The 57,671-nt window shown below is 38.1% G+C and carries 49 protein-coding genes and 1 other annotated feature (2 of these 50 cut by a window edge); of the genes, 21 read left to right on the top strand and 28 right to left on the bottom strand.

Translation table 11 applies throughout. The features are described 5' to 3' along the window. From fur to IGJ53_RS09145, 8 genes are all read right to left on the bottom strand, one after another. Positions 1 to 242: the 5' portion of a ferric iron uptake transcriptional regulator gene (fur, locus tag IGJ53_RS09110; RefSeq protein WP_002290152.1), read on the bottom strand. Its footprint begins 232 nt before the window's first position; 242 of the gene's 474 nt are visible here — the first part of the coding sequence; it begins with the start codon at positions 240 to 242; the stop codon falls past the left edge of the window. Positions 243 to 346: 104 nt separating this feature from the next. Next, positions 347 to 1,210 carry a virulence factor B family protein gene (locus IGJ53_RS09115; protein ID WP_010732793.1) on the bottom strand — a complete coding sequence of 288 codons (864 nt, stop codon included), beginning with the start codon at positions 1,208 to 1,210 and terminating at the stop codon, positions 347 to 349. 195 nt (positions 1,211 to 1,405) lie between these two features. Next, entirely contained in the window at positions 1,406 to 3,484 is a 2,079-nt protein-coding gene (locus IGJ53_RS09120; RefSeq protein ID WP_259741741.1) for a cell division site-positioning protein MapZ family protein, read from the bottom strand. A 216-nt stretch (positions 3,485 to 3,700) separates the two neighbouring features. Continuing rightward, positions 3,701 to 4,810 carry an RNA polymerase sigma factor RpoD gene (gene rpoD, locus IGJ53_RS09125; protein WP_002290142.1) on the bottom strand — a complete coding sequence of 370 codons (1,110 nt, stop codon included), beginning with the start codon at positions 4,808 to 4,810 and terminating at the stop codon, positions 3,701 to 3,703. 23 nt (positions 4,811 to 4,833) lie between these two features. After that, positions 4,834 to 6,675, bottom strand: a complete 1,842-nt coding sequence (gene dnaG, locus IGJ53_RS09130; RefSeq protein WP_010732795.1) for a DNA primase — start codon at positions 6,673 to 6,675, stop codon at positions 4,834 to 4,836. 181 nt (positions 6,676 to 6,856) lie between these two features. After that, positions 6,857 to 9,172: a cation-translocating P-type ATPase gene (locus IGJ53_RS09135; RefSeq protein WP_010732796.1), complete on the bottom strand. Its 2,316-nt coding sequence runs from the start codon at positions 9,170 to 9,172 to the stop codon at positions 6,857 to 6,859. A gap of 188 nt (positions 9,173 to 9,360) precedes the next feature. Continuing rightward, positions 9,361 to 10,221, bottom strand: a complete 861-nt coding sequence (locus IGJ53_RS09140; RefSeq protein ID WP_438750103.1) for a DUF368 domain-containing protein — start codon at positions 10,219 to 10,221, stop codon at positions 9,361 to 9,363. 57 nt (positions 10,222 to 10,278) lie between these two features. Continuing rightward, the gene (locus IGJ53_RS09145) at positions 10,279 to 10,911 is read right to left on the bottom strand and encodes a lysozyme family protein (RefSeq protein ID WP_010732798.1); all 633 of its coding nucleotides are present in this window, start codon (positions 10,909 to 10,911) and stop codon (positions 10,279 to 10,281) included. A gap of 165 nt (positions 10,912 to 11,076) precedes the next feature. On the opposite strand from IGJ53_RS09145, the gene IGJ53_RS09150 reads away from it, so the two are divergent. Further along, positions 11,077 to 11,838, top strand: a complete 762-nt coding sequence (locus IGJ53_RS09150; protein ID WP_002315226.1) for an alpha/beta fold hydrolase — start codon at positions 11,077 to 11,079, stop codon at positions 11,836 to 11,838. 25 nt (positions 11,839 to 11,863) lie between these two features. After that, on the top strand, positions 11,864 to 14,455 hold the full coding sequence (gene mprF, locus IGJ53_RS09155; protein ID WP_259741739.1) for a bifunctional lysylphosphatidylglycerol flippase/synthetase MprF: 2,592 nt from the start codon (positions 11,864 to 11,866) through the stop codon (positions 14,453 to 14,455). Between the two features lie 189 nt (positions 14,456 to 14,644). On the opposite strand, the gene tuf is transcribed toward mprF, so the two are convergent. Further along, positions 14,645 to 15,832, bottom strand: coding sequence for an elongation factor Tu (tuf, locus tag IGJ53_RS09160; RefSeq protein ID WP_002289463.1), 1,188 nt, complete (start codon positions 15,830 to 15,832; stop codon positions 14,645 to 14,647). Between the two features lie 367 nt (positions 15,833 to 16,199). Here tuf and IGJ53_RS09165 point away from each other — a divergent pair, with 367 nt between their 5' ends. Continuing rightward, positions 16,200 to 16,556, top strand: a complete 357-nt coding sequence (locus tag IGJ53_RS09165; protein WP_002372231.1) for a YxeA family protein — start codon at positions 16,200 to 16,202, stop codon at positions 16,554 to 16,556. A 293-nt stretch (positions 16,557 to 16,849) separates the two neighbouring features. Here the strand turns inward: IGJ53_RS09165 and IGJ53_RS09170 are convergent, their stop codons facing one another. Continuing rightward, entirely contained in the window at positions 16,850 to 17,854 is a 1,005-nt protein-coding gene (locus tag IGJ53_RS09170) for a nucleoid-associated protein (protein ID WP_002290131.1), read from the bottom strand. Positions 17,855 to 18,019: 165 nt separating this feature from the next. On the opposite strand from IGJ53_RS09170, the gene IGJ53_RS09175 reads away from it, so the two are divergent. The 3 genes from IGJ53_RS09175 to IGJ53_RS09185 all read left to right on the top strand — a co-directional run bounded on the left by IGJ53_RS09175 (position 18,020) and on the right by IGJ53_RS09185 (position 20,023). Next, positions 18,020 to 18,871, top strand: a complete 852-nt coding sequence (locus tag IGJ53_RS09175; RefSeq protein WP_002290130.1) for an aldo/keto reductase — start codon at positions 18,020 to 18,022, stop codon at positions 18,869 to 18,871. A gap of 16 nt (positions 18,872 to 18,887) precedes the next feature. After that, positions 18,888 to 19,133 (top strand): hypothetical protein, encoded by a 246-nt coding sequence (locus IGJ53_RS09180; RefSeq protein ID WP_010732801.1) that lies wholly within the window; start codon positions 18,888 to 18,890, stop codon positions 19,131 to 19,133. A gap of 185 nt (positions 19,134 to 19,318) precedes the next feature. Beyond that, on the top strand, positions 19,319 to 20,023 hold the full coding sequence (locus IGJ53_RS09185; protein ID WP_002373011.1) for a hypothetical protein: 705 nt from the start codon (positions 19,319 to 19,321) through the stop codon (positions 20,021 to 20,023). Positions 20,024 to 20,155: 132 nt separating this feature from the next. Here IGJ53_RS09185 and IGJ53_RS09190 read toward each other — a convergent pair whose 3' ends face one another. Together IGJ53_RS09190 and IGJ53_RS09195 are read right to left on the bottom strand one after the other, a co-directional pair. Continuing rightward, positions 20,156 to 21,526: a phosphatidylinositol-specific phospholipase C gene (locus tag IGJ53_RS09190; protein WP_010732802.1), complete on the bottom strand. Its 1,371-nt coding sequence runs from the start codon at positions 21,524 to 21,526 to the stop codon at positions 20,156 to 20,158. 154 nt (positions 21,527 to 21,680) lie between these two features. Further along, positions 21,681 to 24,122 (bottom strand): hydroxymethylglutaryl-CoA reductase, degradative, encoded by a 2,442-nt coding sequence (locus tag IGJ53_RS09195; RefSeq protein ID WP_010732803.1) that lies wholly within the window; start codon positions 24,120 to 24,122, stop codon positions 21,681 to 21,683. 184 nt (positions 24,123 to 24,306) lie between these two features. On the opposite strand from IGJ53_RS09195, the gene IGJ53_RS09200 reads away from it, so the two are divergent. Then, positions 24,307 to 25,461 carry a hydroxymethylglutaryl-CoA synthase gene (locus IGJ53_RS09200; RefSeq protein ID WP_259741737.1) on the top strand — a complete coding sequence of 385 codons (1,155 nt, stop codon included), beginning with the start codon at positions 24,307 to 24,309 and terminating at the stop codon, positions 25,459 to 25,461. A 22-nt stretch (positions 25,462 to 25,483) separates the two neighbouring features. Here IGJ53_RS09200 and IGJ53_RS09205 read toward each other — a convergent pair whose 3' ends face one another. Next, the gene (locus IGJ53_RS09205; protein ID WP_010732805.1) at positions 25,484 to 26,236 is read right to left on the bottom strand and encodes a class I SAM-dependent methyltransferase; all 753 of its coding nucleotides are present in this window, start codon (positions 26,234 to 26,236) and stop codon (positions 25,484 to 25,486) included. Positions 26,237 to 26,411: 175 nt separating this feature from the next. Next, positions 26,412 to 29,078: a cation-translocating P-type ATPase gene (locus IGJ53_RS09210; RefSeq protein WP_010732806.1), complete on the bottom strand. Its 2,667-nt coding sequence runs from the start codon at positions 29,076 to 29,078 to the stop codon at positions 26,412 to 26,414. Between the two features lie 341 nt (positions 29,079 to 29,419). Between IGJ53_RS09210 and cls the strand changes: the two genes are divergently transcribed. Beyond that, positions 29,420 to 30,871, top strand: coding sequence for a cardiolipin synthase (gene cls, locus IGJ53_RS09215; protein WP_010732807.1), 1,452 nt, complete (start codon positions 29,420 to 29,422; stop codon positions 30,869 to 30,871). A gap of 185 nt (positions 30,872 to 31,056) precedes the next feature. Here cls and thiD read toward each other — a convergent pair whose 3' ends face one another. After that, positions 31,057 to 31,872, bottom strand: a complete 816-nt coding sequence (gene thiD / locus IGJ53_RS09220; protein ID WP_010732808.1) for a bifunctional hydroxymethylpyrimidine kinase/phosphomethylpyrimidine kinase — start codon at positions 31,870 to 31,872, stop codon at positions 31,057 to 31,059. 294 nt (positions 31,873 to 32,166) lie between these two features. Here thiD and IGJ53_RS09225 point away from each other — a divergent pair, with 294 nt between their 5' ends. After that, on the top strand, positions 32,167 to 32,442 hold the full coding sequence (locus IGJ53_RS09225; RefSeq protein ID WP_010732809.1) for a hypothetical protein: 276 nt from the start codon (positions 32,167 to 32,169) through the stop codon (positions 32,440 to 32,442). A 422-nt stretch (positions 32,443 to 32,864) separates the two neighbouring features. After that, a complete protein-coding gene (locus IGJ53_RS09230; protein ID WP_002291831.1) occupies positions 32,865 to 33,320 on the top strand; it encodes a Spx/MgsR family RNA polymerase-binding regulatory protein in 456 nt (151 codons plus the stop codon). Between the two features lie 161 nt (positions 33,321 to 33,481). On the opposite strand, the gene IGJ53_RS09235 is transcribed toward IGJ53_RS09230, so the two are convergent. The 4 genes from IGJ53_RS09235 to IGJ53_RS09250 form a co-directional block, all read right to left on the bottom strand. Then, positions 33,482 to 34,231, bottom strand: a complete 750-nt coding sequence (locus tag IGJ53_RS09235; protein ID WP_086311005.1) for a permease prefix domain 1-containing protein — start codon at positions 34,229 to 34,231, stop codon at positions 33,482 to 33,484. Continuing rightward, positions 34,232 to 34,558 (bottom strand): PadR family transcriptional regulator, encoded by a 327-nt coding sequence (locus tag IGJ53_RS09240; RefSeq protein WP_002291828.1) that lies wholly within the window; start codon positions 34,556 to 34,558, stop codon positions 34,232 to 34,234. It abuts the gene before it with no gap. A 147-nt stretch (positions 34,559 to 34,705) separates the two neighbouring features. Then, complete coding sequence (locus IGJ53_RS09245) at positions 34,706 to 35,146, bottom strand: universal stress protein (RefSeq protein WP_002289467.1); 441 nt, start codon at positions 35,144 to 35,146, stop codon at positions 34,706 to 34,708. Positions 35,147 to 35,226: 80 nt separating this feature from the next. Beyond that, positions 35,227 to 36,624 carry a glycoside hydrolase family 1 protein gene (locus IGJ53_RS09250; protein ID WP_259741735.1) on the bottom strand — a complete coding sequence of 466 codons (1,398 nt, stop codon included), beginning with the start codon at positions 36,622 to 36,624 and terminating at the stop codon, positions 35,227 to 35,229. A 153-nt stretch (positions 36,625 to 36,777) separates the two neighbouring features. On the opposite strand from IGJ53_RS09250, the gene celB reads away from it, so the two are divergent. The 4 genes from celB (at position 36,778) to IGJ53_RS09270 (ending at position 40,880) form a co-directional block, all read left to right on the top strand. Continuing rightward, positions 36,778 to 38,049: a PTS cellobiose transporter subunit IIC gene (gene celB, locus IGJ53_RS09255; RefSeq protein ID WP_002372981.1), complete on the top strand. Its 1,272-nt coding sequence runs from the start codon at positions 36,778 to 36,780 to the stop codon at positions 38,047 to 38,049. Between the two features lie 127 nt (positions 38,050 to 38,176). After that, entirely contained in the window at positions 38,177 to 38,896 is a 720-nt protein-coding gene (locus IGJ53_RS09260) for a GntR family transcriptional regulator (RefSeq protein ID WP_002315240.1), read from the top strand. 351 nt (positions 38,897 to 39,247) lie between these two features. Next, the gene (locus IGJ53_RS09265) at positions 39,248 to 40,222 is read left to right on the top strand and encodes a ring-cleaving dioxygenase (RefSeq protein ID WP_259741734.1); all 975 of its coding nucleotides are present in this window, start codon (positions 39,248 to 39,250) and stop codon (positions 40,220 to 40,222) included. Between the two features lie 52 nt (positions 40,223 to 40,274). After that, entirely contained in the window at positions 40,275 to 40,880 is a 606-nt protein-coding gene (locus IGJ53_RS09270; protein WP_259741733.1) for an alpha/beta hydrolase, read from the top strand. Between the two features lie 92 nt (positions 40,881 to 40,972). Here the strand turns inward: IGJ53_RS09270 and IGJ53_RS09275 are convergent, their stop codons facing one another. The 5 genes from IGJ53_RS09275 to IGJ53_RS09295 all read right to left on the bottom strand — a co-directional run bounded on the left by IGJ53_RS09275 (position 40,973) and on the right by IGJ53_RS09295 (position 44,224). Continuing rightward, positions 40,973 to 41,725, bottom strand: a complete 753-nt coding sequence (locus IGJ53_RS09275) for a class II aldolase/adducin family protein (protein WP_010732813.1) — start codon at positions 41,723 to 41,725, stop codon at positions 40,973 to 40,975. A 13-nt stretch (positions 41,726 to 41,738) separates the two neighbouring features. Further along, positions 41,739 to 41,999 (bottom strand): hypothetical protein, encoded by a 261-nt coding sequence (locus IGJ53_RS09280; protein ID WP_002372975.1) that lies wholly within the window; start codon positions 41,997 to 41,999, stop codon positions 41,739 to 41,741. A gap of 21 nt (positions 42,000 to 42,020) precedes the next feature. Then, entirely contained in the window at positions 42,021 to 43,382 is a 1,362-nt protein-coding gene (locus IGJ53_RS09285; protein ID WP_438750114.1) for a PTS galactitol transporter subunit IIC, read from the bottom strand. Between the two features lie 72 nt (positions 43,383 to 43,454). Then, entirely contained in the window at positions 43,455 to 43,754 is a 300-nt protein-coding gene (locus IGJ53_RS09290) for a PTS sugar transporter subunit IIB (protein WP_002291814.1), read from the bottom strand. Positions 43,755 to 43,765: 11 nt separating this feature from the next. Continuing rightward, complete coding sequence (locus IGJ53_RS09295) at positions 43,766 to 44,224, bottom strand: PTS sugar transporter subunit IIA (RefSeq protein ID WP_010732816.1); 459 nt, start codon at positions 44,222 to 44,224, stop codon at positions 43,766 to 43,768. 221 nt (positions 44,225 to 44,445) lie between these two features. Between IGJ53_RS09295 and IGJ53_RS09300 the strand changes: the two genes are divergently transcribed. Beyond that, positions 44,446 to 45,237: a DeoR/GlpR family DNA-binding transcription regulator gene (locus IGJ53_RS09300; protein ID WP_002372971.1), complete on the top strand. Its 792-nt coding sequence runs from the start codon at positions 44,446 to 44,448 to the stop codon at positions 45,235 to 45,237. Further along, positions 45,203 to 46,156: a 1-phosphofructokinase family hexose kinase gene (locus IGJ53_RS09305; protein ID WP_025478355.1), complete on the top strand. Its 954-nt coding sequence runs from the start codon at positions 45,203 to 45,205 to the stop codon at positions 46,154 to 46,156. The genes IGJ53_RS09300 and IGJ53_RS09305 overlap by 35 nt, the downstream gene beginning before the upstream one ends. A gap of 383 nt (positions 46,157 to 46,539) precedes the next feature. On the opposite strand, the gene IGJ53_RS09310 is transcribed toward IGJ53_RS09305, so the two are convergent. Further along, positions 46,540 to 47,514, bottom strand: coding sequence for an alpha/beta hydrolase (locus IGJ53_RS09310; protein WP_438750117.1), 975 nt, complete (start codon positions 47,512 to 47,514; stop codon positions 46,540 to 46,542). Positions 47,515 to 47,628: 114 nt separating this feature from the next. On the opposite strand from IGJ53_RS09310, the gene IGJ53_RS09315 reads away from it, so the two are divergent. Then, entirely contained in the window at positions 47,629 to 48,063 is a 435-nt protein-coding gene (locus tag IGJ53_RS09315) for a MerR family transcriptional regulator (RefSeq protein ID WP_002337766.1), read from the top strand. 124 nt (positions 48,064 to 48,187) lie between these two features. Here the strand turns inward: IGJ53_RS09315 and IGJ53_RS09320 are convergent, their stop codons facing one another. Next, positions 48,188 to 49,210: an LLM class flavin-dependent oxidoreductase gene (locus tag IGJ53_RS09320; RefSeq protein ID WP_010732820.1), complete on the bottom strand. Its 1,023-nt coding sequence runs from the start codon at positions 49,208 to 49,210 to the stop codon at positions 48,188 to 48,190. Positions 49,211 to 49,602: 392 nt separating this feature from the next. On the opposite strand from IGJ53_RS09320, the gene arsC reads away from it, so the two are divergent. The 4 genes from arsC (at position 49,603) to IGJ53_RS09340 (ending at position 53,691) form a co-directional block, all read left to right on the top strand. Further along, on the top strand, positions 49,603 to 50,025 hold the full coding sequence (arsC, locus tag IGJ53_RS09325; RefSeq protein ID WP_438750120.1) for an arsenate reductase (thioredoxin): 423 nt from the start codon (positions 49,603 to 49,605) through the stop codon (positions 50,023 to 50,025). Positions 50,026 to 50,165: 140 nt separating this feature from the next. Further along, positions 50,166 to 50,413: a binding site (T-box leader), on the top strand. 201 nt (positions 50,414 to 50,614) lie between these two features. After that, a complete protein-coding gene (locus tag IGJ53_RS09330) occupies positions 50,615 to 51,166 on the top strand; it encodes an ECF-type riboflavin transporter substrate-binding protein (protein WP_002315249.1) in 552 nt (183 codons plus the stop codon). Between the two features lie 16 nt (positions 51,167 to 51,182). Then, entirely contained in the window at positions 51,183 to 52,871 is a 1,689-nt protein-coding gene (locus tag IGJ53_RS09335; RefSeq protein ID WP_010732822.1) for an ABC transporter ATP-binding protein, read from the top strand. Continuing rightward, positions 52,858 to 53,691, top strand: a complete 834-nt coding sequence (locus IGJ53_RS09340) for an energy-coupling factor transporter transmembrane component T family protein (protein ID WP_002372959.1) — start codon at positions 52,858 to 52,860, stop codon at positions 53,689 to 53,691. Before IGJ53_RS09335 ends, IGJ53_RS09340 begins: the two co-directional genes overlap by 14 nt. Positions 53,692 to 54,298: 607 nt before the next feature. Here IGJ53_RS09340 and IGJ53_RS09345 read toward each other — a convergent pair. Together IGJ53_RS09345 and IGJ53_RS09350 are read right to left on the bottom strand one after the other, a co-directional pair. Further along, complete coding sequence (locus IGJ53_RS09345; protein ID WP_025478354.1) at positions 54,299 to 56,221, bottom strand: BglG family transcription antiterminator; 1,923 nt, start codon at positions 56,219 to 56,221, stop codon at positions 54,299 to 54,301. Between the two features lie 89 nt (positions 56,222 to 56,310). Next, positions 56,311 to 57,671, bottom strand: the 3' portion of a protein-coding gene (locus IGJ53_RS09350) for a fructose-specific PTS transporter subunit EIIC (RefSeq protein ID WP_438750123.1). It continues 580 nt past the right edge of the window; the window shows 1,361 of its 1,941 coding nt (coding positions 581–1,941); its start codon lies off the right edge, out of view; its stop codon occupies positions 56,311 to 56,313.

Genomic DNA, 57,671 nt, shown 5'->3' on the forward strand with positions numbered 1-57,671 from the left:
AAACTTACTTTATCGACAATTTTTAATTCTGTCAAGATTTCAAGGGTTCGATAAACAGTAGCAAGTCCAATTTCTGGACTCTTTTTTTTCACTAAAAAGAAGATCTCTTCTGCAGACAAATGCTCTTTCTCATTCTCCAAAAGCACAAGCAGGGTAGCTTCTCTTTGCGGTGTCAGCTTGAACCCCGATTCATGTAGCTGCTGTTTTGTTTTTTTCATCGCCGAAATAGCATTCATGACCATTTACTCAACCCCAACAATTTATAATAATTACAATTTAGAAAAACAATAACACTGTGTTAATTAAAATTATTATAAGCTAGTTAAGAAAAACATGCAAGGGATTCTCAATTAGATTTTTTGACTAATTTTGTCACACCGTTTTCTTGTTTAATCAGTCCTTGTTTCAAAAGATTGCCTAATGCTCGCTTAAAAGCACCTTTGCTGATGCCGAAAGCTTTCATGATGTCTTCTGGATCTGATTTATCTGTAAAGTTGATTTGCTGATCTGCAGAACGTTCTAAAATGGTTAAAATCATTTGTGCATCATCTGATATTGCTTCATACGCTCTTGGTTTCAATGAAAGATTCAGTACACCATCTGGTCGGACACCAATCACACGCCCTTTTACCTGCTCACCTAGTCGAGGTTCGTTATATCGTTCAGAAGGATGAATAAACCCAAGATAGAAATCTTCAGTCAAAACATACGTACCTGTTAATTTCAAACGGTAGGCTGTTCCTATCACATCTTTGTTTTTCATTTCTTCTGTTCCATACTTGCTTAAAGATTTGAATATTTTTTCGTCTGCTAAGCTACCCCAAACACGGTCCTTTGCATCAACTCTAAGGGAAATCATCAAACGATCTCCCTTTTTAGGCCACAGCTCTGTCATGGTCGGTAATTCATCAAGAGATACGACAAAGTCTTTATCTGGAAGACCGATATCGACAAATGCGCCTAAATCTTTTCGTGTTGCAGTAACGATCCCAAATGCATAGTGACCGATGCGACTTTTTGGAATTTGTGTAGTGATCCGGTTTTCATGTTTTTGATTTTGGTAGCCGAATCCTTCCACTACCTCACCGATTTTGTGCTCGCCTTCTGATTTGCTTAAGCCAAAGGTTTGCCCATTTTTTTGGACAAAGTAATTTTTTTCATTTTCATCAATAATAATACCTGTAAATATAGTTGCTAATAAATCGTTCATTTTTTTCTCCCTCTATAGTGAAAGGTTTTCTTAATACATTTCTTTGCTATCATAACATAATGTTATCTACTTGAATAGCTGAGCCTTGGTTTGGAAAGGTGAAAAAAGGAGTATGACAACAGTTGTGTCATACTCCCCTTTTTCGAATAAACGGTGTTAAACGGCAAGCTCACAACCTCTTTCGTTTAGCTAAAACTAATTGCTCCCATTTCCTCCGAACCACCCAGTTTTACAGTTGATCGTCACGATATAAAATGGCAAAGCACTTTCTCCAATGCCTTTCATCAATGCAGATTTTGTTGAAGTGGCATATAGATTGTAATAACCTTCCCCATTTTCGATTCTGGCTTTTTCTAATCTGTATCCTCCTTCAACGATATATCCACGTTGGATACATGTAGCAATCACTTTGCTTTGGACACCTGGTGCCCACGTCCATGCTGAATTAGATGCATCGGCAATATCACTTGCTCTGGCAGATTTGATTGGCTGATTCGCTGAGTTTGAAGAGGAAGGAGTCGAGGATGCCGCTTCTTGCTGTGCTGCTTGTGCGACCGCAGCTTGTTGAGCGGCTTGAGCGGCTTGTTTTGCTTGTTCTTCAGCTGCTTTTTTTGCTTCTTCTGCTTTTTTCTTTTCCTCTTCTGCTTTTTTCTCTTTATCAGTGAGCATCTTATCTACTTGTTTCAATTGTTCATTCAACTGAGCAGATAGATCTGTATTTTTCACCTTTTCTACTGCTTCTTTTGCCGTCTTGTATTGGTCGCGTGTCGCTGAACCCACTACTTTTCCGTCTTTAAAGACTATAGCTGTTTTTTCTTTAGCTGTTTGCAATTCAGCATATTGATTTTTAGCTTCTGTTTGTGCTTGTTGAATCAATTTTCCAAAATCTGTGTTATCCGTTTCGATTGTTTGTATCTCTTTATCTGCTTTCAACTTGATGTCATCTGCTAGATGATCATCGACGATCACAGGTGCTACGAACCATTCATTCACTTTCTGGATATCTTGGATCTTAGATTGGATATCTTGATAAGTTGTTTCTAACTCTGAATATCCTTTTTCATTCTTAAGACTTGATAAATCATTTTTTAGTTTCGATAGATCTTGATGAATCATATCTGCACGAATAAATTGATGGTGATCATCTGTATAAAAGGCAGCAAGTTTCCCATGAAGGTCTTCCATTTGTTGCTGTCTTTTTGCTTCTGCTGCTACTTCGGCTTCTACTTTTTGATGATGGTCATAATAAGCCCAGCCTCCCCCACCTAGTAGAAGAACTGCTGCTAAAGCGAGATAAGGCACTTTTTTTGATTTTTTCTTTTGTGTCTTATCTAGATCTTTTTTTTCTGGGTTTGATTCTTGAGGCGTTTTTTCAGTATTTGGCACGATTGTTATTGGTTCTGTTTCTGCTTCAATCAGCTCAGGCTGGTTCTCTTCTTTTTCTATTTTAGCTTCAAGAGCAGTGCTATCTTCACTTGCAGATTGACTTTCAGCATCGGCTTCATTATTTATTCCATCTGACTCTGTTGCCTTCTTATCTGCTTTTTCGAGCATTTCTTTTTTATCTGCTTCCGGCAATCCATTCGATTTCTCATTTTCTGATTGTTTTTCAGACAATGTTTCAGTTTTTTCCGGGATATCCGTTTTTAGATCATTCGTTTTTACTGATTCTTTACCTGTAGCGTTTACTCCAATAATGTCTTTTTCAGCTTCATGTTCTGGTTCTACTTTGTTTTCCTGTGCAATTTTTTCACTGATCATTTTGAGCAGCTCTTCCGCGTGCTCTTCCTTTGTATCTTCACGATGTGCTTTGATATAGGCGGATAGTATCGAATTTTCTTCCTCATTATCGACGATTTCTTTTAGTTCAGCTACTCTTCTTTTTTGTTTTGATTCAAGGGTTTCTTCTTGATTCTTTCCTGATTTTTCCGAAGTCTCACGAACAGTCGCTTTCTTCTGTTCCCTTTTTTCTTTATTGGCTACTTTATCGTGAGTAGATGATACATCGTCTTCTGGTTCTGTTTTTTCGAATAATTCCATCACGGATTCGAGAGGTAGGTCTTTCAATTCCGACCATTCGATTGGATCGTTTAATTCTGTATCAGGAAAGACTACGTCTTCAGTTGATTTATCCTGCATAGTTTCATCTGCATTTATTTCTTCGATTGTTTCTTTTGTTTGCTGATCTTCTGCAGTTAGTTGATGACCGCAGTCTGGACAGATATTGTTCTCATCCATTTTTTTCGATCCGCAATTTGGACATTTTTTTATCACTTAGCGATCGGCTCCTTTACTAGGTTTACGCTACCATTTAATCTATCATATTCTATACGTCACGCCAATAGCTTATTTTTAGGATTTACTTAAAAATAATGAATAAATTTTCTTCCTATAGAAAAAAAAGCTTGAGACCGCGTAGTCCCAAGCTTTTTTTCTTTTAAAATAAACCAAACCATTTTACTGATTTCTCTTCTGGTCAATAGTTCATGCTTATTCTAAGAAGTCTTTTAATTGTTTTGAACGAGAAGGATGGCGTAATTTTCTCAACGCTTTAGCCTCGATCTGACGAATACGTTCCCGAGTAACACCAAATACTTTTCCTACTTCTTCCAGTGTTCTCGTACGTCCATCGTCTAGACCAAAACGTAAGCGAAGGACATTCTCTTCCCGATCAGTCAATGTATCTAGTACATCTTCCAATTGTTCTTTTAGTAGTTCATATGCTGCGTGTTCTGCTGGACTTGTTGCTTCTTGGTCTTCGATGAAATCACCTAAATGAGAATCATCTTCTTCACCGATTGGCGTTTCAAGAGAAACAGGTTCCTGCGCGATTTTCAAGATTTCGCGGACTTTTTCTGTCGGAAGGTCCATTTCTGCACCGATTTCTTCCGGCGTAGGTTCTCTTCCAAGGTCTTGCAACAATTGACGCTGGATACGAATCAATTTATTGATTGTTTCTACCATGTGAACTGGAATACGGATCGTACGTGCTTGGTCGGCGATTGCACGAGTAATTGCTTGACGAATCCACCATGTAGCATAAGTAGAAAACTTGAATCCTTTGCGATAATCGAATTTTTCAACTGCCTTCATCAGCCCCATATTTCCTTCTTGGATCAAGTCAAGGAACTGCATGCCTCGCCCTACATAACGTTTAGCGATACTTACTACTAAACGAAGGTTTGCTTCTGCTAAACGCTGTTTTGCTTCTTGGTCGCCTTCTTCGATTTTCAATGCTAACGCTACTTCTTCTTCCGCAGTTAAAAGGGAGACACGGCCAATTTCTTTCAGATACATACGAACCGGGTCATTGATTTTTACACCGGTTGGCGCAGATAGATCTTCTGTTTTTGCCTGTTCAGCTTTTTTCTCAGCACTTTTCAAGCTGTGAATTGATGGATCACCATTTTCATCCACCACACTGATACCTGCGTCTTCAATCTTTTGGATCAATTTGTCCATTTCATCTGCATTCAAAGTGAATGGTGTAGCAAGCTGATTGGATAAATCATCATATACAACTTGTCGTTTGGGTTTGTTTTCTTTGATGAAAGCTGCTACTGCTGCTTCATACTTTTTTTTATCTGTTCCATTTGCCATAAAAGAAGGCCCCCCTTGAGTAGCTATTTGGCTTGTTTTAACTGTTTCGTTAAATTGATGATTTCGATCGTCAATTCAAGCTCAAGCTGTTTGTTCCCAGTACGTCTGGCTTCTTGCTGCATTTGTTTTTTTAATGTTATTTCATCAGCTAAGCCAGATTTGCTGATCACATCTAGCAAGTCTTGGATTTCCCGTGGCGAACTTTCTTCTGCCACCGGTAAATATTCGATTTCCACCACCAACCGCCTTAAATTTTCATCTTGCAAAAAGTCTAAAAACTCTGCAAGGTTGAATTCATAATGTTGTGAGACATATGCATCGAATAAAAAATAAACTTCTGCATATGCGTCGTGGATAAACTGAAATTCTCGTTCTTTTAAAATATTGCGGACAGAAACTTCTTTAAATGCGCGGTACAACAGAATCTGCTCTGCCTTTTCTACCTGCGTCAACGGTCTCTTCTTCCGTACAGTTTCTTGTCTCTTGGTCTGCGCATGTTGGTTTTCCTGAGGTTCTTGACGATTTTGCTGATTTGTTCTTCGGAGCTCACGCAATTGTTTTTGTATCGTCTCTCTGCTGACCTGAAACTCTGTGGACAGCTGCGATAAATACATATCTTGTTCAATTGGTGAAACGACTCGGCTAAGTTCAACTAATAAATCTTCAAGGTACTCGATTTTGTCTTTTTCATTCTCTAAATTTTTCCCTTGTTTCAAATAACGTGATTTAAAAGTAAAAACTGTTTCACGCCCGTGAGCCACTAATTCTTGAAAAGATGCTTCCCCATACTTACGGAGATATTCATCAGGATCAAGCTTTTCTGGAACGACTACGACCGAAAGTCCTAAGCGACTATTTTGCCGAAGCAATTCAATCCCTCGATTGGTTGCTTCAAAACCTGCGTTATCTCCGTCATAACAAAAAACCAGTTCTTTCGTCAGTTTTTCCATTTGCTGGATCTGTTGAGCTGTCAGACTTGTTCCCATGGAAGCTAATCCAGTTTTGATACCAGCCTGCCATGCAGCAATCACATCCATAAAACCTTCGAACAACAAGATTTCTCCATTTTTTCGGATATCGCTTCTTGCTTTATCAAGATTAAATAAAACTTGTCTTTTATTGAACAATTCTGTTTCCGGACTGTTCAAATATTTGGGCTGATCTTTTTCCTGCCCTTTTTCAGGTGCAAGCCAGCGTCCTGAAAACCCGATTGTCTGGCCTTGAGGATTACGAAGGGGAAACATCACCCTTTGGTAAAAACGGTCCGACATACGGCCATCATCATGTGTGACAAACAATCCAGAACGTTCTAATAATTCATTTGAGAATGATTCATTCTTGAAGACTTGCTGAAGGAATGAGCGTTCATTAGGTGCAAAACCGATATTGAATTCTTCAATCAATTCTAAAGACAACCCACGACTTTGCAAATATTCTAGGGCTGGCTGTCCCGCTTTTGTATGCAACAGCATGTGATGATAGATTTCCGCTGCTTTTTCATGAGCAGCAATCAATTTTCCTGTAGCAGATTCAGGATTTTGTACAGCTACCGTTCGCTGACGCCATTGATCTTCCAACGGAATCTGTTCGAAATCTGCTACTTTTATCACTGCTTCTGGAAAACTCAGTCCTTCTAGTTCTTGAAGAAAAGTAAACACGTTTCCGCCCTTACCGCAACCAAAGCAATGAAAGATCTGCTTGTCTTCTGCAACAGAGAAGGATGGTGTGCGTTCTTCATGAAAAGGACACAGCCCTAAGTAGTTTTTACCAGACTTTTTCAATTGGACATATTGTCCAATCACCTCAACGATATTCGTTTGACTGCGTACCGTTTCGATAACTTCTTGAGGAATCCGTTGAGCCATTTTTCCACCCCCTGCTTTATTGATATCTTTTCGTTTTAACAAAAGATATTTCAGGAGAATAACCGGTAAAAAATCGCACTAACTGAAATCAGTGCGATTTTAAAGGACACAATTATACATGTTTGATTGTATCATATTTCAATTCTTTTTCAAGTATAACACATTTCTATTTAATTAAGCATCAATTTGCTACTCTTTTCAGTAGCTGATTTTGAATATCGGCCTTCCAGTACAATAATCGAAGGACAATATTTATGATCATGAACATAACGAAGTATCCTATGGTTTCTCCTAAACCTAAGTTTACTTCCAAAATTCCGTGGAACAGCATCGCAGCTACATATATCCCTACGATTGTCGTTACTGCTAAGAATATTCGCAATGGGTTGAAAGGATAACAAGCTTTTACAACTGCCATGCAGCTGATTCCAATTAGCAAGTAATACATCAACGTAGTGGTTTCACTACTTCCCCACGCGAACGTTTTTCCAAGTAGATACACTGCTATGATATTCACTACTACAAGCAAGGCATTCGGCAAAGCGTTGATAAGTGCAGTAGGCAAGTAACGGTAAGTGATTTTGCGTTTATCTTGTTCAAATGATAAAAAGAAGGAAGGATACCCTTCAATCGCCAAATCAATCAGCGTGATCTGAATAGGGATAAATGGAAATCCAATAGCTGTAACGGCACAGATAATCGATAAAATAAAAGAATAAATCGTTTTGATGAAAAAGATACCTGAGACTTTCGTCACATTGTTGACTACTCGACGTCCTTCAAACAGGACTTCTGGCAATGTCGTAAAATCAGAGTCCAACAATACCAGATTAGCAATTTGACGTGTCGCTCCGTCACCTTCTGCCATGGCGATACTGCAATCTGCTTCTCTTAATGCCAAAACATCATTCACGCCGTCACCTGTCATCGCAACCGTTCTGCCGCTATCTTTCAATTCATTTACCAGTAATTTCTTTTGCTGAGGACTCACTCGACCGAAAACTGTATATTGATGTGCGGCTTCTCGCACGTCCGATTCTTCAGTAATCTGAGAAAGATCGATATACGCATCATAATTCGGTAATCCTGCACGTCTAGCAATATTGGAGACAGTAAATGGATTATCTCCAGAGATTACTTTCAGGTCAACGCCTTCCTCATGAAGATAAGCTAGTGTTTCTGGCGCATTTTTTCGGATTGGATCATCGATTTCAAACAGAGCAACTGGCTCAACAAACGCGGGGTTTTCTTCGTTTAATTGCTGATTTGGAGCAATCCCCAACATAAGGACGCGATAGCCATTCGCTTGAGCTGTTTTTAGACTATCTGGCAGCCGATCTTCTTCCACCAAGCGTTCAGGTGCTCCTACGTATACGACTCCTAATTCTGGAAACTCCATCGCACCCCATTTGCGATCAGAAGAAAATGCGACTTTGTTTGTTACATCATAACGATTAGAAAGCTCAAAATACTCTCTCATCGCCCGCATGGTGATGTTGTTATCACTGCTTTCTGCAAGATACGTTCCCATAATTTCTGGAATAGCTTTTTCATACAGCGGATGTAATGCTTCTACACGCTGGATACTCATTTTCCCTTCAGTAATGGTTCCTGTTTTATCCAAACATAATGTATCGACGTGAGCAAGTGTTTCAATGGAATACATGTCTTGAACAAGAATCCGTTTTTTTGCCAGTTTTGTTACACCTGTCGTTAACGCAATACTTATCAGCAATACTAATCCCTTTGGAAGCATCCCTAACAAAGCTGCTGCAGAGGCAATAACTGAAATCTTGATAGAAGCATCGCGAATGAACAGTGCCTCCAAAAATAGTACGATCCCTAAAGGAATAATCACGAAACTAGTGAACTTGGATACTTTACGAATCGAATCTACAAGTTCAGAATGAATAGCTTTGTGGGTTTTTGCCTCGCTAGTCAAGCGGACAGCATAATTATCTGCCCCTACTCGGATGACTTCAGCCATGACAGAACCACTTGTCAAAAAGCTCCCAGAAAGCAATTCAGCTCCAGCTTCTTTGACAATCAAGTCAGATTCACCTGTCAAAAGAGCTTCATTTGCTTCTGCCCGTCCTGATATGACCTGCAAATCGGCTGGTATCTGTTCTCCTGCTCCGATTTTTACCAAATCTCCTAATACCAGCTCTTTAGTAGAAATCGATTGTTCTTTACCGTCCCGAATCACTAGTACTTCTGATTGGGAAACAATCGATAATTTCCGTACAAGATTTCTTGCATGTATTTCTTGATAAATTCCAATAACGATATTTACGATAATAATTGCTAAATACGCCATGTTGGAATAAGCACCTACAAATAACAGGCAAATCCCGATACCGAAGTTCAGAAAATTGAATAACGTCAATATATTATCGCTGAATATTTGCTTTGTACTTTTTGATGCATCTTCCTGGTAGTCATTTTGCTGGCCAGAAGCCATTTTCTGAACTACTTCTTGCTGTGTAAGTCCATTCATTTTCTTTTTCTCCATTTTCCGCCAACTTTCAAAAATAATCACGTGTTTAAGTCTAGCGTGTTCCAAGATTAAAAACAACTTGTTTTTATAAAATTTATAGAAAAACACACGAATGATTCTTACGAAAAAGATGCTGACCTTTTTTGTATGAATCACCCGTGTGTTGTTTTTTTATTATCGAACTATCTTTACTTATATTGTTCTTCCAAACGGCTCATCCACCATCCTAGTGCTGTACCAGCTACAAAAAGAACAGGACAAGCTAGCACTCCAACGACTCCCAATCCCGCGTAATCAGTAGGGATGATCATAATCGTTGAAGCAAAAACGACGCCTAAAATAAAATGGAATAGCTTACTGTATGCTTTTGAGAAAATATAATCCATGATTTTTGACAAGCCAAGGACACAAAGAACCCCACCAATTCCGATCGGCAAGATGACTTCAAACCGAACTTCTTTAAATCCGTCAGCCATCGCTTTGTACAATCCCATATATACCAAAAAATTAGAAGGACTCAATCCTGGGACAATCATACCTAAACCAATCAATCCGCCGGCGATCAGCCAAGTCCCAAAATTCTGATCGACTTGTCCATCAAATAATCGAGCACCGTATAATAAAAACAAATAAGCCAGAACAAAAGTAACAACCATGATGATTACATCAGAAGTATCTCGTCCTTTTTTTCCTGCTTCTTTCCATAACGCAGGAACAGTTCCGACGATACACCCAACAAAAAACCACAATATTGTTGTTTCATACGCCCCTAATAAAAAACTGACTAAAAAAGAAAGTAAAAAGATGCCTGTCACTCCGCCTAGACCTAGAGGCAGGAAAAACAAAACGTTTTCTTTGAAATTTTTTGTGATATGGGCTAGAAAAGAAATCAGTCGCTCATACATGCCAAAAACAGCTGCTAAGGCACCACCGCTGACCCCCGGCAAGATAAATCCTGAACCGATAAACATTCCCTTCACAAACCGCAACATCCAATCTTTGGTTGTGTACCCCACTTTTTGATTTTCCATTTTTTGCCTTTTTTCCACTATTTGCGCACTCCTTCTTTCAACTCATTTTATTATGTTTGGATATTTCCTACTAATTTATTTAAAGACTTTTTCGTAAGTCTCTATTATTTTTTCATTCATTTTGACAATATCAGGATAAAACATGTTACCTCCATTATGATAGAGATAGCCGCCGTTGTAAAGCAAGGACTGGATTCGCCAATATCGGTACTGTTTTCCTTCTTCATTTCCTAAAAGTGGGCTTAACACATCTTTAGAATACGCTTCTGCTAGTTCTACTGTGTTTTCTCCGCCATGATTTTTTACATAGGCAATATAATCTTTCCCAAAATTATACGCTTGGACAGCGGTCCACAGATCACATCCTTGTTTTTTTGCTTCCATTATCATCTCCGCCAAATATTTGACCCCTTGATCAATACTGTCAGCTGGACTATCAATGACATCGGCTTCTCCATGCAAACTCTCTGAACTCTGCATGAGATCTGTGCCTTTTCCTTTTGATTCGGTCAAGATTATTGCCTTGATCAATTTTTCGTATGCTTCCATATGATAATTTTTTGCAGCTGTCGTTATTTCTATTTGATAGCTTTCCACCCGTTTTACCGAGCGATAAGTTCTTCCTCCTAAAAGCAACACCGCACCAATGACCGTTAGAAGGATCATGTAAAAAAGAATACGGATAATAGATAATCGTTTTCGCTTCATTTCATCACCTAGTTATTTTGACATCTTTTTTATCTTACTATTTCTTTATCTTCTTGGCTATTTCTTCCTTAAATTCTGTGTACACCTTAAGAAAAAATGAATTTTCCTGTGTTTTTTATCATCTTACGAAAATGATCGTTGTTTTTCAGTAAAAACAATTGCCCAATGACTGTTATAATCGTTATACTTTACACAGTAGGTGATTATGTGAAAAAAGAAAAGAAATATGCAAAAATGTCAGATGGGAGCGAAATTTATTATGAAAAGAGTGGTCAAGGCTTCCCACTCTTTTTACTGCATGGCAATGATGGCAGCGGCCGCTTTTTTTCAGAACAGGTTCCTGTACTTGAACGCTACTATACTGTTTATCTAGTAGACAGCCGAGGACATGGCCGTTCAACAAATGAAGCATCTATATTGAATTTTCATTTGATGGCTGAGGATCTGAATACGATTATGTTGCTAGAAAAAATCAATCAGGCAGATTTTCTTGGATTTAGTGATGGCGCAAATCTGGCATTGGTATTTGCCAGCAGCTTTCCTCAAAAAGTTCATCGACTGATTTTAAATTCTGGAAACACGCTAGTTAAAGGCGTTCGTTTTTCTGCCAGAGTCATCAGCAATTTTCATTATGCATGGGTATGGTTGCTCTCTTTATTTCGCCCAAGCCTTCGTAAAAATCTGCTAGTTATCAAACTATTGCTGCATGATATCGGCCTTACAGAAAATGATTTAAAAAAAATCAACTCCCCAACTTTGATTATTGTAGGAAAAAAAGATGTAATCAAACTGAAACATTCTCTGTATATAGCTAAAACTATACCAAAAGCTTCTTTTGTACTTGTAAAAGAACAAGGACATGAATTAGCTAGAAAAGATCCTGAACGCTTCAACCGAGAAGTTCTTCAATTTCTTTCTGAAACATAATTATTAGGAATAGAAGGTGATTTATTTGTTAAAAACTACCATACAATGGCTGAAAAACCATCTAGGACTGTTCAAAACAATCTTTTTGATTTCTGTCATTGTCATTATTGTCGGTGAATTGATGTCCATCGGTAAAACTCTATCTATCCAGCAATTAGGAGAAACGTTTGCCACTATACCTATTTGGAAAAGCGGACTTATGCTGTTGATTGGTCTTGTCTCTGTGTTACCTATGATTGGTTATGATATTATTTTGAATCGGATGCTTGAACAAAAGCAGAATCCTCGTTACTTGTTTGAGACAAGCTGGCTGATCAATACAATCAACAATATTGCCGGTTTCGGCGGGTTTGTTAGTGTGGGGCTTCGCTCTGAACTATATGGACAAAAAAAAGAGAGCAGAAACGTGATCCAAGCATTATCGAAAGTTTTCTTGTTTTTGATGGCTGGACTTTCTATTTACAGTCTGCTTTCTTTTTTACTTGTAGTCTTCACGCCAGTTGCTCCTTTCTTGAAGCAATATTGGATATGGCTGATTGGCGGCGGTCTGTATTTCCCTGTTGTCTTTTTATTCACTACTTTCAAAAAGAAAGGATTCCTTGGTGGTACCTCACTTAAAACGCAAGGACAGCTCTTGCTTGTTTCATTATTGGAATGGTCCGGTGTCCTGTTCAGTTTCCTTTCTGTTGGTTACCTAATGGAAATCCGAATCGATCTGTGGCAAACGATTCCGTTATTCATTGCTGCTTCAGTGATAGGGATCGTGTCTATGATTCCTGGCGAGATCGGTAGTTTCGATGTGATGATGATTATCGGATTATCTGCTATTGGTGTGCCAAGAGAAACAGTCGTTGTGTGGATCTTGCTTTATCGTCTGTTCTACTACATCATTCCGTTTTTGATTGGAATCGTCTTTTTCTTCAAAAATATCGGTTCCACTTTTGATCAGCGTTATTCAGGGATCCCTAAGCAGTTAGCAACAGAAATCGCGCATAAAATCGTGGTTGTCCTCTTATACTTTTCTGGAATCATGTTGGTACTTTCTGCCACTATTCCGCAAGCTTTTACAGAGTTTCGCTGGCTTCATAGTTTGAACCCATTGAAATTCCATTTTATTATCCAATTTCCTAGTATATTATTAGGATTTCTTTTGATTGTTATGGGGAGAGGGATCGCTGCACGCGTAAAACGAGCCTATCTGCCTACAATTTTCTTGATCGCACTCGCTTTGTTTTATGTTTTATTAAGCGATTTTAGCTTCACACCGGTGATTTTCTTGTCTATTCTGCTTATGATCATTCTTGCGTCCAAAAACGAACTGTTTCGGGAACAACTCATCTACTCATGGGAATGGCGTACGATCGACGGAATCATTATCGGTGCATTGACATTGCTTTATATTGTTATTGGTGTATACAATCTGCCTGATTTTCCACATCGGCGTCACCATTTTATTTCCTTTTTCTTATTCCCTTCTGAAAAGATTTGGTTTTCAGGGTTGTTGGCCATTATCGCCGTTAGTTTCATGATCGTTCTATTTGTCCATTTTCTTCAAGGAGAAAAGAAACAGATTGGCGAAGCCTTTAATGAAGAAAAGGCACTGAAGATCCTCACAACTTATGGAGGAAACTCCGACAGTCAATTGATCTTCTTAAAAGACAAGCGGATGTTTGCCTACGAAAAAGACGGTGAACCAACTGTGCTTCTCCAATTCGCTTGCTTCAATAATAAATGCATCGTAATGGGCGATCCTTCTGGTAAGAAAGAAGATTTTCCAGAAGCAATTGAAGCTTTCATCGAAGAGACAGACCGATTATGCTATTTACCTGTTTTCTACGAAACAAGCGAAGAAATCGTTATGATTTTGCATGAATTCGGCTATGACTTCATTAAAATGGGGGAAGAAGCTTATGTAGATCTGAATAGTTTTACAACATCAGGGAAAAAAATGAAGGGCACTCGGGCTGTCTTGAACCGGATTGAACGAGAAGGATTTACATTTGATGTCTTACAACCGCCGTTTTCTGCTGAGCAAATGAGTATTTTCAAAAATATTTCTGATAATTGGTTGGGTTCTCGAAAAGAAAAAGGTTTTTCTTTAGGCTTTTTCTCTGAAGATTATTTACAAAGAGCGCCTATTGCTGTAGTCAAAAATACTCAAGAAGAAATTGTCGCTTTTGCGACGATCATGCCTACTTACACGAACAACAAAGTAGGAACGATCGATTTGATGCGATATGATCCCGAAAAAGCCCCTTCCGGCAGTATGGATTTCTTGTTCCTGCATTTGTTTTCTTATATGAAAGAAGAACATATCCAATGGTTCAATTTAGGGATGGCACCTCTTTCAAATGTTGGAACTTCCAGAAAGAGTTTTTTACAGGAAAGAATTGCTTACTTGGTTTACGAGTTTGGCTCTCATTTTTATTCTTTCCATGGATTAAGAGAATACAAAAGCAAGTACGCTACGAACTGGGTCTCACGCTACACCCTATATTCGCGAGATAGTTGGATTGCATACGTTATGATTGCTTTGCTGATTATTGATAATGCGCCAGTTGAGCAGACACAAGGTAGAATAAGTGGTTTGAAAAAATGGATACGAAGAAAGTACTAAAAACTGTGCATTAGTAAGGAAACACTCACAGTATAAATAAAAGAGACTGAACCAAAGCGTGAGGTACGGCTCCTGCCATCTCTTATTGTACAATTGAAGAACAAAAAAAGCGGACAAAACAGGATTTCTGTTTTGTCCGCTTTTTCATTTTAAACATTTTTCATTACCAAAATATTCGAATCACGTTTCTTATGCTTCGATTTCTGTAACGATACCTGAACCTACTGTACGGCCACCTTCACGAATTGAGAAGGTCGTTCCGTTTTCAACAGCGATTGGGTGGATCAAGTCAACATCAATCGTCACATTGTCACCAGGCATGACCATTTCTGTATCTTCTGGTAACGTGATTGTTCCAGTAACGTCAGTTGTACGGAAGTAGAATTGTGGGCGGTAGTTGTTAAAGAATGGTGTATGACGTCCACCTTCTTCTTTTGTCAACACGTACACTTCAGCTTTGAATTTTGTATGTGGAGTAATGGAACCTGGTTTAGCAAGTACTTGTCCACGTTCGATATCGTCACGTTGGATACCACGTAACAGTACGCCTACGTTATCCCCAGCTTCCCCGTAATCTAACGTTTTACGGAACATTTCTACACCTGTGACAACTGCTTTTTGTGTTTCAGGTTTGATCCCTACGATCTCTACTTCATCACCGACACGAACAGCACCGCGGTCAATACGACCTGAGGCAACAGTTCCTCGTCCTGTAATGGAGAAAACATCTTCCACTGGTAATAGTAATGGTTTATCTGTATCACGTTCTGGTGTTGGGATATATTCATCCACTGTATCCATCAGTTCCATAATAGCAGCTTCAGCATCTGGATCGCCTTGCAATGCTTTTAATGCGGAACCTTTGATCACAGGAGTATCATCGCCTGGGAAACCATATTCGCTCAATAACTCGCGAACTTCCATTTCTACCAAATCGATCAATTCTTCATCATCGACTAAATCTACTTTGTTCAAGAAAACAATTAGGTATTTTACACCAACTTGACGTGACAACAAAATGTGTTCACGTGTTTGAGGCATCGGACCATCAGTGGCAGAAACGACTAAGATGGCACCATCCATTTGTGCTGCCCCTGTAATCATGTTTTTCACATAGTCCGCGTGTCCTGGTGCATCGATATGCGCATAGTGGCGTTTTTCCGTTTCATATTCTACGTGTGCGGTATTGATCGTAATCCCACGTTCACGTTCTTCTGGAGCTGCATCAATACTAGCATAGTCTTGAGGATTTGCTAGGCCTTTTTTGCCTAATACTGTAGTGATCGCAGCAGTTAAAGTAGTTTTCCCATGGTCAACGTGTCCAATTGTACCAATGTTAACGTGTGGTTTACTTCTGTCGTAATGTTCTTTTGCCATAATTTACAAACCTCCTAAATAATATAGATCACTGAAGGATTTCAGCTCTCACTTTTTTATTATAGTCTTTTTTTGAATAAATCAAAAAGAATACGTCCGGCTTACTTTTTGTAAGATTCGAACTAAGCTTATTATACGTCAAAATTGGTCAAAGTCAACTAAGAGCACTCGCCTATCTTATACACGAAAAAAGTACCTTTTATAAATAAAAAATTGTGTTTTTTGAGAAAGACTTCAAGCTAGTCCTTAACTTTCTTTTGAAGCAATAAGAACAAAATGAGGAAAAGTTTAAAATTCAGCTGTCGCCAACAACTTTCAATAGACGAAATCTTCTATTTCGTTAATAATAAGAAGAGAGGTGAAGTACATGAAAAAATTAATTGGCGTACTTGTCGTTTTAGGCATCTTTCTCGGTGGAAGTTTTGCAGCTTATCATTATTTTTACGGCGGCGAAGCCTATTATACAAAAATCACGACGAATGGCGAAATGTCAGCTTACCGAACAGATAATGGAGAAAAATTTACGACTTATACCTACAAGCAAGCGGCTTATAACAAAGATGGAGAAAAAAAACAAGTGACGCTTCGCGAAGAGAGAGAACATCCATTAAAGATGAATGCGTATCTCCAACTCAAAGTCAATCCTCGTAAAGGTGTATTAAGCTGGGAAGAAATAAAGGCTTCTGAAGTCCCTAAAAATGCGGCAGAAAAAATCGATCAATAATCAATGGTCTTAAAATTTTATTAGATAAAAAGAGGCTGGGACAGAAGCGTTTAACTCCAAGAGATAAGAAGAAATTCACGAAAATTGCTTTTCAAATTTTTGTGAATTTCAGCTTATTTCCGAAGTAGTTGCTTCTGCTTCCGCCGTTTATACGTGTTTAGAGCGTGAGACAAAAGTGTTCTTTACTTTTGTCCCACGCTCCTTTTTTGTTATATTCGTCTTTTCAGATCCTTCTCATGGACCATTCATTCAACTAAACATCGGTATTTGAACATCTAATGTTCCAGTCACTTTTATAAACGATTCAATACTTCATCCACATTTTTGATCATCACAGATATCGTACCATCCGGATTATTCACAAATTCAATCAAATCTGGGTTGCGATATACATCGACTGGTACAATCAGTTCGATTCCGTTTGATAGTTTAAATTTTTGTTTTCCAAATTTTTTCTCAGAAATTTCTTGTACTTCTTTTACAGGGGGTGCTTCTGGGACAAACCCTTGCTCCTGTACTTCTTCTTTAAAAGCCAGTTTTGCCGTAATGTTTTCCTTGAAGACTTTTTCTGCGATCATCTCATGATCCAACCGTCCTTTTTCTTCTATCGTATCATAGACAGCTTCTTTTAAATCAGCCATGATATCAAATTCTTCTGTCTCGAATTTTTTTCCGAGATGCTTGGCTACTTTTTGTATCACTTTTACATTTTCTTCTAAAGAAGGTGCAGGAACACTTTCGATCACTCTTCCAGAAAAATAAAGCTCTTTTTTACCAGAAAACTCATATTTTTTTTCAATCAATTCGTAGGTCCAATCGGACAAGTTCACTGCGAAGGCTTCATCTGCTTTTTGTGTTTTCGCGCCTAGTATTGCTCGGTTCAAAATCAAACGGTTGTCAATCCCTACTTCGTCTGCTTCAACAAAATGCGTATAAGCCTCACGATAATTGACTTTCAATAAAGATAGGTACATCACTGTATCTAATTCATACAAAACAACAAATACATCTGCACTTGGCGCCTCTTCACTTTCTTGGTAAATATCGAACCATCGCTGAACGATTGCTTCACTTGCTTCCACAAAATTTTCTTGAGCGATTTTAAGTGATTCAACGATCATGCTTTCTTCTGCCAATTGTCCAGTTTTCGTTTGGGCAGAAGAGATTTTTTGGATTTTCTTTTGAAGAAAATCACGAATATATTCTTTTGTCAGATCCAGCTCTTTTTGCGAAAAGACCGGCGAACCCGTTTCTCTGTCAATAATATGCAGAATTGCTTTTTTTAAATAGATATCCATTTCCTCATTCCCTTCTGTCCTAGTTTACGGAAAAAAAATCAAAAATGCCAGAATCAAAATCATTTTCTTTTAAACAAAAATTTCAATAGTAGAAACAAAATGGATTCTTTTTTTTGGAAAATGCGCTAAACTTATAGATGAACGAATAAAAAAGGAGCTGAAAGTATGAATTCATTAACAAGCACGTATCGTCTATCGAATGGTTACGAAATTCCAGTAGTAGGATTCGGCACATGGCAAACACCTGACGGGGATGTCGCTGTTTCCTCTGTTAAAGAAGCACTGGCTGCAGGTTATCGCCATATCGATACTGCCCAAGGATACAAGAATGAAGAAAGTGTCGGCCAAGCCATTAAAGAAAGTGGCATTCCTAGAGAAGAGATCTTCCTAACAACAAAGTTATGGAATGCCAATCACAGTTATGAACTTGTGATGTCTTCTTTTGAGGAATCATTAAAGAAACTACAAACAGATTATGTAGATCTGTTCTTGATTCACTGGCCAAATCCAGTTGCTTTTCGTGATAATTGGGAACAAGCAAACGCAGATACATGGCGGGCATTTGAAGAACTGTATGAAGCAGGTAAAATCAAAGCAATTGGTGTCAGCAATTTCTTGCCCCACCATCTAGATACACTTGCTAAAACAGCAAAAATCATGCCAATGGTCAATCAAGTTTTCCTTGCACCAGGTGAATTACAGCCAGCTGTAGTTGAGTATGCAAAAAAACATGAGATGATTCTTGAAGCATACAGCCCATTAGGCACTGGTAAAATCTTCGATGTCCCTGAAATGAAACAAATCGCTGAAGCGCATGACAAGACGATCGCACAAGTCGCTTTACGTTGGTCATTGCAGCACGGATTTCTTCCTCTTCCTAAGTCAGTCACACCAAGCAGAATCAAAGAAAATACTGAACTGTTTGATTTTGAATTGACAGAAGAAGAAATGAAACAAATTGATCAGTTAGATGGTGTAGTTGGCAAGGCAAAAGACCCAGATACTACCCAATTCTAAGTCGAAAGGTGATTTTATGGATCCAATCGAACGCTTGAATTCTCTCTCGGAAGACGTCATTCAGACTTTTCATTCCGATTTTGTCTTTTTGATCGATGCAGAGAAGATCCAACATTTTCCTGCAAGAAACTGGACACATGATCAAATTATCGAAGAACTGAAAAAACGGTTCGATCATTCACTAATGGTCACAACTTGGCACGAACATGAAGTCATTTATTCACCTGAGTTACCTGTTTTTGCCTTGATACCAAAAAAATAAAAAGATTGGAACAGGTTATGTGAATAGATAACCTGTTCCTTTTTTTTATTTTTCTTTCAAAAAATGGAAAAATAAGCAAATTTTTCTGTTGTAATTTGCGTATACGCAAGTTTTTTTGCATTACTCCTTTTCATTTGGCTTTTTTTTTCTTATAATCGAAAGGGTATGAGCGAAGGAGAGAACATATGAAGAAAAAACAGAAACAAAAATTATTAAATCAATTCCGTCCTTCATTGGATGGTGTAAGAGGACAGTTATTCCGTTCTCTAGAAGATGAAAGCTTGAGACGTTATGGTTTGCCATTACAAGTCATGCTTGATCCCAAAAACCGTCAAATCTTAACGATCGGATTAGCTGGAAAAACAAATGAAGATACACGAATCAACGTGCCTATCGATGATAATTTCAATACTGTATTAAAGCGGATCCGTTCGGGAGAAAACGGTATTTTCGAACGATTCCGTGACAATCTTCTTATTGAGATCGTATCTTACTGGAATGATCAACGATTGAAAAACGATGAACCAACTGCACAAGCCGTTGCAACACCAGTGACAGAAGAAACAGTCAGTGTGCCAGAAGAAAAAGTGGAAGAACCAAAAGCGGACACAACTGAAAATACACGCTCAACTGATACGAATGCCGCTTTAAGTTTTGCTGATTTTTCAAAAGCCGTTGCTGAGTATCCTAAATTTTACACAGAACAAAATGAACAAGAAGTAGTTATTTATGAAAAAAATGCTGATGAACCTCGTAAGTTAGCAACCATTTCTATGACTGTTGAAAATGAGTTTGTCATCGAAAAAGCACTTGAACGAAAATACAAAGTCAAATTGACTCTGATTCCTTTAATTGAACAATTTGCAGCGACAGCGATTGCCGATAGATAAAAATTCTATTTGTCACAAAAGGCTGGAATCTTTGATTCCAGCCTTTTTAGTCATATAATAAATAGTTAATATTAAAAGTATATATCCGAATATAACAATAGATTCGTGCTTTTTTCAATTTGTTTTTCTTGTCTATTGCATGTCCTCTCTGTGAATGACAAAGCGTTGTCTTTGCGCATGTTCCAAAGGACGTATACGTAAAGGACGATTATCTAAATATATGTCGTTTAGCACAGTTAAGACTCGTTGGCTCCGAACACTTTGTAGATAATAAACATCCCCATTTACATGCTCTTCCCTAGCTGGTATCAATCGCCATCTTGCCCGAGTCAAGAAACCACCGATCATCTCTACCTCACGAGATGAGATATCTTCTGCTAGAAGATATCTTGGATTTGCCAGACTTCTTAGGATATATGATCTTGTCTGTTCATCATATTCGAAAATCCATTTTTGATTTGAATGACCTCGGTTGCTAAATATGATCCCAGTATTGTTACTCTGATTCCAGTCTACTACTCTCCAAACATCTGCTTGACATTGAATAGAAGCGATATAGCCATGGTATTTACCTCTGCTTTCAGTATTTTTTAATAAACGATGATTGATGTCAATAATCGCATTGACGAGCTTCTCACTTGGGTAATCGCTAGGAACGATCCCTACGTGTCGTATATTTCTATGTAATATACGACGATAGGTAAAAGGATTGGTTACTGCTGCATACCCCTCTACGCCACTCCAGAATCCGTTGGCACTTAAAAAATTGATATATTTAACGCCATTCGTCCCTCTACTTTGATTTGCTCTATCAATTTGTTGCTCGACAGCCCATCGTTTATCATTTGGATTCACTGGATCCCAATAGTCTTGTATATTAAAACTTGACGGATAAGGGATTCCGACATTATTTCCCAAGAAATTACGAAAAATGACGATTTTTCCTCGTGTCTCGCTAAGAGTCGGATTAGCGTTTCCATAATAAAAGTAATCTCTCCAGCGACTATCTTGTAAATATCGTGTATTAAGAATATGGTTGAATGTATGGTCATTTACACTACTGTATTCTTGTTTCAATCTCATATAGACTACTTCTTCAGGATTGTCACGAAGAAAGGCCACTGTCTTATTAAGTACATCACCGAAATTTTGATTTAGGTAATACGCACCATGATGCATCGTAAAAACATCATCAATGGCACGTGCGCGTATATCTAAAAAACGAATCCCGTTGTCAAGTTGCTTGCGAATATCGATACTTTGTGTTCTCACATAACCACTGAATCCTCCTCTATAAGTTGCAGTCGCTGAATTGTGTGTCCCTGGAATAGACAATTCTGATAGACGTACATCATCTCTTAACTGACTCATCCAATCCCGATTATATGTACGAGCTGTCCAAGATCCGGTGTTCATATCGGCATAAGAGATTGGAACTTTATAACCTAGTAAAAATAACCCAAAACAGATGCTCAGTAGTGCGGTAATTTTTTTCTTATTCATAAGTTCTCCATTCTTTTTTATTTTGTGCGCACACTTAATTATAGCTTGAAAAACATTCTAACAATGAACACATTTTTCTCATAAAAGAAAAAAAGCAAGATCTGCAGTAACTAAAATAACTACAAATCTTGCTTTATTCCTCTAAAGATATTTTTTATTTTTCCCGGATTTTATCCAATAGCTGTATAGCTGTCTGCTGATTCATCTTTTCTGCTTCACGTAATTTTTGCGCAACTTGCTCGATTTCCTCACCAACTGCCCCAATTGAGATCGCTAATGAACGAGCTTGAAGCCCCATGTGTCCTTTTTGGATTCCTTCTGTAACTAATGCTCGCAAAGCAGCAAGATTTTGAGCTAACCCTACAGCAGCCATTACTTGTGCTAGTTCCTTGGCTGAATCAACATCTAGCATAGCTAAGGATACTTTAGCTTTTGGCAAGATATTAGAAGCTCCGCCTACTGTGGCCACAGCCAAAGGCACCGTTAACTTCCCAACTAGTTTATTTTCTTTAATCTGCCAGTCTGTTAATCCTTGGTATAATCCGTTTCTTGCCGCATAGGCATGGATCGAAGCACTTACCGCACGTGTATCATTTCCTGTAGCTGCTACTACAGCTTCTATACCATTCATGATTCCTTTATTATGCGTCGCTGCACGATACGGATCAAGCTTCGCATACTCCCCTGCTTGCTGTATTTTTTTAGCGATTTGTTCGCCAATTTCTTTACTTCTTCCTAAGCGTTCAAAGGGGATTTCACAACAGGCAGAAGCCAACGATTCTGTAGCAAAATTACTTAAAATACTGAATAGAATCTCTTCCTCAGGGAACCATTCCCGTAATTTGTTTGCTACGCTCTCAAGGATCGAGTTGATCATGTTGGCCCCCATTGCATCTTTTACATCCACTAAAAAATCAATAGATAGGTAGGCATGGAAACTTCCCATAAATTCCCGCGTAGAGATATCTTGAACACCACCCCCGCGTTTCACGATGGAAGGATAGCTTTCATTTGCACAAAGAATCAGTTCTTCTTTTCGATGATTCACTGCATCGATCACTGCTTGATACTCCGATTTTCCTGATAGAACGATTTGTCCGCGCATCAGCCGTTGAGGTGTTTCTGCACAGATATTTCCACAGATTTTTGCGCCATTGCTTGCAGCTGCAATAACAGATGGTTCTTCTGTTGCCATCGGGATCCATTTTTTCTTACCATTGATTTGGAAATTTTGCGCAATGCCCATTGGGATTTCCACTTCGCTCACTTGGTTTTCAATCATGTGATCTGAGCGCTCTTCAGAAAGTGTTTGTTCCTCAAAAATCAGTGCATTTTCCTGTGTCAATACACCTTTTTCGACTAATTGACTGCGCCGTTCAGATGGCGTGAGTTGATAGAACTTTTTTTTTTGCAAATCCTCACGTGTTTGCTCCGTATTCGCTTCTAGCAAGACTGCCAAGCCTAAACCTCCGCCAACACATAATGAAGCAATCCCGTATCTCTTCTGCTCACGAAGCAATCCGTGAGCTAACGTGGTCAAAATACGCGCACCGCTTGCCCCAATTGGATGTCCTAATGCGATTGCTCCTCCATAGATATTGATCTTTTCTTCATCTAACTGTAGTTCTCGATTGACCACGATAGAGGAGGCCGCAAATGCTTCATTGATTTCAAAAAGATCGATCGTTGGTAAAGCTATTCCTGCTTTATCTGTCAATTTTTGAATAGCTGTGATTGGAGAAATTCCCATGATGCTTGGATCAATACCAACTTCCGCTACTTCTTTGATGGTTGCCAAATAAGGCAGATTATTATTCTCTGCGTATTCTTTGGATGCAAGGATCACCACTGAGGCACCGTCATTCAATGGAGAAGCATTGCCTGCTGTTACTGTTCCTTCTTCCGAGAATACTGTACGTAATGTACCCAATTTTTCCAATGTACTATTTCCACGAACTGCTTCATCCTCAGATAACACGTCTTCAGCAGAAATCTTGACCGGAATGATCTCCTCAGAAAATACGCCAGCTTCACCAGCTTGAGCTGCTTTCAACTGAGATGCCAAGGCATAACGATCCTGCTCTTCTCTGCTCACAGAAAATTGAGTTGCCACATTCTCTGCGGTTAATCCCATATGTGCATTTGAAAATGCGTCAGTCAATCCGTCATTGACCATACTGGAAATTGGTTCGCCATATTCATTTGTTTCTGACTGATAGGGTTTCAGCATAGGTGCTTGAGACATACTCTCTGTTCCGCCGGCTACCACAAGCTCTGCTTCACCTAATTGGATCAGCTGGCGTGCTAAAATCACTGCTTTCATACCAGATCCACAAACTTCATTGATTGTCATTGCAGGGACATCCACTGGGATACCGCTGTTCAAAGCAATTTGTCTAGCAACATTTTGACCATTACCAGCCTGCAGGACATTCCCAAATATTACTTGATCTATTTTATCTTTTTTCAGTTTTGTTTTATCTAATAATTCTTTGGTCACAAGTGTGCCTAATTCAACTGCAGTAAATGAACTTAAACTTCCGCGATACTTTCCTATTGGCGTTCTTGCAGCATCTATCATTACGACTTCTTTCAAGTAAGCCACCTCCTACAAAAATATACCATTCTTTGCTATAAAAACAAATAGCTCTTGTTCCAGTTGTTTTTTTCTAAGATTAAATTTTAACAATCCTTAAATATTCGCTTTTTTATATTTCTTTTAATCTTTTTATGATACTTTAGTAAAGTAAGTTTTTTATCATGAGTAAAGAGGTGTTGAAATGAAAATAGGGATTGATCGTCTTTCCTTTTTTATTCCTAATTTATATTTAGATATGACAGAATTAGCAGAAAGCCGTGGAGATGACCCTGCAAAATATCATATCGGTATTGGTCAAGACCAAATGGCAGTCAATCGTGCGAATGAAGATATCATTACACTAGGGGCAAATGCTGCCAGCAAGATCGTGACAGAAAAAGACCGTGAGCAAATCGACATGGTGATCGTCGGAACAGAATCCGGGATTGACCATTCAAAAGCGAGTGCGGTAATTATCCACCATTTACTAAAAATCCAATCTTTTGCTCGTTCTTTTGAAGTAAAAGAAGCTTGCTACGGTGGCACCGCAGCTTTGCACATGGCAAAAGAATATGTCAAAAATCATCCAGAACGAAAAGTACTAGTCATAGCAAGTGATATTGCTCGTTACGGCTTGGCAAGCGGGGGTGAAGTGACGCAAGGTGTCGGTGCTGTTGCGATGATGATCACTCAAAATCCGCATATTTTATCGATTGAAGACGACAGCGTATTTCTGACAGAAGATATCTATGATTTCTGGCGTCCAGATTACAGTGAATTTCCTGTTGTCGATGGACCTTTATCTAATTCTACGTATATTGAATCGTTCCAAAAAGTTTGGAATCGACATAAAGAATTATGGGGTCGAGGACTCGAAGATTATCAAGCGATTGCTTTCCATATCCCATATACGAAGATGGGAAAAAAGGCATTGCAAAGCGTATTAGACCAAACAGATGAAGGAAATCAAGAACGGCTACTGGCTCGCTATGAAGAAAGCATTCGTTACAGCCGACGAATCGGTAATCTTTACACTGGTTCATTATACCTTGGACTAACTTCTCTACTGGAAAATTCGAAATCATTACAGCCAGGAGACCGCATTGGTTTATTCAGCTACGGTTCTGGTGCAGTAAGTGAATTTTTTACAGGTTATCTGGAGGAAAACTATCAAGAATATCTCTTCGCACAATCTCATCAAGAGATGCTGGATTCTCGAAAACGAATCTCTGTTGACGAATATGAAACGATTTTCAGCGAATCGCTTCCTGAACATGGAGAAAGCGCAGAATATACATCAGACGTACCTTTCTCGATTACAAAAATTGAAAATGATATTCGTTATTACAAAATATAATAAACGCATAAAAAAGATCCCTTCACGAAATGTGGGGGAATCTTTTTTTGTCCTTGGACCAGAGAAGCAGTCGATAGGTCAACCTAGTCGTACTGATGATTTCTTGTTTTTCACTGAATAGTTTGCGAATATATCTAGTCACAACAGGATCTTTCGCGTACTCTTCATAGTACATCTTCATCCACTCTTCAGTAATTGATTCCTGTGCAAAATAAGTAAAATCTTTTTTCTGTACTTTGAATCCTTTATCAATTAAATATGATTCAAATTGATCCATGATAAATGGGGTTGTATTAGGGTCTTCTTCTATCATTCCTAGCTGCTTTTCGATAGGATAAAAAACATCATCGATTGATTCCACTACTCTCATTATCACGCACCATTTGCTTGAATTTTTCATCAATTTTTCTAATTGATTGGGATGTGTCAAAGCTGGGTTCGCTGCTGTAAAAACCAATTCATATGTCTCACTGGATTGGATAAATTCTTCTAATGATCGTTTGATAAAGGAAACATTTGATAAGTCAATTTTTTCTGCTTCTTTTTTTGCATTTGCTAACATTCCTGAAGAAAAATCGATCAAATCGTAGTGATTAACTTCTTTTGCTAAAGAAAGAAATCTACCAGATCCTCCGGCAACATCTGCTACTATTTCAGCAGGCAGGACTTTCTCCGACTTCAGATATTCTCTTACATCTTCTGCAATAGTTGTTTGTGATTCTTGCTGGATTTCATAATATTCTTCCGCAAAATCATCCCATTCTTTTTCATTCATTTGAATCCCTCTTACTTTTTGATTTTTGTTAGATATTTTCACTTTTCGGAATAAATCATCCTCCTCTTTTGTCTATTATATCTCTTTTGATGAATAAAAAAATGTTTTGCTTTCCGTCTATTATAAATAAAAAGAGGCTGTGACAAAAGATGTGTCACAACCTCCTTGATTCGTTTTATTTATTTCCTTGTACTCGTACAATGATCAATTTCGTGATTTCCATCAAGATGATTGTCACAAGGGCGATTCCCATACATGTAAAGACTTCTGTCAATCCAAATGCTGATGGGATAGAGAAGACTTCTTTCAGTCCTGGGATCATTGTTAAGCAGTAAAGCGCGCTACATACAACTACAGCTAGTAAGACACTTCTGTTAGAGAAGAACCCTGCTTGGATAGCTGTTTGTGTATTTGAACGTGCTGGGAATGTTTGCAATGTCCGACACCAAATCAATGTTGAAAATGACATAGCTACACCGAATTCAGGTGAATGTTGCATGCCAAGCCATTGAGCGAAGATAACAGCAATCCCAATCAGCACACCACGATACGTTACAGAAATCAATGTTTTGTCCGTAAAGATTCCTGAATTTGGATCTCTTGGCGGACGGTTCATCGTAGCGGGTTCTGCTTTTTCTGTACCTAATGCAATCGCTGGCAGTGAGTCATTGACTAAATTGATGAACAGCAGTTGTAATGCTGTAAATGGATTGGACCAGTCAGCAACTAAGGCAAAGATGATCGCAATGATCGCACCTAAGTTTCCGGCAAATAGATAAGAAATAGCTTTCTTGATATTATCAAACACGTTACGTCCTACTTCTACTGCGCTGACAATAGAAGCAAAGTTGTCATCCGTCAATACCATCGCTGCTGCATCTTTTGCCACATCTGTACCAGTTCCCATAGCAATCCCGATGTCTGCTTGTTTCAATGCTGGTGCATCATTTACGCCATCACCTGTCATAGCGGAGATATGACCTTTATTTTGCCAAGCACGAACGATACGGATTTTATTTTCAGGAGAAACACGTGCATAAACCGTCACTTTTTCTAAAACTTCGTTTAGTTGATCTTCTGTTAATTCATCTAATTCCGTTCCAGTCAGAGCTAAGTTTCCTTCTTCAAAAATCCCGATTTGTTTTGCGATAGCAACAGCTGTTGTTTTGTGGTCACCAGTAATCATGATCGTTTTGATTCCTGCACTTCTTGCTTCTGTCACCGCTTGAGTGACTTCAGCACGTGGAGGATCGATCATAGCAAGCAAACCAACAAGGATCAAATCATCTTCATCTTCAAATGATAAATCAAAATTATCAAGTGGACGGTAAGCAAAAGCTAGTACACGTAATGCTCGTGTTGAAAAAGCTTCATTTTGCTCTTGGAATTTTTTCATCAATTCATCCGTCATCGGAACAACTTCGCCATTCAGTAATACTTTTTTACTGCGTTGGAAGACGATATCTGGTCCACCTTTGACAAATAAGTAATTTTCGTTATCGATCGTGTGTCCAGTAGACATCAATTTTCGATCTGAGTCAAAAGGAAGTTCTGCTTGTCTTGGGTAGTTGTTTCGAATTTCCTGATAAGGCTGGTTTAGTTTTTCACTAAAATCGATAAACGCTACTTCCGTAGGATCGCCCAATTTAGTACCGTCTTCACTGATCGATGCATCATTCGCTAAGACACTGATTTCAATCAAACGACGTTCGTCAGCTGTCCACTTCGAAGGATCGTTTGTGAAATCTCCAGTATCGCCATTCCCTAAAAAGTAGTCAACAACTGTCATTTTGTTTTGTGTCAATGTACCAGTTTTATCTGTACAGATGATACTTGTCGAGCCAAGTGTCTCAACTGCTGGAAGTTTTCGGATAATGGCATGACGTTTCGCCATTTTGTTCGTTCCCAAAGATAACACGATTGTTACGATAGACTGTAATGCTTCTGGAATAGCAGCTACGGCTACAGCTACGGCAAACATCACTGCGCTGACGATATCTGCAGTCATATCTCCTGTACCTTCTCCAAGATAAATACGGAACAATTGGATACCTAAAATCAGTAGAGATAATGCCAAAATAGCCAGACTTAGTTTTTTACTGAATTTATCCAGACCTCGTTGTAACGGAGTGACTTGCTCAGTTGTTGATTCCAAAAGACCAGCAACTTGTCCGATCTCCGTATTGTTCCCAGTTGAAGTCACTAAGAATTTACCGCGTCCGTAAGTTACGATCGTTCCGCTGAATACCATATTTGTACGATCACCGATTGGAACAGTACTTGTGATATCCATTACTTCTTTTTCTGCGGAAGTCGACTCTCCTGTCAGCATGCCTTCATCTACTTTTAATGAACCCGCATCTAGTAATCGTCCATCAGCAGGTACATAATCGCCTGCGTCTAACAACACGATATCCCCTACGACAAGTTCGTTTGCCGGAATCGTTTTTTCTTTACCGTCACGAATCACTCGAGCATCGGGTGCTGAAAGATTTTTCAATGCCTCTAAAGAACCTTCTGCTTTTTTTGTTTGGACAACACTGATGATAGAATTCAACATCAACACTGCAAAAATAACTAAGAATTCAATGTAGTCTCCCATGACCATCTGAATCAGTGCGACAATCAGCAATACGATAACCATTGCATCTTTGAAGGTTTCTAAGAACAATTTCCAAGTTGGCTTCTTCGGCTTTTCTTTTAGCTGGTTCAAGCCATTTCTTTCTAATTTTTCCTTCGCTTGCGTGGTGCTCAATCCATCGGTTGAGCTCTGCGTTTGCTGCATCAACGAGTCGATCGTTTCTTTATAGACCGCTTGTTGTGCTTGTTCCTTGTTTTCCAAATTTCATCCCCCATTTTTTGATCTCGGTCCTAGTCCTGTCTGAAAAAAAAGAGACCTAAGACAAATGCGCATTTGTCTTAGGTCTCACCATTTCATACAATACCAGAAAACCATTTGGTTAACTTACTGTTGATATTATCGCAACAAAATGTTGCCGGTTACTCCCCTAAGGAGATATTCAACTGTACTAATATCCTACCTTATTAAACTACAAAAAGCAACTATTTTAGCCCGATTTACCTACATTTTCATGAAAAGAGTGAAAAGTATATTCACCTTGGTAGGCTTCTTTCTTCTATCATGCTATACTAATGTTATTGTATGTAAGGAGGAACATTTTTGTGGTATCTAGTATTATAACCGCCCTTTATCTATTGAATGCACTTATTGCTTTAGTGGCTATCTTGATCAAACCCCGAGATGTAGCAGCTATTTGGGCATGGCTCTTAGTATTGTTTGCCCTTCCTGGGGTGGGTTTTGTATTATATTTGTTTTTCGGACGTGGATTAACGGATAAGAAAAAATTCTATCTCCGACAAAGTGACTTGAAAGAATTAGAAAACTTTCAGTCTTTTAGAGGAGATACCATTGAACATTACGATCCTGACATGGGCGACAAAGACAAACAACAATTTGTCGACTTCTTCTCTTCATTAAATCGTATGCCGCTGACAAGAATGAATTCTGTCACTCTTCTCACAGACGGACAAAAGAAATTAGATTCACTGCTTCAAGATCTAAAAAAAGCCAAACATTCGATCCATATCGAATATTACGCATTTGTGACAGATAATATCGGTCAGCAAGTCTTACGCGTTTTAGAAGAAAAAGCCGCAGAAGGCGTAGAAGTTCGTATATTATATGATGCATTTGGCTCCCACGGCACAAAAGCAAAAGATTTCAATCGTCTAATCAAAAATGGTGGACATGTCCATACATTTGTTACCTCGCAAAAAGCATTGCTTCGTTTCCGATTGAATTACCATGATCACCGAAAAATCGTTGTGATCGATGGAAAGATCAGTTACACCGGTGGCTTCAATATTGCTGATCAATATGTAAATACGACAAAAAAATTCGGTTATTGGCGTGATACGCATATACGGATTTTCGGTGCCGCTTCTTCTTTGCTTCAACTTCGTTTTTTAACAGACTGGAACGTTTCAGTGCCTGAACAAAAAAAGGTCGGCTATCATTTGAATTATTTCTTTAAAAAAGCAGATAGAGACGAATCCAAACTTGCTGATACGTCCATCCAGCTTGTCTCAAGCGGACCAAATAACGAACGAGAACAAATCAAGCTTTCGTTTATCAAATTGATTACTTCTGCTAAAAAACGTGTTTGGATACAGACACCTTACCTCGTTCCTGATGAAAGTGTCATTGCTGCTTTGAAAATCGCAACTGCTTCTGGTGTCGATGTGAAAATCATGATCCCCAATAAACCGGATCATCCTTTTATTTATCGAGCAACACAATATTATGCTCGTCAGCTCATCAAGGAAAACGTACAGATCCTTGTCTATGAGAATGGCTTCCTCCATGCAAAAACATTGATAATGGATGATGAAATCTGCATGGTAGGTTCAGCAAATCAAGATATTCGTAGCTACCGATTGAATTTTGAAACAAGTGCTGTCATTTACGATCCTGAATTTTTAGAAGAACTTGCTACTCAGTTCAAAGAAGATGAGACACATTGTTCACCAATGACAACTGAAACAGTGAAAGAAATGTCTAACTGGCTGTTATTCAAACAACAAATTTCTCGATTGTTTTCACCAATCCTATAATTTTTCCATTCAAGTAAAGAAAAGAGGCTGTGACAAAACGTGTCACAACCTCTTTTTCCGAATAAACGGTGTTCAATCAGCTGACCTTCGGTATTAGCTCAACAAACGGCAAAACATGAGGAACTATTTTTCCGTTTGTTTCTCTAATACTCAGGACAGGACGCTGATTTCACAACCTCTTTCTTTTACTCTAATTCACCGGCTGCCCAATGATTGATTGGTCCATATTTATGCCCTACGTTTATTTCTTCACGAATCGCACGGTTTACATAGTCTTTTGCCAATCGGATCGCTTGTTCTACTGTTTTTCCTTTAGCTAATTCGGCTGCAATACATGCAGATAACGAATCGCCGGTTCCATTGATCCGATCGGTAGAATAAAATGGCGCATTCAGCCAAAATGATTTTCCTGATTCAAGCAATACGTAGTCGTTGACTGTTTCTTGCTGCGCATCTTTTGCATGATGTCCTTTGATCATGACGTTTTTCGCACCCATCTCTTGCAGTTCTTTTGCTGCTTGCACAAAATCTTCTTCAGTTGCTAATGTCCATCCAGTCAGCTTTTCTGCTTCGTAAAAATTAGGTGTCAGTACTTCTGCCAAAGGGACAAGTTTTTCTTTCAAGCTTTGCAAAGCAGACTCTTCTAGTAAAAGATTTCCATGTTTCGTTACGATCACGGGATCCACGACTAATGGTCCAAAATCATATTTTTGGTAATTTTTTACAACTGTCTCAATCAAATTTGAATCTGCTAGCATACCTGTTTTAGCTGCACGTATTTGAAAGTCCTCTGCAATCAGTTCAAATTCTTTATCGATAAAATCGGTTGGCAAGGTCACACTTGCTCCGATTCCGTAAGAATTTCCTGCAACACATGCGGTCATGACAGAAACACCGTAAACACTTCTTGTAAAGAATGTATGCATATCTGCTTGCATCCCTGCGCTTCCATCGCTATCTGATCCTGCGATCGTCATTGCTTGTACATACTGCTCTTCCATCAAATCGATCCCTCCATTTTTATAAAAAATTTTTTTCATGATGCTGTTACTGTTTCTATTATATGTTTTTCAAAGTATCCCCCAGTAAATATACCACTACCTTTTCTTGGTAATCAAATTTATTTGAAAAAACATTAGTAATAAATCAGAAAATAGTTGTCATTTATTTCAACTAGTTATTCTAATAACAAATACCCGCTATTCGATTTATATATATTTAAGTATCCTTCTTGTTTTCATATAACCAATGGCGCTATGATTGCCATATGATAAAAAATAAAGTCAGGTGAAAAAATGAAACTTGAGGATAAAAAAGTTATTTTGAAGAAAATCAAATGTCTCCCAGACCAAATAGAAAACTATACGATCTGTTCTTTCAAAAAAGACAGGAGTATAAAAGCTTATACGCAAAACACAGAAAAAGGAATAATCTATTTCCTACATGAAGAAGGTTACGATACCCAAACCTTTATGTTTACTGAAAAAAAAGAATTTCATAAACAGATGAAAAAACTGATTGAAAAAGAATTTCCAAGAAGCCATAAACTCTATGTGAATCAGCAATTTTAACTTTTAACTATACGCTCTTAATTAAATAGGTTCTGTAATAAAATAAAACTTTATAACAACTATAACAAAACAGAATACAAAACAACGGTTCTATAAGTTATAATCATAGTTGTTAGATGATTCATCTAGTAAAAACACCAGATTTCAAATTTCACACAATTGAAACTAGATCAATCATCAACCTTCTTCAAATTGTTAGAACCCTTTCCCGAGGAGCTGCAGCATAAGCAAGAAAAACAAACAGGAAGCCAAATGGCTAAGACATTCCTTCTATTAGTCTAGTTGTTTCTCGTCGCAAATTTAAGACTTTAGAAAGTTATTTCTATTGATGTTTGGGTGGTTTCATGCTTATGCTCAGCTCCTTACCTATTATTTATCTCAACAGATCGAACAAATTAATGGAAAATTTAAGGAGTTTTGTTATGCTTACGATCTATTCTTCTCGTACACATAGTTACCATCTGATGGCAAATTGGCTGAAAGACCATCAAATGCCTTACAGAGAACGAATTTTCACACCTAAACAGCCTTTAACCAGAAAAGAAATCTTTTATTTATTATCATTAACAGAAAACGGATTTGACGATTTATTAGCCAAACGCTCGATTGATTATAAAAATTTGAAAGATCAAATCGACCAATGTACGACCTCAGAACTTGTCGATTTAATCGTCTCACATTTTACTTTGTTGCAACGTCCTATCATTACTGACGGAAAAAAATTATTAGTCGGGTTCAATGAAGATAGTATGCGTCTTTTTATCCCTGTTCAATGGCGCAGAAGCCAGCTCAAATCTGTCTATAACGATTTCACGTGGGTAAGCGATTTAGACAATTCTATGGAGTTAGATGATGAATTTTTAAATTATTATATATAAAAAAGACTGTGACAAAAAAGTGTCACAGTCCTTTTTTCCGAATAACTAGTGTTCCAGAAGTAGCTTCTACGAAAAATAAGCCGAAATTTCTTGAAGCTAATTCTTGAAGCTAACTACTTCTGTCACAACCTCTGATTCACGGTGTTCAAATTTGCGCACACTTACCACGAATAAGTGCTTTGAGTGAACTGACGATAAGAATGACGAACAAGACTGCCATAAATAATCAAAAAGACACCCGTTCCTACGGTAACAAAAAATCCAGAGGCACCGATACTACCATCCATATACCACAAAATCGAAGCAAAAAGTGGGAAAAGTGAAAAAATACATAATCCGATTCCTGCAATCAACGAGAAGCCAAAACTTCGCTGATACGCTTCTTCTTTTTCTTTTGCTTCTGCTAATACTTTTTCAGGTATTTTTCTATTATACAAAAAGTGATTTAAGCGTGTGATTTTCATACCAGAAGCGATGAAAAAACCGACAGCTAATGCTATACCGAAAATCAGACAAGAAACACCCATGAATGCATAGCCTGTTGAACAGAAGAACAGAAATCCTGCAAAGGATAAACAAGTGAATAGGACACCTGACGCTACTTGAAGACTTGCTGCTCTGTATTCTTTCCAGTAGTTTTCTGCTTCACTTAAATAAATCGAAGCTGAATTTGATTCTGTCTCGGAACTTGGATTTTCTTTTTTGACATCTAATTCTTCTAATAATTCGTCGATTGAACCAAATGTCGAGATGACTGTACCAATTGCCTCTTGTTCATTTTTCCCTTCTCCCATTAATTCATGATAATGATCTTCCATATTTGCCAACAGATCAGCTTTCAGCTTTTCTATCTCGGTACTTCGGGGTACTCCGATAAAAAGACTTTCTAAATAATTACGGATTGTATCCATTTACTTTCCCTCCAAAAATTGATCGACCACGTCTTTTGTCGTCAGCCACTCTTGCTTTTTTTCTTCTAAAAGATTACGTCCTATTTCAGTGATTTTATAATATGTCCGTTTTTTTCCATGGGTCACTTCACCAGGGTACGAAACAATCAATTGATTCTTTTCTAAACGGGCAAAAACGGAGTAAAGTGTCGTCTCTTTGATTACATAGGAATCATTTGTCCTCTCACGGATCGTTTTAGAAATTTCGTATCCATAAGAATCGTTTTTGTTAAGGATCGATAAAATAATCGCATCATTGTATCCGCGTATTCCATCACTTGAAATCATGTTCTCTCCTCCATATTACTCCATCTGTCGTTGTAATCAGCATAGCATGATTACTTCATCAGGTAAAGTAATTTTTTGCAAAAAATAAAAAGGAACAGAAAGCAAAAGAAGCGTTATGCTTTTTTGCTTTCTGTTCCCTTAATTTATTTATTTTACAACCATGACGTTACATGATGCGTGGTTGACTACATAGGAAGTAGTGGAACCTACTAGCGCACGTTCTACCGCATTCAAACCTGTCGCCCCCATGACAATCAGATCGATTGGTTCTTTCGATTCATGGAAATTAGCAATCAGTGTCTTTGGATAACCGTAAAGAACATATGTCTCGATATCTGTCAGGCCTTTTTCGATTGCCAAGTTTCGATGTTCTTTCATCTGGTTTTCCGCAACCTCATCCAATTCTTCCTGCAGGCTTGTTGTAACAAATGCAAAATCACCAAAGTAATTGCCTGTTACTTCATTGACATACAGGATGTGCAATGTTGCTTGATTTCGTTTGGCAATCGTGATTGCCTCAAGAAATGCTTTTTCTGCCTTTTCAGAACCATCAATTGCTACTAAAATATTACGATAAGTGTCTACCATTGTAAACGCCTCCTTCACTGTTAGTGTAGCACGATTACAGTGTTAGGACAAACATTTTGTGAACGTTTTATCAAAAAATATCAGGCATCAAATCCGTTTTTTTCGGAGACCGTTTTAAACCAGCGACCCGATTTTTTGATCGTGCGTTTGCCGTCTTGTGCCAAATCAACAGCGATAAAGCCATAGCGATTTTTGTAGGCATTTGTCCATGACCAGTTGTCCATACATGTCCACATGTGGTAACCCACACAATTCGTTCCTTCTTGGATTGCTTGATGGACATATTTCAAATGATCCGTCACAAATTCGATCCGATAATCATCTTCAATAATGCCTTCGCTGTTAACAAATCGTTCTTCTCCTTCGACCCCCATCCCATTTTCAGAAATATAGCATTTGATATTACCATAATTCTCTCTTGTATTCGTTAAAATATCATAGATGCCTTTTTCGTAAATTTCCCATCCACGATATGGATTCATTTTTTTATTGGGCATGTCGTAATTCTCAAAATAATCATCTGGCATGGGGCTATGTTCGTGATCGATTGGTGTTTCTTTTGCTTTGATCCGACGAGGCTGATAATAATTGATTCCTAACAGGTCAATCGTGTTTTCTCTGATGAGTTCTAAGTCTCCTTCATGAATGTCAGGCATTATACCCAATGTTTTGACAATCTCGATCAACTCTTGTGGAAACTCGCCTTTCACTGCAGGATCAAGGAACGATCTGTTGAAGAATGCATCCGCGATTTGCGCTGCTTTTACATCTTCTGGGTTCGTTTCATCTCTCGGATAACTTGGTGTCAGATTCAAGATGATTCCGATTTCACCATCATGACCGCCTTCGTGGTAGGCTTTGATTGCCTTTGCACTTGCTAAATTCTCATGATAGCCTACTTGGACCGCTTCTTTCATATTGATATGGTTTGGATAGTGGAATTGATACAAGTAGCCTCCTTCTACAGGTACGATTGGCTCGTTATGAGTAAACCATTTTTTGACTAGATCTCCAAACAATTCAAAACATGCGGCTGCATAAGAAACATAAGCGTCAACCGTTTCTCTTGATAACCATCCGCCTTTTTCTTGCAAGGACAGTGGCATATCAAAATGGTAAAGATTTACAAAAGGCTCGATACCATTGTTCAGCAATTCAGTAAAATAATCTCGATAAAAAGAAACAGCTTTTTGATTGATTTCACCTGTCCCTTCCGGAATCAAACGACTCCATTGGATAGATGTACGAAATGTGTTATGACCAGTTTCTTTCATTAACTGAACATCTTCTTTGTATTTTGTGTAAACTTGCGAAGTTTTTTCAGGTCCTACTTGATCAAAGAATTTTTCAGGCTCTAATGCATACCAATGATCCCAAATATTTTCTCCTTTCCCGTCATTACTTACTCTTCCTTCTGTTTGCGGTCCGCTAGCAGCAGAACCCCACCAAAAATTTTCTGGAAATGTATAGGTTTTCATTTTTTTACTTCCTCTCTTTTCTTCTTGATATCGTAATCATAACGAACCCATAAAAATAAATCAATACTTTTTATAAAAATGACTAGACATTTAAAATATTCGGCGTTATACTTTGTATGTAATCGATTGCAAATAAATTTGAGGTGAATAAAAATGAACGGTTTTATGGACAAGCTTTCTGAGAAAATCATGCCCTTAGCTAATTTATTAGGGCAAAATCGTTACCTTACAGTTTTACGGGATGCGTTTATGCTTTCCTTCCCTTTAACGATGTTCGGTTCGATCGTTGTCGTTATCAATAACTTGCCTTTTTTCAGTGACGCAACAAAGGGAACTTTATCGAACTTATTCGGTAATGGGCAAAATGCAACAATGAGCATCATGTCGGTTTTTGTTACTTTTGGTATCGGCTATTATTTATCAAAATCTTATGACGTTGAAGGTATTTTCGGTGGTGCCGTGTCTTTTGCCAGCTTCTTGATTCTTACGCCTTTTGCAATGAAAACCGTTGGTGGTGAAGATGTAACTGGTGTTCTTTCACTTGATCGTCTTGGCGCAAAAGGAATGTTCATTGGAATGATCGCTGCTTTCTTGGCTGGAGAAATTTACTGCAGAATCACGAAACGCGGCTGGCAGATCAAAATGCCTGATGGAGTTCCACCTGCAGTAACAAAATCATTTGCCGCTTTGATCCCTGCTGTAGTGACACTAACTGTTTTCTTAGTAATCAACGCTGTGATGACTGGTATTTTCAATGCTAACTTACATGATGTCGTTTATGAAGTGATCCAAAAACCATTAACTGGTTTGGGAAGTAGTTTACCTGCAACATTGATTGCTTTGTTCTTTGTCCAATTCTTATGGTTCTTCGGACTTCACGGACAAATCATCGTCAACTCTGTAATGGACCCGATCTGGAATACACTGATGCTTGATAACTTAGAAGCTTATCAACATGGAAAAGAATTACCACACATCATCACAAAACCATTCATGGAAACCTTCACTGTTGGTATTGGTGGCTCTGGAATGACTTTAGCTGTCGTTTTATTAATGGCCTTTGTTCTTAAAAAGAAACAGTATCGTGATGTTGGTCGATTAGCTTTAGCACCTGGTATTTTCAATGTAAATGAACCAGCGATCTTTGGTCTTCCAATCGTATTGAATGCAACAATCCTTATTCCTTGGGTCGTGGCACCTCTAATCGTAACCACGTTCAATTATTTGGTAATGGCTGCTGGACTTGTCCCTGCACCAACTGGCGTCTCTGTTCCATGGACTGTGCCAATCATTGCAAGCGGCGTCTTAGCAACAAATTCATGGCTTGGTGGTATGCTGCAAGTCATCGACTTTGTCATCGTTGCCTTTATCTGGTACCCGTTCTTGAAAGTCTTGGATAAACAACCAGATTTAGATATTGCTTAATGGATCATTAAGGGGATATGACAAGAAACTTGTCATATCCCCTTTTTTCGAATAAACAATGTTCCAGATGCTACTTCGAGTTGTCGGAAGCATGATCTTTCGTTATACTCTAGAAGAGGTGAATAACGTGCCAAAATACGAAGAAATCGCAAATATTTTAAGGGAACGAATCCGTTCAAAAGAGTATCCTCCTGATAGTTTTTTGCCTAATCAAGTGGACTTGGTAAAAGAATTTGGTGCGAGCCGGATGACAATCAAAAAAGCCATCAATATCTTAGCGATGGAAGGACTTGTCTATTCGCAGCGAGGATCAGGAACGAAAATCTTGAATCATCCATTCATGCAAAAAGACACATCGCCCGCTAACGAGTATGAAGGTTTGAGTCTCCAAATGAAACGCAGACATCGTTCTTTGAAGAGTCAAATCATTCATTTTGACGTTGAATTCCCTGATCAATATATCCAAGAACGATTGATGATCGATGCCGAGCAACCTGTCTACAATATTCACCGGTTAAGGATCTTAGATGGCGAGCCTTATGTTTTAGAGCATACCTTTATGCCAGTCCATCTTGTGCCGGGTTTAAAAAAAGAACATTTGTTAGCCTCTATCTATGATCATCTTCATCAAGAATTGAATGTCCATTTTGCAGGGGCTTATCGTGCTATTTCTGCAGATAAAAGTGATGAATATGATCAGCAATATTTGAACTGTGCAGAAAACGATCCTGTACTGGAAGTTCAGCAAGTCGTCTATCTCAAAGATGGACAGCCGATTGAATATTCTTCCAGCCGAAACCGATTTGATGTTCGGAACTATTCTGTTCTGGATGTGCGTTCAACTTAACCAAAGAGGTTATGAAAAAGCCGCTTAGTTTCGAGTCGATTGATTGTCACAGATACAATCTTTTGAATAACATTTACCAAGTACTTTCAGAAACTCGTTTCCATCTAATCATAAAAAGACTTATGACCACCCGTAATGATTCTAAAGTTAGCTTTTTAAAGCTAGTTTTTTTGAAATCAACACAGCTAGTCGTAAGTCTTTTTATTTTATTGATCCGTTCCTCCTCTTTTCCATTCTTGATTCCTTTCTAATACTTTAGAAGACAAATTAATTGCAAAATAGAGATGCACCCTCTATACTATGTCTAAATCAACTACTTACTTTTTGTAAGTTGACAGGAGGAAATTTATCATGGATACACAAATCAGAGGAATTCACCACGTCACAGCAATGACATCTAGCGCTACAAAAATCTACCGCTTTTTTACAGATATTTTAGGAATGCGCTTAATCAAAAAAACCGTTAACCAAGATGACATCGAAACTTACCATCTTTACTTTACAGATGATACTGGTGCGCCAGGAACAGATATGACTTTCTTTGATTTTCCAAATCAGCCAAAAGGAAAAAAAGGAACAGATACGATCTCTCGTGCTTCTTTCCGTGTACCAAGTGACGCTGCATTAGACTTTTGGTTGGAACGTTTTGAAAAATATGACGTTACTCATTCAGCAATCAATGAACGTTTCGGCAAAAAATATATCGAGTTTGAAGATTTCGACAATCAATATTATCAATTGATCTCTGACGAAAACAATCAAGGTGTAGCAGCTGGCATTCCTTGGAAAAACAGCAATGTACCGACAGAATTTGCGATCACAGGACTTGGACCTGTCTTTGTCCGTGTCAATCAATTAGAACATATCCGCTTGATTCTTGAAAAAATCTTAGGATTCAAAGAAACAGATCATTCAGGAGATTTCTACTTATTTGAAATCGGTGAAGGCGGAAATGGTGCAAGCATCATTATTGAACATCGGACAGACTTGCCAAAAGCAATCGAAGGATTTGGAAATATCCATCACTTAGCATTGCGTGTAGCAGACAAAGAAGCATTGGAATACTGGATTCAAGTAATCAATAAGATTGAATTACCAAATTCTGGTTTCGTCGATCGTTTCTATTTCCAATCTGAGTACTTCCTAGCCGCTCATCACGTACTGTTTGAATTAGCAACTGATGGTCCTGGATTCCTTGAAGATGAACCAGCAGAATCCGCTGGAGAAAAACTATCTCTTCCTCCATTCTTAGAAGAACGTCGTGAAGCCATTGAAGCCTATGTCCGTCCTTTCGATACAAGTGACGCAAATAAAAAACGTGAATAATCTCTTCATGCTACTTCATTTGCATCTATAGAAACAGAAAAGAGGGAACAAAATGTCCTACATTTTTGAAAAAGGAACAAGTGGCAAGCATTTGATCTTACTTCATGGCACAGGTGGCGACGAACATTCTTTACTGGATATCGCTCACTTTCTTGCACCAAACAGTACGTTGCTTTCTTTTCGTGGCACGGTCCAAGAAGATGGGATGAATCGTTTTTTCAAGCGTAATGGATTGAATCAATTCGACCTGGACAGTTTGGAAAAAGAAACAGATAAGCTCCATGAAAAAATCAAAGATATCAGCGAAACAGAACAGATACCGTTAAATGATTGGCTGCTTGTCGGCTATTCAAATGGCGCAAACATCGCTGCTCATTTATTATTGGAGCGTGAGACCAAGCTAAATAAAGGGTTGTTTTTCCATCCGATGTCTCTAGGTGTTCATCAAAGCCGTTCCATATTAGAGGATAAAACCGTCTGGCTTTCTTATGGTGATAACGATCCAATCGTTTCCCCTGCTTCCTTTAAAGAATTGTCCGATCAATTCGAAACGCGCCAAGCAAATGTGACTATTCAGCTAACTGTAACAGGTCATCAGTTGACGATGGACGAAATCGAGCAAGCGAGGGAATGGACAGAGCGTCTTCTAACTAAATAAAAGAAAAGAACTACGACTTACATGACACAACCTGAAGCAGATATCAATCTGGATCATCGTGTGTGAAAGTCGTAGTTTTTTTGTCAGATAGGTTAGTCTCCGCTAGCTGTAATAACAGATTTATTATAAATAGCCGTTTTATGTTTCAAATCTTCCAATCTGCCGATTTTCTCACCTTTCGAATAAAATCCATCAGTAATCCCTAGTGCTTGGAAAATCGTCTGTTTATAAGCGATTTCTGCATTCCATTCGACTGTATCAAGGATTTGCAGTGCTTTATGGATGGCTTCGATTCCTGATTCTCCACCTGTGTTGATCAATACGCCATGTGAATTGAGTAATAACATATGGGGCAATTCTAAATCATGTGTTTTTACGTAATCGCTTGTCAATTCAGCAAGTTCTTCAGAGCAATTAGGCTCAAAGTCCATGACAGGAATCTCTTTTACTTTAGCTGTGGCTTCAGTCAAATTAGGCATAGGCAAACCAGTGGTCGCCCAGAACATTGCATTAGGAGCATGAGCATGCAAAACAGCTTTGATAGATGGATTAGTCTCATACATCGCTTCATGCATATTGATCTCCCGAGTTAATTTTCCAACACCATCGATGATTTTTCGTGTTCCCGGTTCTACTACTAGAACTTGTGCAGGAGAAATCTCTCCAAGATAGGCTTCTGACATCATGGTCGGTGTCATGACGATGTAGTCTTTTCCTTGATCATCAGTGGTTTTAAAGGAAAAATTTCCTCCTGCGACATTTGTATTTTTCCTTTCGAAAATCACTCTTACGATACGTGCCATGTCCTGTCGTTCTCTCTCAAATAACATACGTCCATCTGACATAATGACCCCTCCATTACCTTTTTATAAAACTTTTTTCTCTCAATATTTCTTTGGTAGCTTCTTTTATTTTCATTGATTCTTCTATTTTCTGTTTTCTTTTTTCATCGTACTCTCTGAATAAAACGTGATTTCCATATTTATAGATCACTAGTGCGAAAAAAATGACCAATAGATTGATGATGATATTCTGAGTAAAGAGTCCATATAGAAATAGCAGAAGTGTACCACAAAGAGCTATCGTCCATTTTAATTTTTCTATCTCTTCCCTTTTCATAACTTTCCCACCATTCCGATGCTATTTTTGTAGTTCAGCATAACGTTTGCTCGGGACTTTCGCTTTTATCATATATTTATAAAGTAGAACAAACAGTCCTAGAAAAATTACGCATCCTACAATAGCGAGAATATTTCTATTAAATGCCTCCGCAAATAAAACCCTGAACTCCGGTCCTTCTATTGATGACCATGTGATCAACTGTCCTTTCTTGATTGCCTCGACTGCCCCGCTTGTTTCTGCTAAATCACTGAGTATTGGCGCAAGATAAGTGGCACCGTACAAATAAATGGGCATCGTGAGGATTCCTAGGATCAGCATACGAGCCAAGTTTCCTCCTGTTAGAAGCAATCCGCCGACCGCAATCGAATAGTTGATGATCCCTGCTAATGGTAATACTTGGTTTCCTGGCAAAATGATGGCATAACCGATAAACACAGGAACAAGTAAAATAGCAGTAACCCAAATCTCTGAACGACCAGCTAATATCGGCCAGTCCAATCCAATATATACTTCACGATCCTTAAATCGCTTTTTCATAAATTCTGACATCGCGTCTGCTAAAGGAGACAAAGATTGCATGAACATTTTAGAGATCATAGGAAACAAACTTAATGCTGTAGCTGTTTGGATCGCTAGATTAAGAGAACCTGAAACACCGTACGCAGCAGCAAAGCCAAGTCCCAAGCCAATAATGAACCCCATTACAGAGTTTTCAGAGAAAATCCCAATTTTCTTCTTCAATGCATTCGTATCCGCTCGTTTATTTAATGCAGGTATTTTATCCATGATCATATTGAAAGGGAGCAACAAGACAGCGGCAGATGTCATAAAATGAGTCACTGTTACTAATGGAATCCCTGTGAGATCTTGTATATGCTTCTGAAACATATCACCAAGCTTTAATTCCAATATGACTTGAACCATTGCTGTAAGAAACCCTGCAGCCAAACTACCAGAAACATAATAAACTAAATAAGCAGTTAAAGCTTTTCCCCAAACATTCCACATATCAACATTTAACGTCTTCGTCCAATTAAAAAGTAACAGTACAAAATTGACCCCAATCGTTACTGCAAAGAATATAAAAGCATAACTCCACGACCATGTGATGCTTGCTGCACCTGTCCACCCAAGATCAAGTGCAGGCAAACTGATTCCCGTATTTTTAGCCAATGCTTCTGATGCTGGACTTACTGCGTTAGACATATAGCCAATGACCATAGACATCCCGCTAAAAGCGATCCCTAAAGTCAATGCAGACATGAATGCTTTTTTAAATTTCATCCCTGCCAATAATCCAAGTATCAAAATAATCAGGGGAACAAAAATGGCTGATCCTAAGTTCAAAACATAATTGATAATGGTTTGGAAAACTTCCATAAATAAACCTTCTTTCTTTCGAAATATAGTAGATAAAACCATGAACCAACTTTTTTATCCGACAATCATTCTTTACTGTATTAACTCTTTGATACTGTCATAAATAGGTTCTACGCCCATTCCAGTTAAAAATGGAATTCCTGGAAATACTTCAATACCTAAATCTTTTGCTTGTTCCAGGACTTCATCATCCGGCTGTGCGACATACACATAGATTCCAGCAGTAGGAAGCTCATTTTGGATCGATTTGTAATCAACTGCTTCTACAGGAAATGTAATGCCATCATCTTCTAACATACTTTGGATCTTACTCGCGATCGTCTGACTCGTTGCTACTCCACTTCCACATGCGACAATTAACCGATTCTTCATTTTTCTTCCTCCTAAATATAATTTGTAATAAGTTCGTATATTTTTTGCGGTGTTTTTTGTTTCTTATAATTTTCCACGAATGTTTCATCCATGAATAAATTCATAAACGTTTGAAGTAATCCTACTTGTTCTTTTGGTTCTTTGATTCCTAAAAAAAATAGATTTTCTACAGTCATTTCCTGATTATCCCCCATTTGATAAAAATAAATTGGGTTCTTCAGCTGCATAACAAAAACGAATGGCTTTTCGACATATTCACATTCCGAATGTGGCAGTGCGATATTTAAATACTTAGTAATTAATCCTGTAGGAAATTCTCTTTCTCTTGCAATCAGTCCATTCAAATAATTCTCATTGACGTACCCCATTTTTTCTAATCGTTGGGCAGCTATTAAAAAAGCTTCTTCTTTATTTTTTACGTCTACCGCTAATTGAATCAGACTAGGAACAAACATCTCTTTATATTCCATTTCTCCACCCTCTTTTTGATTAAGTTTGTTAATTTTATGTTCTACTAAGTTCATCTTTGTTTACAAGAACATTATATTTCTGTTAGTTCGTTTTGTCAACGCTTTCAAAAGAAATTTATTTTGTTAAATTTGATCTACTTGAAAATAAAATCGTTTATCTATATAATTAAGAAGAACAAAGTCGAACAAAACTTGACTTTTATGTTAAAGGAGTAATTCATATGTTGAAAAAAGAAAGACAAGAACAAATCATTACGTTATTAGAGAAAGATTTTTATTTAACTAATTCAGAAATCGCTAACAAATTAGGCGTATCAGAAATGACCATACGCCGAGATGTCACTGAATTAGCAAAAAAAAATAAAGTAAAAAAGCTGTATGGTGGCGTTGAACGAAAGGAACCTTATAATCGAGAACTATCGACTCAAGAAAAGATTGATACGAATGTAGCCGAAAAAAAATATATTGGCCAAGTCATGAACAGTATAATTCCGGATCATTCTACTATTTATGTAGGCGCCGGTACAACGATCCTGTATGCACTCCCTTTCATTCAAAAGAAAAATCTATTTGTAATTACAAATAGTTTGATTGCTTTCAACTATTTGAAGAATCATACTAGTTATCGGATTTTACTTACTGGTGGCGAATTTTCTCCTATTACAGAAGAGTTCATTGGGGAAGTTGCAGAAAGATCTTTTGAAAGTTTGAATGTCGATATCTCTTTCGCTGCAACAAATGGAATATTTGAAAACAATGTCACAACTGCTCAATTTATTGAAGGAAATATTCAAAATGCAGCGCTCAATGCAGCAAAAATCAAATGTATTGTTGCAGATTATTCAAAATTAAATAAATCAGATGTCTATACTTTTAGAAAATTAACCGATTTTGATTATCTAATAACCGATAATCATTTATCAGAACAAGATTTCCATCATTATTCAAAATACTTAACCATATTAAAGGAGCCAAAAAATGATACTGACAATCACGATGAACCCATCCATTGATTCCATTTATTTTACAAAACACTTTGAATTAGGTACGATGACACGCTTTGCTTCTCCGGTACGCTATGTAGGCGGCAAGGGAATCAATTGCGGACGAGCTTCTGCTTTACTAGGTTCATCAGTTATTTTAACGGGGTTTTTGGGCGGTTATTTTGGCGGTATGATTCAAGATATGCTGCAAAATGAAAATCTGTTTGATTTGCATTTTTTACCTATTGCAGAAGAATCAAGAGGTGCCGTCACCATCATGCATGATGGCGAAACGCAGACAGAACTTGTGGAAGCTGGTCCTAAAATAGCAGATGCTACTATCAAAAAATTAATGAATGATATCAAACAAATCAGTAAAAATAATTACCTTTCAGTCATTACAATAAATGGTTCTGTCAACAATCAAGACCCCTTTTTGTATGCTAAATTATTACAATATATCAAAGAACAAATAGATCCTTCCACCTATATATTAATGGATATATCTGGACAACATCTCCGTGAAGTCTTAGCAAGTAAGTATAAACCGATGTTCATCAAACCTAATATCCATGAGTTTTCAGATATCATCCATCAAAAAATCACTCAAAAAAGCGACATAAAACACCATCTAAAAACAAATCCACTATTTAAAGATATCGATGTCATCATGGTTTCTTGCGGCTCGTATGGTGCAGTAGTCAAAGTAAAAGAAGAATTTTGGAATGTTGAAATCCCTAAGATCCCTATCACGAATACAACAGGCTCTGGGGATGCCACTGTTGGAGGTTTTGCTCATTCATTAGAACAGAATTATCCTTTAAAAGAATGTGTAAGGTATGCAATGGCTTGCGGCATGTCGAATGCACAGCAATCAGAAGTCGGGAAAGTTATCCCAGCTGATGTAAAAAATTTAGCAAAAAATATTAAAATCACAGAAATGAAATAAATAGTACAAAGTAAATAATTGTTTATATGAAATGAGACACAAAGAGACTGTGACAAAAAATGTACCGACCCCCAAAAGTTAGACCAAAAAATCTAACTTTTTGGGGTCACTACAGTGTCACAGTTCTTTTTTTCGAATAAACGGTGTTCTCCTGCCAACTCCTCGGTCACAAGTCACAATATTCAACAAACATGAGAAGCTGTTTTTTGAAATTGCTCCTTGTGACTCAGAGTGAAACGGCAGGCTTACGACCTCTTGATAAACGGTGTTCAAAAGCCAGTTTCTCGGTATTAAGCCAAATTTATGCAAAAATGTGGAAAGCCATTTTCACAAAATTTTTCTTAATACTCGAAACTAAGCGGCTTTTTCAAAACCTCTTTTGGTTACACAAGGTTCTCTTCAAAGAATGTTGCCATTTTTTCAAATGGAATGATATCTGTCTGGTCGTATAGATCTGTATGGGAAGCTCCTGGAATGATCATGAGTTCCTTGTTATCGCCTTTCAGCTCATTGAAAGCATCCTCCCCAAAGTAACGTGAGTGAGCTTTTTCCCCATGAATGACTAATACCGCATGACGGATTTCTGGAATATAATGCAATAGTTTCGCATTCATAAGTGATAACCCTGATGTCCTATTCCAACCGTCGTTAGAATTTAAAGAACGGACATGGTATCCGCGATCTGTTTTATAATACGCATGGTAATCTTTAACAAACTGAGGAGCATCTTTAGGCAATGGGTCAACCACTCCTCCAGCACGTGCGTAGTCCCCTTGTTTGAAATCAATGATACGTTGTGCATTTAATTCTTCACGCATTTTATATCGGGCATCTTCATCCATAGCATCGAAGTAGCCATTGGCTGTTACTCGAGTCATATCGTACATTGTTGAGACGACTGTTGCTTTGACCCGTGTATCGATCGCTGCCGCATTCAATGCCGTACCTCCCCATCCACAAATACCGATGATTCCGATTCTCTCAGGGTTTACATTTTTTTGTACAGATAAAAAGTCTACTGCCGCTTGAAAATCTTCCGTATTGATATCAGGCGAAGCAACATATCGTGGTACTCCTCCGCTTTCTCCTGTAAACGATGGGTCAAATGCAATCGTTAAAAAGCCTCTTTCAGCCATCGTCTGCGCATATAGACCAGACGATTGTTCCTTTACTGCGCCAAATGGTCCGCTCACAGCGATTGCTGGCAATTTCTCTTCACTTACTTCTTTTGGTTCATATAAATCAGCGACTAATGTGATACCGAAACGATTTTGGAAGGTCACCTTTCGATGATTGACTTGCTCGCTTTTTGGAAATACTTTGTCCCATTCTTGGGTGATATTTAATTCTTTACTCATATTCTAAACGCTCCTTTGATCAAAATTGACATTTGTTTTTGAATGTATTATCATGATAAAACTTAAACCTGACTTTAGGTCAAGGATAAAATTTTAATTTAGGAGGATTTTTTTATGTATTCCATTGGACAAGTGTCTGAAATGTTTGGACTTCCTGTTTCTACTTTACGTTATTACGACAAAGAGGGATTATTTCCTGATATCCAGCGTGTTTCCGGTATTAGAAAATTTTCAGAGAGTGAATTAGAGGCTTTGAGAGTCATTGATTGTTTGAAAAAATCTGGTTTAGAAATAAAAGACATCAAGCAATTCATGGAATGGAGCAAAGAAGGCAGTAAGACATTTGCGGTTCGTAAAGAACTATTTGAAAAGCAAAAAGAAGTCGTAGAAGAAGAAATAACAAAATTAGAAAGAGTACTCGCTATGCTAAATTACAAAAGCTGGTACTATGAAGAAGCAATAAAAACCGGCAATGAAGAAGCCGTATTGAAACTGATTCCTGATGATTTACCCCAACATGTAAAAGAAGCTTATGAACATTCTCACTGAACAAACGGATAACTCACTTTCCTTCTCTATGAACTTCATGAAAACATGAATAAACACCTCTAAATGATTGTTAGAAGTGTTTATTTTTTCACTCAAGTATCCTGCACTTACAGAAATATCCTTTTTACCGCCATCCTAATTCTGGAGCGATATCTTTTACGATTGTTTCAAGCAAGTGCATGTTGTATTCTACCCCTAAAGTATTAGGAATCGTGACAAGTACTGTGTCTGCTTCTTTGATTGCTTCATCTTCAGCTAGCTCCTTGATTAATTGATCAGGTTCACCAGCAAAAGTTTTTCCAAAAATCGTCGGGTTCCGGTGATAAGCAAGATAGCCGACAGCATCTTGTTGCGGACTACCGTCTTGTCCAAATAAACGTCGATCCAAATCAGTGGTGATTGGCTGGATCGATCGAGTGACCAATGTTCTTGGTTCAAAATCATGACCTGCCTGCTTCCACGCTTCTTTATACGCACGTAATTGGTTTGCTTGTTGGATATGGAACGGCTCATGGGATTCGTAATTGACTAATGTAGATGATTGCAGATTCATTCCATGTTGTGCTGCCCAGATTGCCGTTTGCTGCGAGCCAGCTCCCCACCAGATTCTTTGTCGTAATCCTTCTGAATAAGGTTCGATCCGTAATTTTCCTGATCCTTGTGGGAACATTGGTTGAGGATTTGGTTCTGCAAATGGTTTTCCTTCAAGTAGTTCCAAGAATTCAAGGGTGCGTTCCCGTGTCACCTCTTTGATTTCTTCTTCACTGTAATCATACCCAAAGTATTTCCAGCCATCTAGGACTTGTTCAGGTGAACCACGCCCCACTCCTAGTTGCACTCTTCCTTGCGTGATGATATCTGTCAATCCGGCATTTTCTGCCATATAATAAGGGTTTTCATATCGCATATCGATAAGTCCTGTACCGATTTCGATCTTACTTGTCTTTGCACCGATTGTAGCTAGCAAAGGAAACGGCGACCCAATCTGAGGGGCAAAATGATGTACGCGGAAAAACGCTCCGTCTACTCCAATTTTTTCTGCTTCCACTGCTAAATCGATGGATTGCAAATAAGCATCTTGAGCTGTTTTCACGAGTGATCCTTGCTCCATCCAATGTCCAAAGCTTAAAAAGCCGATTTTTTTCAAGGTAATGACCTCCTCCAACCCTACAAAAATGGAAGGTTTTTTATTTTTAATATGAACTGATTCTACTACTTTTTTTCTTAAAAGACGAATAATTGTTCTCGCGTCATATTCAAGAAATCTATCGGCTGACTATACCCCTACTTCCTTCATCATCTGCCATGTCTTAATCTCTTTTAATAGTCTTTCACATCGTTGTTTTTTGACTCAAAATGATTGTTTCTAACGTGTATTTATGGTAAAAAAGACAGGATGAGTTCTTTGTACACATCAATTTATACGCTGAACAACAAGAAACATATAAACTAAGAAACCCATTGTTTTTTTCGCTCCATCATATAGAGTTTTCTTTAGATAAACAGTTACATTTACTAATACATAACGGAGGAAATCAAATGAAAAAAATCTATTTTTTATGTACGGGCAATTCTTGCCGCAGTCAAATAGCAGAAGGCTACGCGCGTAAATATCTGCCTCCTTCAAAGTTTGAGATAAGAAGTGCGGGGATCGAGACACATGGTTTGAATCCAAGAGCTGTAAAAATCATGGCAGAAGACGGTATCGATATTTCCAAACAGACGTCTGATTTGATTGATAGAGATTACTTTGATCAGGCAGACTTGATCATTACACTTTGTGGTGATGCCAAAGACAAGTGCCCTGCCATTCCAAACAATCACGAACACCTTCACTGGGACCTAAAAGATCCTGCACAAGCTGTCGGGAGCGAAGAAGAAATATTAGCGGAATTCAGAAAAGTCAGAGAAGTAATCAAAACAAAGGTTTCTGACTTAAATCAATATGCCCCAAGTTTATAAAGGAATCCTCAAAAATGTTTTTACAATTAACTGATAGATAGAATTGTTCTCTAGCAAAAACTTCTTCTCTTCTTTTTACTAGATCAATCGTTCCTCCCGTTGACAAATGGATACTTCTCTGCTATTTTATTAGCAATCAATGAAACGCGATGACAAAGAAAGTAAAGTAATGTTAGACGCCAAAGAGAGTTCCTGCTTGGTGAAAAGGAATGCGTATCTGTTACTTGAAAATGGCTTTTGAGCGGATTTCCCGAATATTTAAGGAAATACGGATGTCTACCGTTAACTAGGCACAGTTTCCAAAAGATGATTTTTTTGGGTACTGATCGAGGTAAAGTCTGTGAGGATTTTATAACCAAAGGTGGTAACGCATATCTATGCCCTTAGCAATTTTTTGCTAGGGCATTTTTTTGTACCCACTTTTGAATCGACTATCGATACTAATAAAGTCCATCTACTACTTGACCTTGGATACCATCGAAAGGAAGTGAATTTTCGGAAAATTTCGAATCATCCGACAAAAATTTGACATGATGTGGTCAAAAATTGGAAACGCGCATTCATAAATAAACAATTGGGGGAAAATAGAATGAATAAAAAATTTACAGTAAAGCATATTGTAGCTATCGGTATCGGAGCAGCTGTCTTCTTTATCTTAAAACGTTTCGTCACGATTCCAACAGGTGTTCCAAATACGGATATCGCGACCGCTTACCCATTTCTAGCGTTGCTAGGAGTAGTTTACGGGCCAGTCGTTGCAGGATTAGCTGGTTTTATTGGCCATGCACTGGGTGACTTAACTACTTATGGTGCTTGGTGGTCATGGATCATTGCATCTGGGATTTTAGGTGTGTTTTTTGGTTTATTGACCAAACGTATCCCGATTGAAGAAGGCATATTTGGTAAAAAAGAAATCACGCTCTTCCTCGTGGGTGAAACGATTGCCAATTTAGTGACATGGGTGATTATTGCACCTGTGGGAGATATTTTGATTTATGCAGAGGCCCCAAGCAAAGTCTTCACGCAAGGAATCGTTGCTGGAATCACAAATGCTATTGTGACGGGGATTATCGGCATTATTTTATTGAAAGCTTATGCACAGACAAAAGTCAAAAAAGGAAGTTTGAACAAAGAAGCTTAGAACGTGAGGAACTAAAATGATCGAGTTTCGTAATTTTACATTTCAATATGACAGCCAAGCCGAAGCAACATTAAAAAATATCGATTTGATTATCCATCCTGGGGAAAAAATTTTGATCATAGGACCTAGCGGCTCAGGAAAATCAACTTTGGGAAAATGTTTGAATGGCATCATCCCACAAAATGAAAAAGGAAGTTTTACTGGTCAATTAACGATCAATGGTAAAAATTTCAGTGAATCTTCTATCTATGATCTTTCATTAGAAGTAGGCACCGTTTTACAAGATACTGACAGCCAATTTGTCGGATTAACAGTAGCCGAAGATATCGCTTTTTCTCTTGAAAATGAGATGATCGAACAAAAAGAAATGCAAGAAGCAGTCAATTTCTGGGCAGAAAAGACGAATTTACTGGCCCAATTAGACAAACGTCCGCAAGATCTATCTGGCGGACAAAAGCAGCGGGTAGCAATGGCTGGTGTTTTGATCGATGAAACACCTATTCTCTTGTTTGATGAGCCATTAGCTAATCTTGATCCACAGACAGGCTATGAAGCAATCCAGATGATTGACCGTCTCTATCAATCGCAAAAATTTACGACGATCATTATTGAACATCGTTTGGAGGAAGTGCTAGCTGCACCAGTCGATCGCATCATCTTGATTGATGAGGGAAAGATTATTGCGGATATAGCTCCTACTGAATTGCTGAAAAGTGATTTATTGTCGAAGTGCGGAATTCGTGAACCCTTATACATCACAGCATTAAAACGTTCTGGACTCTCATTGACAGAATTCCCAGATTTAACACAAGTCGATCAACTGGTTTCCCCAGAGATTGCTGCTGCTTTAGCAAAACAACAAGGGACTTTTTGTTCTCCTTCTAAAAAGAAAACGCCGCTATTGACATTGAAAAATGTATCCTTCCACTTCGGTAAGGAACCAATCATCAAAGGAATCGATTTAACTCTTCATCAAGGAGAGATGGTTAGTTTAGTCGGACATAATGGAGCAGGAAAATCCACATTGTCCAATCTCATCACCGGTTTCCAACCTTTCCAACAAGGAGAACTATTGTGGAAAGACCAATCAATCATATCTGAAAGCATCAAAGAGCGAGCGGACAAAATTGGCTATGTACTGCAAAACAGTAACCAAATGCTTTCTAAAAACATAGTTTTTGAAGAAGTTGCTTTAGCTTTAGAAAATCGCGGTGAAGATCCGATAAACATCCAAGAAAAAGTCTTGGAAACTTTGAAAATATGCGGATTGTATGAGTTTCGTAACTGGCCGATTTCAGCGCTGAGCTATGGACAAAAACGACGAGTAGCAGTTGCAGCTATATTAGTACTCGAACCAGAATTGCTGATTCTTGATGAACCGACTGCTGGACAAGATTACTATCACTACACTAAAATGATGGATTTTTTGAAAAAATTGAATCAGCAAGGCATCACGATTTTGATGATCACTCATGATATGCACTTGATGCTGGAATATACAGAACGGACGATTGTTTTGAAAGAAGGACAAATTATTGCAGATGAAAGACCTTCGAAGGTACTATCTTCAACCGATTTAGTTACCTCGGCAAGCTTGCGGAAAACTAGTTTGTATCATTTGGCAAAAAGTAATCAGCTGACAGATGCTAGCGGATTCGTTTCGGCTTTTATTCAGCATAAGGGGGACCCTTATGACAGAGAATAATCTCATCGGTTATGTACCGAAAAAAACAATCATCCATCAACTCAGCGGTTTTACCAAACTTTTTTGTTTTCTATTACTTTCGATTATTGGGATGGTCTCTTATGACACACGATTTTTGCTTTGTCTTGCTGTGTTTTCGGTTCTCATTTTTCGGATAGCCAGAATTAGTTATTCTGAGATCTCTTTTGTATTGAAGTTCATTGCTTTTTTCTCCATTTTGAATTTATTGACTGTTTATTTATTTGCCCCAGAATACGGAGTAGCTATCTATGGTACTCGCCATGTCATCTTTGATGGAATCGGTAGATATACGCTCACTCAAGAACAGATTTTTTATGAATTCAATTTACTGATTAAATATTTCGTTACCATTCCTCCAGGTTTGATTTTTATTTTAACGACGAATCCAAGTGAATTAGCTTCTAGTATCCATCGAATTGGTGGCTCTTATAAAATTGCTTATGCCTTTTCTTTAGCGCTACGCTACATTCCAGATATCCAAGAGGATTTTCGAACGATTTCCAAAGCCCAGCAAGCACGAGGAAATGAACTCTCTGGTAAAGCCTCTCTCATGAAACGGGTACGAGGAAATTTGACGATTGCGATCCCATTGATTTTTTCCAGTTTAGAACGTATTGAGACGATTTCTTCTGCCATGGAACTTCGGCGTTTTGGAAAGAAAAAAGGACGGACATGGCTGTCGGCAAAACCATTGCAACGGAATGATTATCTTGCACTATTTCTCGTTGTCCTCTTTTGTTCAATAGGGATTTTATTAGTTATCCTAAATGACGGACGATTCTATAATCCATTTCATTAAATAGAGGTTGTGGAGAAGCTGTTCTGCATCAAGTAATAAGTCCAGCCAAACAAAAACAGCGTTTCATGTTTTTGAATTGGCTGGACTTATTACCGCAGGTGCAAGCTTTTGAACACCGTTTAAAGAAGAGGTTGTGAAAAAGCCGCTTAGTTTCGAGTATGAAGAAAAATTTTGTGAAAATGGCTTTCCACATTTTTGCATAAATTTGGCTTAATACCGAGAAACTGGCTTTTGAACACCGTTTATACCAAGAGGTCGTGAGCCTGCCGTTTCACTCTGAGTCACAAGGAGCAATTTCAAAAAACAGCTTCTCAAGTTTGTTGGATATTGTGACTTGTGACCGAGGAGTTGGCATGAGAACACCGTTTAAGGAAGAGGTTGCGAAATCAGTGCCTTGACCTGAGTATTAGAGAAATAAACGGCAAAATAGTTCCTCATATTTTGCCGTTTTTTGAGCGAATACCGAGGGTCAGTTGATTGAACACCATTTATTCGCAAGAAGGAACTGTAACAAGACTTTTGTTATAGTCCCTTTGTATTTAGTTTTCTACTTCTAAATAAATAGATAGAATTATTATAGATATAAAGGCAGTTTTTTAATATCTGCTTATTCATAACTAGACAACAAGGTTAAAATCTCTAGTGGATGATTGGATTGCATCAACTGTGCCATTTGTTCTGGTTGCTTTTCTAAATAGTGAATAACAGAAAAAATTTTTTTGAACTCTGCATGTTTCAAATCCTTTCTCTTTATTGCTAACAGCAGTACGATACGTATCTGTTCCCCATGCCATAGGATTGGTTCTTTCATTGTTGCAATAGAAATCATCGAATGTTTTACATACAGCGGATTACCGTGAGGAATCGTTACAAATGGTGCCACTCTAGTACTGGCGTGACGGTCTCGTTCCAAGACAGAATCGACGAATTCCGACTCCACATAATGATGTTCTACTAAGACATTCCCCATAAAATTTAAAATATCTACTGGGTCAGTCCATTCAAGCTGAGGAAAGATCAAAAATGGATGAGTAAAGCTTGCTAGATCAAACGTTTTTTTCTTCTTGATAGGTACATGTTCCAGCATATATTTTGTCAAATAGGCCAGATCAGTTTCTGTGATCATTGGTGAAATCTCGATTACTGGAATATTTTCATGTTTAAACGGTAATGTAGCTAAAATAAAATCAACAGGTGGAAAGTCTTCCCTCTCTAGTCCTGGCTTATATTCAATTAAATCTATAATCGTTAATTCCGGAAGTTCTCTGTTCAGCCGCGCTTCAAGAAAAGTAGCCATAGCTTTTGAATATTCACTAACTAAAACGGCTTGGTATCTTCTACTTTTCTGATGTTTGTGTCTCTCGATCGCCGCTTGAAAATGGATCGTTAAATAAGCTGTCTCATCTTGCGGAACATAAAAATTTTCTTTCTCAAAATAATCTTCTAGAATCAACTGTAAAACTAAAAAAAGTTGTGTGTACGTACTAAATACGTTTTTCGTCAATGGATTAGAAATCTGCAATCCATAATGGAGTCGAAAATAGGTCGAAGATAAATGAGACCTTAAGTTTTGTTTCAGTAACTGATCTTCTTTCAATGAATAACCTAAAAACTGCTCCACTTGTACAATCAAATGATCAGTAAGTGTACTAGATTCCTTTTGAAATCGTGTGGCTGCTTGTGAGTTTGTAAAAAGATTGGCGATACGCAAAGCCAGATAATTGATTTCATCAGGAGAAAATTCAATTGGGTAAATAGTGGCTAATTTTGCTAAGATCTGACTACTTAACTGCTGTGCTTGGGTGTGCTCAACGACTTCATTTTCGTCTTTACTTAATTTCACTTTCTGGTACTGTTTCATTCGCTCAAGCATAAAATAGATATGAATCTCCACACTAGCCAGTCCTCCTGGTTGTTCTAGATGATTTTCATAGAAAACTTCTTTTAATGTATGTTGGATAACTTTTAATGTATCTTTGGCAAAAAATTCTTTCAACGACGGACTTTGTGGATTTTCTTTCTGCATATTGCGTAGCGTCTTAACAAGCAGCTGTCTTTTTTCTTGTTCATCGCCTTTGAGAAAAGTGCCAAGTTTTGTTTTGGATACTAGCTGTAAATGATGGTACTCAAAAAAGCTTTTCAGCTCTGTCAATTCTTTACGAATCGTACGTTTTCCAACATATAGTTTTTCTGAAAGCTCTTCAAGACTAAATCCGTCTTTTGCTACTAGCAGATGGAAAATCAATAATTGACGAAGCTGGTTTTTATCCATTTCTGTTTGTGCCTCTTCATTAAGCGCTTGTTTCAATTGTTCCTTTTCGTGAGGCAGACCATTCAACAAAATCCCTGTCCCCTTTTTTCTTTCAATCATCAAAGGCAGCTGTTTGTCTCTGAACCAAGTTTCAATGACATTCAAATCGCTATGAACCGTTCTTTCCGACACATGGAAATGCTCTGCTAGCTTTTTTATTGTGATATAATTATTTGTTTCAATTAATTGGTAAATCAAAGATTGCTGACGCTGATTCATAATAAGCAGAAACTCCCTTCCAAATAAAAAATCGATCATGATAACACATCTATTATGTCTCATCACGGTCGATTTTTCATCTTATGTTATTACATTTCACTTAATAATTGGTGAACCGCTGCTTTATCTGGCGCATCCATCAATGCTTGACGGAAATCATCATCCATCAATTTACGTGAAAGACGTTGCAGTATTTTCAAGTGCATATCTCCTTGGCTGTTTTCAGGTACAGCAATCATAAAGATCATATGTGCAAGTTTTCCATCTAAAGAATGCCACTCTACTCCATCTTGACTTCTGGCAAAAGCCACTGTTGGTTTACGAACATAAGCTGATTTTCCGTGTGGAATAGCGATTCCCATGCCGATTCCCGTCGTACTTTCCTTTTCTCTATCATAGATGACTTCTTTAAACCCGTTTTTATCTGTGATCGCCGCTGTCTTTTCTAAACGTTGGACTAAATCTTCGATTACTCCGTCTTTTGTTGTTGCTGTTTCTCCTAGAACGATTGCTTCATCTGACATAATATCCGTGATAGAATCAAAAGTTTCAGTTTTCGTATAAACATCACTTGTTTCAGATTCTGATAAATCCGCTACCGCTACCCCATTTGCTGCAGCAACTGCAGTATGTTGTAATGTTGGTTTCAAGATTCTTAACATTAACACGGTGACAGCAATACCTGCAACCACTGCTACAAAAAACATGGCTACATGATCGACTGCTCCTAAAACTGCTACGATTGGACCGCCATGAGCGACATGATCTGTCACTCCTGAAAGCATCGCGATGACACTTCCTGTCATCGCTCCGACTACAATGCTTGGAATCACTCGTAATGGATCTGTTGAAGCAAATGGAATCGCACCTTCTGTGATCCCGAACAGCCCCATTGCTAAGGATGCCTTACCAGCTTCTCGTTCTGTTTTTGTAAATTTGGTTTTCAATATCAATGATGCCAATCCTAATGCTAACGGAGGGATACAGATAGCTACAGCAATTGGACCTATGATGGAATAATTTCCTTCTGCAATCAAGCCAGATCCAAACAGAAAGGCTACTTTATTGAACGGTCCACCCATATCAAAAGCAATCATTGCTCCTAAGATCATAGCTAAAACAATTTCACTTCCTCCTTGCATCCCTGCTAAAAAGTGAGTCAGCGAACTAAATAAAAGAGCTACTGGTTCTCCAATAACGTAGATAAACACAAAACCAACTGCCAATGATCCTAAAATTGGGATAACAATGATTGGCATAATCGATTGTAAAGCTTTCGGTACTCGTACTTTCTTGATTCCTAAAGCAATGAAACCTGCTAAAAATCCAGTGATGATTCCGCCTAAGAACCCCGCATTCGCATCACTACCATATAATGCGCCATTTGCTGCTAACATCCCACCAACAAATCCAGGAACAAGTCCTGGACGATCTGCAATGCTTTGCGCAA

It is taken from the genome of Enterococcus sp. DIV1283b (genome assembly GCF_051710965.1).
Classification (GTDB): Bacteria; Bacillota; Bacilli; order Lactobacillales; family Enterococcaceae; genus Enterococcus_B; species Enterococcus_B lactis.

Excerpts from the sequence above, each read along its gene's own strand:
- IGJ53_RS09205 (WP_010732805.1), bottom strand. The coding sequence starts at position 26,236 with ATGAATGAAAAAGAATGGGATGATTTTGCGGAAGAATATTATGAAATC.
- IGJ53_RS09190 (WP_010732802.1), bottom strand. The coding sequence starts at position 21,526 with ATGAATAAGAAAAAAATTACCGCACTACTGAGCATCTGTTTTGGGTTA.
- IGJ53_RS09265 (WP_259741734.1), top strand. The coding sequence starts at position 39,248 with ATGGATACACAAATCAGAGGAATTCACCACGTCACAGCAATGACATCT.
- IGJ53_RS09315 (WP_002337766.1), top strand. The coding sequence starts at position 47,629 with ATGTATTCCATTGGACAAGTGTCTGAAATGTTTGGACTTCCTGTTTCT.
- IGJ53_RS09305 (WP_025478355.1), top strand. The coding sequence starts at position 45,203 with ATGATACTGACAATCACGATGAACCCATCCATTGATTCCATTTATTTT.
- dnaG (WP_010732795.1), bottom strand. The coding sequence starts at position 6,675 with ATGGCTCAACGGATTCCTCAAGAAGTTATCGAAACGGTACGCAGTCAA.
- tuf (WP_002289463.1), bottom strand. The coding sequence starts at position 15,832 with ATGGCAAAAGAACATTACGACAGAAGTAAACCACACGTTAACATTGGT.
- IGJ53_RS09335 (WP_010732822.1), top strand. The coding sequence starts at position 51,183 with ATGATCGAGTTTCGTAATTTTACATTTCAATATGACAGCCAAGCCGAA.
- IGJ53_RS09240 (WP_002291828.1), bottom strand. The coding sequence starts at position 34,558 with ATGATTTCAAGTGATGGAATACGCGGATACAATGATGCGATTATTTTA.
- IGJ53_RS09340 (WP_002372959.1), top strand. The coding sequence starts at position 52,858 with ATGACAGAGAATAATCTCATCGGTTATGTACCGAAAAAAACAATCATC.
- IGJ53_RS09115 (WP_010732793.1), bottom strand. The coding sequence starts at position 1,210 with ATGAACGATTTATTAGCAACTATATTTACAGGTATTATTATTGATGAA.
- IGJ53_RS09285 (WP_438750114.1), bottom strand. The coding sequence starts at position 43,382 with ATGGAAGTTTTCCAAACCATTATCAATTATGTTTTGAACTTAGGATCA.
- IGJ53_RS09310 (WP_438750117.1), bottom strand. The coding sequence starts at position 47,514 with ATGAGTAAAGAATTAAATATCACCCAAGAATGGGACAAAGTATTTCCA.
- IGJ53_RS09280 (WP_002372975.1), bottom strand. The coding sequence starts at position 41,999 with ATGAAAAGGGAAGAGATAGAAAAATTAAAATGGACGATAGCTCTTTGT.
- IGJ53_RS09175 (WP_002290130.1), top strand. The coding sequence starts at position 18,020 with ATGAATTCATTAACAAGCACGTATCGTCTATCGAATGGTTACGAAATT.
- IGJ53_RS09270 (WP_259741733.1), top strand. The coding sequence starts at position 40,275 with ATGTCCTACATTTTTGAAAAAGGAACAAGTGGCAAGCATTTGATCTTA.
- IGJ53_RS09235 (WP_086311005.1), bottom strand. The coding sequence starts at position 34,231 with ATGGATACAATCCGTAATTATTTAGAAAGTCTTTTTATCGGAGTACCC.
- IGJ53_RS09275 (WP_010732813.1), bottom strand. The coding sequence starts at position 41,725 with ATGTCAGATGGACGTATGTTATTTGAGAGAGAACGACAGGACATGGCA.
- IGJ53_RS09295 (WP_010732816.1), bottom strand. The coding sequence starts at position 44,224 with ATGGAATATAAAGAGATGTTTGTTCCTAGTCTGATTCAATTAGCGGTA.
- IGJ53_RS09250 (WP_259741735.1), bottom strand. The coding sequence starts at position 36,624 with ATGAAAACCTATACATTTCCAGAAAATTTTTGGTGGGGTTCTGCTGCT.
- IGJ53_RS09345 (WP_025478354.1), bottom strand. The coding sequence starts at position 56,221 with ATGAATCAGCGTCAGCAATCTTTGATTTACCAATTAATTGAAACAAAT.
- IGJ53_RS09145 (WP_010732798.1), bottom strand. The coding sequence starts at position 10,911 with ATGAAGCGAAAACGATTATCTATTATCCGTATTCTTTTTTACATGATC.
- IGJ53_RS09185 (WP_002373011.1), top strand. The coding sequence starts at position 19,319 with ATGAAGAAAAAACAGAAACAAAAATTATTAAATCAATTCCGTCCTTCA.
- IGJ53_RS09200 (WP_259741737.1), top strand. The coding sequence starts at position 24,307 with ATGAAAATAGGGATTGATCGTCTTTCCTTTTTTATTCCTAATTTATAT.
- IGJ53_RS09225 (WP_010732809.1), top strand. The coding sequence starts at position 32,167 with ATGAAACTTGAGGATAAAAAAGTTATTTTGAAGAAAATCAAATGTCTC.
- IGJ53_RS09300 (WP_002372971.1), top strand. The coding sequence starts at position 44,446 with ATGTTGAAAAAAGAAAGACAAGAACAAATCATTACGTTATTAGAGAAA.
- thiD (WP_010732808.1), bottom strand. The coding sequence starts at position 31,872 with ATGGAAGAGCAGTATGTACAAGCAATGACGATCGCAGGATCAGATAGC.
- IGJ53_RS09180 (WP_010732801.1), top strand. The coding sequence starts at position 18,888 with ATGGATCCAATCGAACGCTTGAATTCTCTCTCGGAAGACGTCATTCAG.
- IGJ53_RS09150 (WP_002315226.1), top strand. The coding sequence starts at position 11,077 with ATGACTGTTATAATCGTTATACTTTACACAGTAGGTGATTATGTGAAA.
- IGJ53_RS09330 (WP_002315249.1), top strand. The coding sequence starts at position 50,615 with ATGAATAAAAAATTTACAGTAAAGCATATTGTAGCTATCGGTATCGGA.
- IGJ53_RS09245 (WP_002289467.1), bottom strand. The coding sequence starts at position 35,146 with ATGGTAGACACTTATCGTAATATTTTAGTAGCAATTGATGGTTCTGAA.
- IGJ53_RS09230 (WP_002291831.1), top strand. The coding sequence starts at position 32,865 with ATGCTTACGATCTATTCTTCTCGTACACATAGTTACCATCTGATGGCA.
- celB (WP_002372981.1), top strand. The coding sequence starts at position 36,778 with ATGAACGGTTTTATGGACAAGCTTTCTGAGAAAATCATGCCCTTAGCT.
- IGJ53_RS09135 (WP_010732796.1), bottom strand. The coding sequence starts at position 9,172 with ATGAATGGACTTACACAGCAAGAAGTAGTTCAGAAAATGGCTTCTGGC.
- rpoD (WP_002290142.1), bottom strand. The coding sequence starts at position 4,810 with ATGGCAAATGGAACAGATAAAAAAAAGTATGAAGCAGCAGTAGCAGCT.
- IGJ53_RS09165 (WP_002372231.1), top strand. The coding sequence starts at position 16,200 with ATGAAAAAATTAATTGGCGTACTTGTCGTTTTAGGCATCTTTCTCGGT.
- IGJ53_RS09170 (WP_002290131.1), bottom strand. The coding sequence starts at position 17,854 with ATGGATATCTATTTAAAAAAAGCAATTCTGCATATTATTGACAGAGAA.
- arsC (WP_438750120.1), top strand. The coding sequence starts at position 49,603 with ATGAAAAAAATCTATTTTTTATGTACGGGCAATTCTTGCCGCAGTCAA.
- IGJ53_RS09290 (WP_002291814.1), bottom strand. The coding sequence starts at position 43,754 with ATGAAGAATCGGTTAATTGTCGCATGTGGAAGTGGAGTAGCAACGAGT.